General features: G+C 63.9%; 57 protein-coding genes (2 of these 57 cut by a window edge). 15 read left to right on the forward strand and 42 right to left on the reverse strand.

The genetic code is table 11. From position 1 onward, the window contains the following. On the forward strand, positions 1 to 449 hold the 3' portion of the coding sequence (locus DSM104635_RS18790) for a TMEM175 family protein (protein WP_158767713.1). 136 nt of this gene lie to the left of the window's left edge; 449 of the gene's 585 nt are visible here — the last part of the coding sequence; the start codon falls outside the window, past its left edge; its stop codon occupies positions 447 to 449. 13 nt (positions 450 to 462) lie between these two features. Here DSM104635_RS18790 and DSM104635_RS18795 read toward each other — a convergent pair whose 3' ends face one another. The 6 genes from DSM104635_RS18795 to DSM104635_RS18820 all read right to left on the reverse strand — a co-directional run bounded on the left by DSM104635_RS18795 (position 463) and on the right by DSM104635_RS18820 (position 6,172). Continuing rightward, the gene (locus DSM104635_RS18795) at positions 463 to 1,005 is read right to left on the reverse strand and encodes a hypothetical protein (RefSeq protein WP_158767715.1); all 543 of its coding nucleotides are present in this window, start codon (positions 1,003 to 1,005) and stop codon (positions 463 to 465) included. 79 nt (positions 1,006 to 1,084) lie between these two features. Further along, positions 1,085 to 1,705 carry a hypothetical protein gene (locus DSM104635_RS18800; protein WP_158767716.1) on the reverse strand — a complete coding sequence of 207 codons (621 nt, stop codon included), beginning with the start codon at positions 1,703 to 1,705 and terminating at the stop codon, positions 1,085 to 1,087. A 2-nt stretch (positions 1,706 to 1,707) separates the two neighbouring features. After that, positions 1,708 to 2,901 carry an ADP-forming succinate--CoA ligase subunit beta gene (gene sucC / locus DSM104635_RS18805; protein WP_158767718.1) on the reverse strand — a complete coding sequence of 398 codons (1,194 nt, stop codon included), beginning with the start codon at positions 2,899 to 2,901 and terminating at the stop codon, positions 1,708 to 1,710. Between the two features lie 43 nt (positions 2,902 to 2,944). Continuing rightward, positions 2,945 to 4,246: a chromate efflux transporter gene (gene chrA / locus DSM104635_RS18810; protein ID WP_158767720.1), complete on the reverse strand. Its 1,302-nt coding sequence runs from the start codon at positions 4,244 to 4,246 to the stop codon at positions 2,945 to 2,947. Between the two features lie 75 nt (positions 4,247 to 4,321). Further along, positions 4,322 to 5,587: an MFS transporter gene (locus DSM104635_RS18815; RefSeq protein WP_158767722.1), complete on the reverse strand. Its 1,266-nt coding sequence runs from the start codon at positions 5,585 to 5,587 to the stop codon at positions 4,322 to 4,324. Positions 5,588 to 5,644: 57 nt separating this feature from the next. Beyond that, complete coding sequence (locus DSM104635_RS18820; RefSeq protein ID WP_158767723.1) at positions 5,645 to 6,172, reverse strand: DUF2306 domain-containing protein; 528 nt, start codon at positions 6,170 to 6,172, stop codon at positions 5,645 to 5,647. A 24-nt stretch (positions 6,173 to 6,196) separates the two neighbouring features. On the opposite strand from DSM104635_RS18820, the gene DSM104635_RS18825 reads away from it, so the two are divergent. After that, on the forward strand, positions 6,197 to 7,033 hold the full coding sequence (locus tag DSM104635_RS18825) for a LytTR family DNA-binding domain-containing protein (protein ID WP_158767725.1): 837 nt from the start codon (positions 6,197 to 6,199) through the stop codon (positions 7,031 to 7,033). On the opposite strand, the gene DSM104635_RS18830 is transcribed toward DSM104635_RS18825, so the two are convergent. The 22 genes from DSM104635_RS18830 to DSM104635_RS18935 all read right to left on the reverse strand — a co-directional run bounded on the left by DSM104635_RS18830 (position 7,030) and on the right by DSM104635_RS18935 (position 27,574). Then, positions 7,030 to 7,419, reverse strand: coding sequence for a hypothetical protein (locus DSM104635_RS18830; protein ID WP_158767727.1), 390 nt, complete (start codon positions 7,417 to 7,419; stop codon positions 7,030 to 7,032). The genes DSM104635_RS18825 and DSM104635_RS18830 overlap by 4 nt on opposite strands. 51 nt (positions 7,420 to 7,470) lie before the next feature. After that, on the reverse strand, positions 7,471 to 7,965 hold the full coding sequence (locus tag DSM104635_RS18835; protein ID WP_158767729.1) for a DUF6265 family protein: 495 nt from the start codon (positions 7,963 to 7,965) through the stop codon (positions 7,471 to 7,473). Positions 7,966 to 8,012: 47 nt separating this feature from the next. Beyond that, a complete protein-coding gene (locus tag DSM104635_RS18840) occupies positions 8,013 to 9,431 on the reverse strand; it encodes a M28 family peptidase (protein ID WP_158767731.1) in 1,419 nt (472 codons plus the stop codon). 150 nt (positions 9,432 to 9,581) lie between these two features. Further along, positions 9,582 to 10,133, reverse strand: coding sequence for a GNAT family N-acetyltransferase (locus tag DSM104635_RS18845; protein ID WP_158767733.1), 552 nt, complete (start codon positions 10,131 to 10,133; stop codon positions 9,582 to 9,584). Positions 10,134 to 10,241: 108 nt separating this feature from the next. Further along, positions 10,242 to 11,204 carry a malate dehydrogenase gene (mdh, locus tag DSM104635_RS18850; protein ID WP_158767734.1) on the reverse strand — a complete coding sequence of 321 codons (963 nt, stop codon included), beginning with the start codon at positions 11,202 to 11,204 and terminating at the stop codon, positions 10,242 to 10,244. Between the two features lie 72 nt (positions 11,205 to 11,276). Further along, complete coding sequence (locus tag DSM104635_RS18855; RefSeq protein WP_158767736.1) at positions 11,277 to 11,510, reverse strand: YegP family protein; 234 nt, start codon at positions 11,508 to 11,510, stop codon at positions 11,277 to 11,279. 97 nt (positions 11,511 to 11,607) lie between these two features. Next, positions 11,608 to 12,015, reverse strand: coding sequence for a hypothetical protein (locus DSM104635_RS18860; RefSeq protein ID WP_158767738.1), 408 nt, complete (start codon positions 12,013 to 12,015; stop codon positions 11,608 to 11,610). Next, entirely contained in the window at positions 12,012 to 12,683 is a 672-nt protein-coding gene (locus tag DSM104635_RS18865) for an O-methyltransferase (protein WP_158767740.1), read from the reverse strand. Before DSM104635_RS18865 ends, DSM104635_RS18860 begins: the two co-directional genes overlap by 4 nt. A gap of 8 nt (positions 12,684 to 12,691) precedes the next feature. Beyond that, the gene (gene metK / locus DSM104635_RS18870) at positions 12,692 to 13,912 is read right to left on the reverse strand and encodes a methionine adenosyltransferase (protein ID WP_158767742.1); all 1,221 of its coding nucleotides are present in this window, start codon (positions 13,910 to 13,912) and stop codon (positions 12,692 to 12,694) included. Positions 13,913 to 13,991: 79 nt separating this feature from the next. After that, positions 13,992 to 14,408 carry a helix-turn-helix domain-containing protein gene (locus DSM104635_RS18875; protein WP_158767744.1) on the reverse strand — a complete coding sequence of 139 codons (417 nt, stop codon included), beginning with the start codon at positions 14,406 to 14,408 and terminating at the stop codon, positions 13,992 to 13,994. After that, on the reverse strand, positions 14,405 to 16,063 hold the full coding sequence (gene lnt / locus DSM104635_RS18880) for an apolipoprotein N-acyltransferase (protein WP_158767746.1): 1,659 nt from the start codon (positions 16,061 to 16,063) through the stop codon (positions 14,405 to 14,407). The genes DSM104635_RS18875 and lnt overlap by 4 nt, the downstream gene beginning before the upstream one ends. Before the next feature lie 65 nt (positions 16,064 to 16,128). Continuing rightward, on the reverse strand, positions 16,129 to 17,010 hold the full coding sequence (locus DSM104635_RS18885; RefSeq protein WP_158767748.1) for a CBS domain-containing protein: 882 nt from the start codon (positions 17,008 to 17,010) through the stop codon (positions 16,129 to 16,131). A gap of 99 nt (positions 17,011 to 17,109) precedes the next feature. Then, complete coding sequence (gene ybeY, locus DSM104635_RS18890) at positions 17,110 to 17,565, reverse strand: rRNA maturation RNase YbeY (protein ID WP_228445762.1); 456 nt, start codon at positions 17,563 to 17,565, stop codon at positions 17,110 to 17,112. Further along, on the reverse strand, positions 17,558 to 18,556 hold the full coding sequence (locus DSM104635_RS18895; protein ID WP_158767752.1) for a PhoH family protein: 999 nt from the start codon (positions 18,554 to 18,556) through the stop codon (positions 17,558 to 17,560). The genes ybeY and DSM104635_RS18895 overlap by 8 nt, the downstream gene beginning before the upstream one ends. Next, positions 18,553 to 19,899, reverse strand: coding sequence for a tRNA (N6-isopentenyl adenosine(37)-C2)-methylthiotransferase MiaB (gene miaB, locus DSM104635_RS18900; RefSeq protein ID WP_158767754.1), 1,347 nt, complete (start codon positions 19,897 to 19,899; stop codon positions 18,553 to 18,555). The genes DSM104635_RS18895 and miaB overlap by 4 nt, the downstream gene beginning before the upstream one ends. 2 nt (positions 19,900 to 19,901) lie before the next feature. Then, positions 19,902 to 20,330, reverse strand: a complete 429-nt coding sequence (locus DSM104635_RS18905) for a Fur family transcriptional regulator (protein ID WP_158767756.1) — start codon at positions 20,328 to 20,330, stop codon at positions 19,902 to 19,904. Positions 20,331 to 20,379: 49 nt separating this feature from the next. After that, positions 20,380 to 20,829 carry a GNAT family N-acetyltransferase gene (locus tag DSM104635_RS18910; protein WP_228445763.1) on the reverse strand — a complete coding sequence of 150 codons (450 nt, stop codon included), beginning with the start codon at positions 20,827 to 20,829 and terminating at the stop codon, positions 20,380 to 20,382. Then, positions 20,826 to 21,404: a NifU family protein gene (locus tag DSM104635_RS18915; protein ID WP_158767758.1), complete on the reverse strand. Its 579-nt coding sequence runs from the start codon at positions 21,402 to 21,404 to the stop codon at positions 20,826 to 20,828. The genes DSM104635_RS18910 and DSM104635_RS18915 overlap by 4 nt, the downstream gene beginning before the upstream one ends. 31 nt (positions 21,405 to 21,435) lie before the next feature. Next, a complete protein-coding gene (locus DSM104635_RS18920) occupies positions 21,436 to 21,954 on the reverse strand; it encodes a universal stress protein (protein ID WP_158767760.1) in 519 nt (172 codons plus the stop codon). 23 nt (positions 21,955 to 21,977) lie between these two features. After that, a complete protein-coding gene (gene trpS / locus DSM104635_RS18925; RefSeq protein ID WP_158767762.1) occupies positions 21,978 to 23,012 on the reverse strand; it encodes a tryptophan--tRNA ligase in 1,035 nt (344 codons plus the stop codon). A 110-nt stretch (positions 23,013 to 23,122) separates the two neighbouring features. Then, on the reverse strand, positions 23,123 to 24,727 hold the full coding sequence (gene murJ / locus DSM104635_RS18930) for a murein biosynthesis integral membrane protein MurJ (protein ID WP_158767764.1): 1,605 nt from the start codon (positions 24,725 to 24,727) through the stop codon (positions 23,123 to 23,125). A gap of 33 nt (positions 24,728 to 24,760) precedes the next feature. Further along, positions 24,761 to 27,574 carry a [protein-PII] uridylyltransferase gene (locus DSM104635_RS18935; protein ID WP_158767766.1) on the reverse strand — a complete coding sequence of 938 codons (2,814 nt, stop codon included), beginning with the start codon at positions 27,572 to 27,574 and terminating at the stop codon, positions 24,761 to 24,763. Between the two features lie 149 nt (positions 27,575 to 27,723). Here DSM104635_RS18935 and DSM104635_RS18940 point away from each other — a divergent pair, with 149 nt between their 5' ends. Next, positions 27,724 to 28,071, forward strand: a complete 348-nt coding sequence (locus tag DSM104635_RS18940; protein ID WP_158767768.1) for a hypothetical protein — start codon at positions 27,724 to 27,726, stop codon at positions 28,069 to 28,071. On the opposite strand, the gene mutS is transcribed toward DSM104635_RS18940, so the two are convergent. Next, the gene (mutS, locus tag DSM104635_RS18945; RefSeq protein WP_158767770.1) at positions 28,072 to 30,693 is read right to left on the reverse strand and encodes a DNA mismatch repair protein MutS; all 2,622 of its coding nucleotides are present in this window, start codon (positions 30,691 to 30,693) and stop codon (positions 28,072 to 28,074) included. A gap of 138 nt (positions 30,694 to 30,831) precedes the next feature. On the opposite strand from mutS, the gene DSM104635_RS18950 reads away from it, so the two are divergent. Continuing rightward, the gene (locus DSM104635_RS18950; protein ID WP_158767772.1) at positions 30,832 to 33,117 is read left to right on the forward strand and encodes an NADP-dependent malic enzyme; all 2,286 of its coding nucleotides are present in this window, start codon (positions 30,832 to 30,834) and stop codon (positions 33,115 to 33,117) included. On the opposite strand, the gene DSM104635_RS18955 is transcribed toward DSM104635_RS18950, so the two are convergent. From DSM104635_RS18955 to DSM104635_RS18965, 3 genes are read right to left on the reverse strand one after another with little or no spacing between them, the layout of a single operon-like run. After that, positions 33,114 to 34,880 (reverse strand): AmpG family muropeptide MFS transporter, encoded by a 1,767-nt coding sequence (locus DSM104635_RS18955; protein ID WP_158767774.1) that lies wholly within the window; start codon positions 34,878 to 34,880, stop codon positions 33,114 to 33,116. The genes DSM104635_RS18950 and DSM104635_RS18955 overlap by 4 nt on opposite strands. Positions 34,881 to 34,897: 17 nt before the next feature. Further along, positions 34,898 to 36,697 carry a response regulator gene (locus DSM104635_RS18960; RefSeq protein ID WP_158767775.1) on the reverse strand — a complete coding sequence of 600 codons (1,800 nt, stop codon included), beginning with the start codon at positions 36,695 to 36,697 and terminating at the stop codon, positions 34,898 to 34,900. 40 nt (positions 36,698 to 36,737) lie between these two features. Further along, positions 36,738 to 38,261 (reverse strand): YifB family Mg chelatase-like AAA ATPase, encoded by a 1,524-nt coding sequence (locus DSM104635_RS18965; protein WP_158767777.1) that lies wholly within the window; start codon positions 38,259 to 38,261, stop codon positions 36,738 to 36,740. Between the two features lie 128 nt (positions 38,262 to 38,389). On the opposite strand from DSM104635_RS18965, the gene DSM104635_RS18970 reads away from it, so the two are divergent. The 4 genes from DSM104635_RS18970 (at position 38,390) to DSM104635_RS18985 (ending at position 41,637) form a co-directional block, all read left to right on the forward strand. Beyond that, positions 38,390 to 38,683: a hypothetical protein gene (locus DSM104635_RS18970; RefSeq protein ID WP_158767779.1), complete on the forward strand. Its 294-nt coding sequence runs from the start codon at positions 38,390 to 38,392 to the stop codon at positions 38,681 to 38,683. A gap of 307 nt (positions 38,684 to 38,990) precedes the next feature. Continuing rightward, positions 38,991 to 39,626 (forward strand): hypothetical protein, encoded by a 636-nt coding sequence (locus tag DSM104635_RS18975; RefSeq protein ID WP_158767780.1) that lies wholly within the window; start codon positions 38,991 to 38,993, stop codon positions 39,624 to 39,626. A gap of 246 nt (positions 39,627 to 39,872) precedes the next feature. Next, complete coding sequence (locus DSM104635_RS18980; RefSeq protein WP_158767782.1) at positions 39,873 to 40,700, forward strand: ImmA/IrrE family metallo-endopeptidase; 828 nt, start codon at positions 39,873 to 39,875, stop codon at positions 40,698 to 40,700. A gap of 31 nt (positions 40,701 to 40,731) precedes the next feature. Continuing rightward, on the forward strand, positions 40,732 to 41,637 hold the full coding sequence (locus DSM104635_RS18985; RefSeq protein WP_158767784.1) for an IS1 family transposase: 906 nt from the start codon (positions 40,732 to 40,734) through the stop codon (positions 41,635 to 41,637). Between the two features lie 122 nt (positions 41,638 to 41,759). Here DSM104635_RS18985 and DSM104635_RS18990 read toward each other — a convergent pair whose 3' ends face one another. Beyond that, the gene (locus DSM104635_RS18990) at positions 41,760 to 42,053 is read right to left on the reverse strand and encodes a hypothetical protein (protein ID WP_158767785.1); all 294 of its coding nucleotides are present in this window, start codon (positions 42,051 to 42,053) and stop codon (positions 41,760 to 41,762) included. Positions 42,054 to 42,308: 255 nt separating this feature from the next. Between DSM104635_RS18990 and DSM104635_RS18995 the strand changes: the two genes are divergently transcribed. Continuing rightward, a complete protein-coding gene (locus DSM104635_RS18995) occupies positions 42,309 to 42,491 on the forward strand; it encodes a hypothetical protein (protein WP_158767786.1) in 183 nt (60 codons plus the stop codon). Between the two features lie 407 nt (positions 42,492 to 42,898). On the opposite strand, the gene DSM104635_RS19000 is transcribed toward DSM104635_RS18995, so the two are convergent. From DSM104635_RS19000 to rsmI, 3 genes are all read right to left on the reverse strand, one after another. Continuing rightward, positions 42,899 to 43,543: a BON domain-containing protein gene (locus tag DSM104635_RS19000; protein ID WP_158767789.1), complete on the reverse strand. Its 645-nt coding sequence runs from the start codon at positions 43,541 to 43,543 to the stop codon at positions 42,899 to 42,901. Positions 43,544 to 43,645: 102 nt separating this feature from the next. After that, a complete protein-coding gene (locus DSM104635_RS19005; protein ID WP_158767791.1) occupies positions 43,646 to 44,011 on the reverse strand; it encodes a YraN family protein in 366 nt (121 codons plus the stop codon). Continuing rightward, on the reverse strand, positions 44,008 to 44,907 hold the full coding sequence (gene rsmI / locus DSM104635_RS19010) for a 16S rRNA (cytidine(1402)-2'-O)-methyltransferase (RefSeq protein ID WP_158767792.1): 900 nt from the start codon (positions 44,905 to 44,907) through the stop codon (positions 44,008 to 44,010). The genes DSM104635_RS19005 and rsmI overlap by 4 nt, the downstream gene beginning before the upstream one ends. Here rsmI and DSM104635_RS19015 point away from each other — a divergent pair. Then, a complete protein-coding gene (locus tag DSM104635_RS19015; protein WP_158767794.1) occupies positions 44,906 to 46,147 on the forward strand; it encodes a penicillin-binding protein activator in 1,242 nt (413 codons plus the stop codon). The genes rsmI and DSM104635_RS19015 overlap by 2 nt on opposite strands. Here DSM104635_RS19015 and hemW read toward each other — a convergent pair. Further along, positions 46,144 to 47,277, reverse strand: coding sequence for a radical SAM family heme chaperone HemW (gene hemW / locus DSM104635_RS19020; protein ID WP_158767796.1), 1,134 nt, complete (start codon positions 47,275 to 47,277; stop codon positions 46,144 to 46,146). The two genes, DSM104635_RS19015 and hemW, sit on opposite strands and share 4 nt — an antisense overlap. Further along, positions 47,274 to 47,879, reverse strand: coding sequence for an RdgB/HAM1 family non-canonical purine NTP pyrophosphatase (rdgB, locus tag DSM104635_RS19025; protein WP_158767798.1), 606 nt, complete (start codon positions 47,877 to 47,879; stop codon positions 47,274 to 47,276). Before rdgB ends, hemW begins: the two co-directional genes overlap by 4 nt. Before the next feature lie 93 nt (positions 47,880 to 47,972). Here rdgB and DSM104635_RS19030 point away from each other — a divergent pair, with 93 nt between their 5' ends. Both DSM104635_RS19030 and DSM104635_RS19035 read left to right on the forward strand, forming a co-directional pair. Further along, on the forward strand, positions 47,973 to 48,581 hold the full coding sequence (locus DSM104635_RS19030; RefSeq protein WP_158767800.1) for a DUF2975 domain-containing protein: 609 nt from the start codon (positions 47,973 to 47,975) through the stop codon (positions 48,579 to 48,581). Beyond that, a complete protein-coding gene (locus tag DSM104635_RS19035; RefSeq protein ID WP_158767802.1) occupies positions 48,581 to 48,823 on the forward strand; it encodes a helix-turn-helix domain-containing protein in 243 nt (80 codons plus the stop codon). The genes DSM104635_RS19030 and DSM104635_RS19035 overlap by 1 nt, the downstream gene beginning before the upstream one ends. Here DSM104635_RS19035 and DSM104635_RS19040 read toward each other — a convergent pair. Genes DSM104635_RS19040 through rph form a run of 3 tightly spaced genes read right to left on the reverse strand, consistent with a single transcriptional unit; the run spans position 48,820 to position 50,405 of the window. Beyond that, entirely contained in the window at positions 48,820 to 49,185 is a 366-nt protein-coding gene (locus DSM104635_RS19040; RefSeq protein WP_158767804.1) for a diacylglycerol kinase family protein, read from the reverse strand. The genes DSM104635_RS19035 and DSM104635_RS19040 overlap by 4 nt on opposite strands. Next, a complete protein-coding gene (locus DSM104635_RS19045; protein ID WP_158767805.1) occupies positions 49,185 to 49,682 on the reverse strand; it encodes a hypothetical protein in 498 nt (165 codons plus the stop codon). Before DSM104635_RS19045 ends, DSM104635_RS19040 begins: the two co-directional genes overlap by 1 nt. 9 nt (positions 49,683 to 49,691) lie before the next feature. Beyond that, entirely contained in the window at positions 49,692 to 50,405 is a 714-nt protein-coding gene (rph, locus tag DSM104635_RS19050) for a ribonuclease PH (protein ID WP_158767807.1), read from the reverse strand. A gap of 94 nt (positions 50,406 to 50,499) precedes the next feature. On the opposite strand from rph, the gene hrcA reads away from it, so the two are divergent. The 3 genes from hrcA (at position 50,500) to DSM104635_RS19065 (ending at position 54,486) form a co-directional block, all read left to right on the forward strand. Next, a complete protein-coding gene (gene hrcA / locus DSM104635_RS19055; RefSeq protein WP_158767809.1) occupies positions 50,500 to 51,591 on the forward strand; it encodes a heat-inducible transcriptional repressor HrcA in 1,092 nt (363 codons plus the stop codon). Beyond that, complete coding sequence (gene grpE, locus DSM104635_RS19060) at positions 51,588 to 52,133, forward strand: nucleotide exchange factor GrpE (protein ID WP_158767811.1); 546 nt, start codon at positions 51,588 to 51,590, stop codon at positions 52,131 to 52,133. The genes hrcA and grpE overlap by 4 nt, the downstream gene beginning before the upstream one ends. A gap of 181 nt (positions 52,134 to 52,314) precedes the next feature. Then, positions 52,315 to 54,486 carry a PPC domain-containing protein gene (locus tag DSM104635_RS19065; RefSeq protein ID WP_158767813.1) on the forward strand — a complete coding sequence of 724 codons (2,172 nt, stop codon included), beginning with the start codon at positions 52,315 to 52,317 and terminating at the stop codon, positions 54,484 to 54,486. Positions 54,487 to 54,567: 81 nt separating this feature from the next. On the opposite strand, the gene DSM104635_RS19070 is transcribed toward DSM104635_RS19065, so the two are convergent. Then, positions 54,568 to 55,591, reverse strand: partial view of an aldo/keto reductase gene (locus tag DSM104635_RS19070; protein WP_158767815.1) — the 3' portion only. 44 nt of this gene lie beyond the right edge of the window; 1,024 of the gene's 1,068 nt are visible here — the last part of the coding sequence; the start codon falls outside the window, past its right edge; the stop codon is at positions 54,568 to 54,570.

Here is a 55,591-nt window from a genome sequence, read left to right on the forward strand (position 1 = left end):
ATGTGCTCTCGTTCATCTACATCGCGATCTACTGGAACAATCACCACCACATGCTCTACGCCGCGAAGGCCGTGAACGGCGCGATTTTGTGGGCAAACATGGGGTTGCTGTTCTGCTTGTCGCTGGTGCCGTTCACGACGGCGTGGCTCGGCGAAACCGAAGGCGCCGTGTGGCCGACGGCGATCTATGGCGTCTCGCTGATCTTGCCGGCGTTCGCGTACGTCATCCTGCAAACGCTGATCGTGCGCGCCGACGGGCCCGACAGCGTACTTGCGCGCGCGATCAAGGCGGGTGGCGACTGGAAGGGCAAGCTTTCGCCGCTGGTTTACGCGGCGGGGATTGTGGCGGCGTTCTTTGCACCGGTGGTGGCGTGGGCGCTGTACGTGCTGGTGGCGCTGATCTGGCTGGTGCCGGATCGAAGGATCGAGCGGGTTGTGGCGGGGGGTTAGCGGGGCGCCGCTGCTAGCGTATCCACCGCGTGTAGTTCATCGCGATCGCGTCCGATGGCACGTGAACTTTGGTGCGGATGTCGTTCAAATTGATCACGACGAGATCGCCCTCGCCTGCTTCGTGGCGCGCGTTCGCATCGTAATAGGTCGCGGATCGATCGGCCGAACCGGCGATCGACGCAAACGATATTCCGACGCCAGCGAGGTCGTGTCGATTTGGCTCGCCGAACCGGGCCACCATAAGCGCTCGCACTGCGTCGAAATCCACCGGTTTGGCCAAGAGACTCGCTGTATTCACGGCCGCTATCGGAGTCTTCCGTTCATGCGCGACCGAATGGTCGGCCGTCAGGAAGAAGCCGGGATTGCGAAACGCCGCCTGACGCTTGAGCTTGATAACATCGCGCCGTGACGGGACTTTGAAGTCGAAGCGCTCAAAGCCGCCGCGCAACGCCGCGACTTCCACCAAGTCGATGTCGGCCTCGGTTTCAAAACACAGCTCACAAAACGCGTCGAAGACGACGGTGGCCTGAAGCTCGTTGTCCGCGGCCTGAAGCACGCTACCCTTCACAGCCGCCACGATGTGCGCGCGGCGCGCGGGAGATCGTCGGCGCCGACGTATCCGATCATGGTGCTTCCTACTCCAGTTCGCCGGCGTTGGCGGCGGTCTGCGAGTAAGCGCTTTGCACCGTAATTCGAAAACCGCGCTTGCCGCAGATCTCCATAATCGCATCCATAGCGCCGGGGTGCTCGCTTAGAACCTCAGGCGCGATCTCAAGACCTTCGTCAGGGCAGGGAAAGCCGTCCGTTGGGCCTGCGTAAGCCAGAACTATCAAATTTGTCGTCTGGCGCAAGAAAGCATAGGTGCCCCCATCCCCGCGGGAGTACGTCAAGTCGAATCGTGAGGCCAAGGCCGCGATCTCTTCGTCCGCCACATCCCCGACTGCGCGCACTGCGAATCCACATTCCAAAGCGAACCCATCCTCATGCCGATAGACCCGAGCCATCATTATGGGTTGTTCATTCTCACCAGGTGGCGAGAAAGACATCGTCTCGGCTGTGTTCTGTCCGGGCACCAAGCCACTAGCGAGCGCGAACGGAGCGGCCCGCTCCGGACTCTCGGCGGCGATGAGGCAAAACTCCATCCCTATCGGGATCATGTCGCGCGACGTTTGAGCGAGCGCATTCCCCGGGACGCACGCGACCGCAAATAGCACCGCAGGAGCAAAGCTCGACAGCCTGCGCAGCGCGGTTCGCATCCCTACCCCTTCACAGCCGCCACGATCTTCCGTGCAGCATCTTCCAAATCATCCGCGGCGATCACGTTCAGCCCGCTGTTGCGGATGATGGCTTTGCCTTCGTTGACGTTGGTGCCTTCGAGGCGGACGACGAGCGGCACTTCGAGGCCGACGGCTTTCACCGCGGCGATGACGCCTTCGGCGATGACGTCGCAGCGCGCGATGCCGCCGAAGATGTTCACGAGGATGCCTTTTACCTTCGGGTCGGCGAGGATGATCTTGAAGGCGGCTTCGACTTTCGCTTTGTCGGCGCCGCCGCCGACGTCGAGGAAGTTGGCGGGCTCGGCGCCGAACAGCTTGATGATGTCCATCGTCGCCATGGCGAGGCCGGCGCCGTTGACGAGGCAGCCGATTTCACCGTCGAGCGCGATGTAGGAGAGATCATATTTCGAGGCTTCGATCTCGCGCTCGTCTTCTTCGCCAATGTCGCGGAGATCGGCCCATTCCTTGTGGCGGAACGCGGCGTTGGAATCGAAGCTGACCTTGGCGTCGCCGCAGAGGATTTTGTTGTCCTCGGTGACGATGAGCGGATTGATCTCCAAGAGGCTCATGTCGCTCTTGGTGAAGGCATCGTACAATTTCGGGATCAGTTCCAAAACTTGGCCCGCGATGGCGCCGCTGACGCCGAAGGCGCTCGCGATCTTTTCGCAGTCGGCGCGGGTCGGACCAGTGAGCGAATCGATGCCGACGGTAGTGATTTTCTCCGGCGTATCGTGCGCGACTTCTTCGATGTTCATGCCGCCGGCCTCAGAGGCGACGAACGCGACGCGGCCCTGCTCGCGATCGACGAGCGCGGAGAGGTAGAATTCCTTGGCGATCTTCACGCCTTCTTCGATGTAGATGCGCTTGACGACGCGGCCGGCGGCGCCGGTTTGCAGCGTGACCAGCGTGTTGCCGAGCATCTGGCTCGCGAAGAGCCCGACATCTTCCGGCTTGAAGGCGATGCGCACGCCGCCCTTCTCGCCTGCCGTCGTTTCCTTGAACTTGCCCTTGCCGCGGCCGCCGGCGTGGATCTGGCTCTTCACCGCCCACACCGAGCCGCCAAGCTTGGCGGCGGCGTCGATGGCTTCCTCGGTGGTGAAGGCGGGAAAGCCGCGCGGGACCGGCGCGCCGAAGCTCTTCAGAACTGCTTTGCCTTGGTATTCGTGGATGTTCATCGCGGCCCCAAAAAATTTGAAATCGTGTTGGATTCGGCTCGCTTTATAGAGCCAGAGCGTGCGCCGCCAAGCCCGCGATGGCGCAGGCAGCCAAAACCAACAGCAGATTGGCCTTGAACCGGATCAACGCGATGCCTGCCGCTAGGGCTAGGCCGACCATCCAGAGCCGCGCGGTGGCTGGGTCCGGCAGTTCGACCGGACCGATGTGGATTTGCGCGGTGAAGAGCGCGTGCGCGGCGAAGAAGAGCGCGAGCTTGGCGATGACGCCGAGAACGGCCGCCGTGATTGCGGCGAGTGCGCCGGCGGCGTGGCGGTTGTGCTCGAGACGCTCGGCGATGGGCGCGCCGGCGAAGATCCAGACGAACGATGGCGCAAACGTGCACCAGAGTGCGATGGCTGCGGCCGTGAGCGCGAGTGGGAGGCCGCCTGTGGTCCAGCCGGCGAGGAAGCCGACGAACTCGTTGACGAGAATAAGCGGGCCCGGCGTGGTTTCGGCGAGGCCGAGGCCGTCGATCATTTGCGCCGGCGTAAGCCAGCCGCGCGTGGCCGCTTCGGTAGCGAGATACGCGAGCAACGCGTAGGCGCCGCCGAAGGTGACGCAGGCGAGGATCGAGAAGAGCAGCGCGACTTGGAAGAGGACGTGGTCCGTGCCGAGGGTGACGGCGATGAGTGCTGGTGGTGCGAGCCAGAGGATGAGCCAGAGGATGGCGTGGGCGTATGCTCCCCCGCGCACGGGGGAGCTGTCAGGACGCGTAGCGGCCTGACTGAGGGGGGCGTCCCCCTCCCCTCGCTTCGCTCGGACCTCCCCCGCAAGCGGGTGAGGAATAAGCGCGCCGATTGCGCCGGCTGCGATGATCACCAACGGAAACGGTGCGCCGAGGATGAGAGCTACGAACGCGGCGATGGCGATCCAGATTGCCGTGTTCGTTTTCAGTGCGCGTTTGCCGACTTTCACCAGCGCTTCGGCGACGAGCGCGACGACGGCGCACTTTACGCCGTCGAACGCTGCGGCGACGAGCGGGAGTTCGCCGTAGCTCACATAGAGCCACGACAGCGCTAGCACGATCAACGCACCGGGGATGACGAAGAGCCAGCCGGCGATCAGTGCGCCTTGCCAGCCACGCAGGCGCCAGCCGATGTATGTTGCGAGCTGCTGCGCTTCAGGACCCGGCAACAGCATGCAAAACGCGAGCATGCGCTGGAAGCGCGCGTCGTCGATCCAGTTGCGCTCGTCGACGAAGACACGGTGCATCAGCGCGATTTGTCCGGCGGGACCGCCGAAGCCGAGGCAGCCGACTTTAAGGGATTCGCGGAAGAGCGTTGAAAGCAACGGCGCAGCGTTCATGGTTCACCTAGTTAGCATCGCCCGCGATGCTTCGGCGAACCTCAGCGGGAGATCGCGCATCCCGCACGTCGAGCGCTAGCGTGGATTGGCGACACCTGCAATCGCGCCGGACTCATCTGTGGGTTTATCTTCGCCGTATGCCATTTCACCGGCTGCAACCGAGGTGCCGAGTTGTGGCGCGAATTCTTCCTTGGTGAGCGGGCCCTCGCGGGTGCTGCGGCGCCAAAACATGGCGGCGGCGACGAGCACAGCGGCGAAGCCCGCGAACCAGAACATGCCGGCGACGTCGTAGACATCGACCAGCGGGCCGAGGATCAGCGGGCCGACGACAGAGCCCGCAGCCCAAACGAACAGCAAACCGGCTGCCGATTGCGCGAGTTTGCCGGGCTCGGCGCGGTCCGCCATGTGCGCGACGGCGATGCCGTAGAAGCTGAGCGCGCCCGCGCCCCACAAGAAGAACAGCAGCACGGCGGAAAAGCTGTCGAGCCGGCCGCTCCAGATTGCGAGCGCGAACGCGGCGACGGCAGCGAGCGCTGCCAGTGCGGCGATCACCAAGCGGCGATCGACGCGATCGGAAATGCGGCCCGCCGGCCATTGCAGAGTAAGCGAGCCGAGGAACGCGGCGGAGTAAAACTCGGCCGCGGCGTTGGCGCCGTAATGTTGCGCGGCATAAAGCGGCGCGAGCGCGAGCACGCCGCCGTTCACCAGCCCTGCCCCGAAGCTGCCGATAACGGCGGCGGGCGCGGTGGCGAATTGTTCGACCAATGCGAGTGGTTGCGCTTTGGGCGGGTCCGGCTGGGCGGCAGAGGTAAAGCAGATCGGCACCATGGAAACAGCCGCGAGTGCTGCGGCGATCATCCACGGCTCGGCCGAGTATGGCGCGTAGTTGAAGGCCAGGAACGGCCCAAACGCGAGCGCGCCTTTGGTGAACACCATGTAGACGCTCATGACTTCGCCACGCACGCGCGGGCCAATCGAGAACGCGAGCCAGCTTTCGATCGCCGCGAACATCAGCGCCACGGCAAAGCCCGCGCCCATACGCGCAACGCCCCACGACCAGACGTCGTTGCTGAAGTGCAGCGCAAGCGTCGCGACCGAAAAGATCGCCGCGCATGCGGCGTAGACGCGGATGTGGCCGACACGCGCCAGCATCATGGTGGCGATCATCGCGCCCATCATGAAGCCGGCGGAATACGAGGCGGCGACCAAGCCCAACGCCGTGCTGGAATGGCCCTCCTCCGCGAACGCCAGCGGAATGCGGACGCCGAGCAAACCACCCGCAAGCTGCAGAATGGTGACGGCGGCAATCAATGCAGCGACGTTGCGTAGCAAGCTCGTCATGGGACGGGCCGCTTCTAGAGGTGATTTGCATGCGATGGAACGTGCAAATCCGCCGCGCTATCCCAGCAAAAATTCAAACATGAAGCGGCCAGGCAGAAAGGTCAGCACGCCGGCGATGAGCAAACCGCCGACGAACATACCGGTCATGGCGCGTTTGTGTGCGTCAACCTTACGGTTGCGTATGGCGAAGATCGCCATTGGCAGGCCGATGATGGTCCAACCGCTGAGCAAGTGGATGAACGAATAGAAATTGCCGTTGAGGCCGGTGATGAAAAGGCTGGAGACAGCGGTGGTCGCCATCGCGATCACCCAGGTCCAACCTAGGGTTTTGTGAAAGCCGGTGCCTTTCGGTTTGAACAGGATCACGGTGCCGACGCCGAGCGCCGTCAGCGCCGCCAAGATGTGAAGCTTGATCGTAAGGGGCAGCGCTATCCACAGAGTCCAATCCGGCGCGTGCGGCGCCACATTGGCGAAGGCGGCGCCCAGTTCGGCCCGGAGCGGATAGAGCGCGGCGACCAGCACCGCCACAAGGACCGCCCAGCCGATCCAGGATGCGCGCTTCGCGGTGGGGTTCGTTTCAGCCATGGATCGCTCTCCGTTCGATGCTAGATGCGTGACCGCAGGAGCCGCCTGGTGCAGCCGGAACTACGTGAAAGCTCTCCGTCCGCGCGTGAAACGCCCGCGTCCGCAATTGGCGAAGCGCCAAATGCGGGCTTGTGGGCGCATGATTGGGTGCGCAGCTTCACGGTAGCGACCGCAGCGGGGCTGTTTTTGGCGTTTGTCGGCGCGATGGATTCGGGGCGACTGCCGGTGCTGATACGGCTCGCCTACTGGATGCCGTTGATGTGGGGCGGCACCGCCGTTGGCCACGGCATGTCGTGGCTGGTGAACCGCATACCGCGGGCGCGGAGCAATACTTGGCTGTTCGGCGCCCTGCTCTCAGTCGTGATTGCAGTGCCGATCACCTTCATCGTGTGGGGTTATTCGCGGCTGATGTTCAACGGCGCGCCGCCACTCGGGCCGCTGTTCGGATCAGTCCTGGTGATCTCCGTGGCGATGACGGCGCTAATGATCCTGGTGACGCAGCCAGGACGGGTTACGCATGCGCCGCCTGCCGGCGCCGCTGTTAGTTCGGTGCGGTTTGCGGAGCGGTTGCCGGCGAAGCTGAAGGGTGCGGTGATCTACGCGGTGTCGGCGGAGGATCATTATTTGCGGCTGCACACGTCGAAGGGATCGGATCTGATCTTGATGCGACTGAGCGATGCGATCGCCGAGCTTGACGGCTTGGAGGGGGCGCAGACCCATCGCTCGTGGTGGGTGGCGCGCGATGCGGTGGAGAGCGCGCGGCGCGACGGCGACAAGATGGTGCTGACGCTCAAAGGTGGCGCCGAAGCGCCTGTCAGCCGACCGAATGTGAAGCCGCTGCGCGACGCGCGTTGGTACTAGGCGTTCGCTGCGCCGGGCTTGCCGAAGATCAGATAGATCACGAACAGCACGATCATCACGCTATCGACGATGACGGCTGTCTGCAGGCCGGCGAGATAACGCTCGCCCTGCATCAAGATCAGCGCGATGAATGCAATCTTGCTCGTGCCCGCGACGACGAGCGCGACTTTGCGCGAGGGTGGGTGGAACGCGCCATAGATCAGCAGCGCGCCCATGAGGCCGATCAGGATTCCCCAATTCGGTACGACGACGCTCGCCATCGCGCCTTCGGGCGTCTCATTGAAATACGATTGAATTGCCGCTTCCGGCGACACGGCGGCGTAAAGCATGGTGAGCGTCAACATCCCGGCGACCACCATGACGCCCACGAAAATCTTCTCGAACATGATTTCCTCCGCAGCGGCACAATAGGGTGCAGTGCGAGGAGCGTCACGCGCTTAGAGAGGCGCGCGTTGGAAGCGCAGGATTTCTTCCGTGATGGTTTCGCCGTGGCGAAGGCGGATCGTCATGACGATGCGGTCGGCGCCTTCGCGGCGAATTTCCAGGCCGTTGAAAATGAGCGCATCGGGGCCAGCGGAGACGGGCTCGAACGTCACCCACTCGGCTTTTTCCTCCCAGCCAACCATGTCCGGGTTGAAGTGCTTCACGCGCATGCGGACGCCGCCTTCGACGACATCCATCATCAGGAATTCGTAGAATTGCGGTTGGCCGTCGCGCCAATAGCGGAAGTGGCCGACCATCTGGCCGCCGACGGGCGGCGTCCAGGCTTCTTCCATTTGCCCGCCGAAGCCTTCGCCAACCCAACGCCCGGCGAGCCACGCGGCGTCATCGATGGTGGCGACCGCTAGCGGCGCCGCGGTTTGCGCTTGCGCGGCGCAGGCGCCGCTGAGCAAAGCGGCGGCGATCATGGCGGACTTCAGAAGCTTGATCATAATGACCCTCCTCAGCCCATGACGCGCACCACGCACTCATTTCGACATTACTCCGCGGGCGGGGCCGGCGGTGTCAGCACCCAATCGCTATCCGCCACCAGATAAGCGAACACGGCCCAAGCGGCGACGTTCTGGCGAAGCGCTTCGGGATCGATGGCGTCCAGCGTGTCGTTCGGGGTGTGGTGGACGTCGAAATAGAGGCTGCCATCCTGATTGAGATCGACGATGGCCGCGCCAGTGCGGCGGATGGCGTCGACATCGGCGCCGCCGCCCGTTGTGTTGTTGCCGAGATTGACGCCGAGCGGGGCGAGTTGGCGTTGAATGGCGCGGGCGTATTGCAGCGCGTCTTCGTTAAACAGCGTGCTCACCGAGTAGATGCGGCCGGCGCCGAAATCGCTTTCAGCGGCGACGACATGGGTTTCGCTGCCGTGGACGCGGCCATACTCGCGGCCGCCGAACACGCCGTTCTCTTCGGCGCCCGCGAGCAGAATGCGGATGGTGCGGCGCGGGCGGCGCGGCAGATCGCGGATCAGTTTCGCCGCCGCCGTGATGATGGCGACACCGGCGCCGTCATCGACCGCGCCCTGCCCCAGGTCCCAAGAATCCAAGTGCGCGGCGAGCAGCACGATTTCTTCCGGACGCTCACGGCCGCGAATTTCGGCGATGACATTGCCCGACGGCGCTTCGTCGCGGACTTCGACTTGGATGTTGAGGTTGACGCGCACCGCGCCGCCTTGCGCCAGGCGACCAAGTACGTCGGCGTCGGCCGGCGAGAGTGCAGCTACTGGAAGCGAGGTGCCGAGCGGCATCTGGCGCACGCTGCCGCCTTGGTGCGCGACGCGCTGCGTGTCAGTGCCGACGGAGCGAATGATGCACGCCGCGGCGCCGCGTGCTTGCGCGCGTGACGCGCACCCGCCGCGCTTGGCGACAGCCGGGCCATAGCCTGAGCCGTCTTGCGTGCGCGTCATACGCTCATCGATGAAAACGATGCGGCCTTGCACTTGCGCGCTGGTCGCGGCTTCGAGTGCTGCGAGTGACTCAAAGCGGATCACTTCGGCTTCGAGACCGCCCTCGGGCGTTGGCGCGGAGCCGCCGAGTGCAGCGATCACCATGGGTTGGCGCGAGGGCGAGACGATTGACGCTTCTTCGCGCACCGCATCCCAAAACGGCATCGTGAACGGCTCGATGCGCACATTGCTGAAACCCTGGCGGCGCAGCATGGCGGCGGACCACTCGCGCGCGCGTGCTTCAGCTTCGCTCGCGGCGAGACGCGGGCCGACGTCGGTGACGAGGCCTTCGACGATGTCCCACGCCAGATCGCTTTCGAGCGCTGCGTTGCGCAGGCGTTCGACGTTGCGTTGTTGTTCAGCGCTGATCGGCGCGACGACGGGCGCTGGTTGTGCTTGTTGCGCATTCGCCGATGAGGCGAGCGCCAGCACCGCTAGTCCGAAAGCAAAGTTCCGCATGTCGTCCCCCAAATAGCTAGCGCTCAAGGTGGCGGTGCAGAGCGGAGATTCAAGCGCGAAGCGACGATTGAGCGAGAAAAGGAGCGCCGGTCTTCAGACCCGCATGATCCTGTCAGGTATTGCGATGCGGGTCTGAAAGCCCGCGCTCCTTTAACGCCGCGCTTTCCAGGCCGTTTTGGATTGGCCGTAGATGTCGACTTTGTGCGCCTCATACGGTGGCGGGATCGGCACGTCTTCGCGCTCGACCTGCGCGCCGAGGCGAAGTGCGAGCGCAATCGACGGCGCGTTGGCTTTGTCGATGCAGTGGATGATGTGATCCCAGCCGAGATGATCGAAGGCCCAGTCCATCGCGGCCGTGGCGCCTTCGAGCGCGAAACCCTGCCCTGCCGCGCTTTTCTTCAAGCCCCAGCCGACTTCGTTGCCGGGCCACGCGCCTTCGAGGCCGCCCGGGCGCCACGGACCGAGGCGGCCGATCCATTCGCCGGTGTCGCGGCGCAGCACGGAAAACATCGAGTAGCCGAGCAGCGGCCACGAACCCGCAAGCATCGACATGCCGCGCCACGCCGCATCGCGCGGCGCCACGCCGCCGATGAAGCGCATGGTGTCTTCCTCGAGGGACATTTCGGCGAAGCCGTCGAAATCTTCATGCCGCGGCGGGCGCAAGATGAGACGCGCTGTGGTGAGGGTTGGGCCGATCGTCATTGCTCTAACGTTCGCAGGTTGGAGCGCGGGCCTCCGGCCCGCACAGCGCTAACGTTGCAGACTTCCGCGATGCGCGCCAGGAGGCGCGCGCTCCAACTTTCACGCACCTTAGCCGACAGATGGATCGATACCCTTGCACGCATCAACCAAGCCTTTCACAGCGCCGACGCTGTGATCGAACATCGCGCGTTCTTCCGGGGAGAGCGCGATCTCGATCACTTTCTCAACGCCGCCCGCGCCGATGATGCACGGCACGCCGACATACATGTCGTTCAAGCCGTACTGGCCGGTGAGGTTCGCGGCGCATGGGAGCACGCGCTTTTTATCGCGCAGATAGCTCTTCGCCATCACAATCGCGCTTTCGGCCGGCGCGTAGAACGCCGAGCCCGTCTTCAGCAGGCCGACGATTTCGGCGCCGCCGTCGCGGGTGCGTTGGATGATCTGGTCGAGCTTTTCTTGGCTGGTCCAACCCATCTTCACCAGGTCCGGCAGCGGAATGCCGGCGATGGTGGAGTAGCGCGCGAGCGGCACCATGGTGTCGCCGTGGCCGCCGAGCACGAAGGCGGAAACGTCTTCGACGCTGACTTTGAACTCTTCGGCGAGGAAGTAGCGGAAGCGCGCGCTATCCAACACGCCGGCCATGCCGACGACCTTGTTGTGCGGCAGCTTGGAGAACTGGCGCAACGCCCACACCATGGCGTCGAGCGGATTGGTGACGACGATGACGAACGCGTTTGGCGCGTGCTGCGCAATGCCCTCGCCCACCGCCTTCATGACTTTGAGATTGATCCCGAGCAGATCGTCGCGGCTCATGCCGGGCTTGCGCGGCACGCCAGCGGTGACGATGCAAACATCGGCGCCGGCGATTCCGGCGTAATCGTTGGCGCCTTTGAGCGCGCTATCCCTGCCGAACACCGGCGAGGCTTCGGCGATGTCCAGCGCCTTGCCCTGCGGCACGCCTTCAACGACGTCGAACAGGATGACATCGCCCAGCTCCTCGCGCGCGGCGATGTGGGCGAGCGTGCCGCCAATCATGCCAGAACCGATGAGAGCAATTTTCGCGCGGGCCATGGGGCGCTCCGGGAATCAGGGAAAAGAAGGCGCCCCTCTAGACCTGCTCGCCCGCCCGCGCAACGCGGCGAACTACACCAAAGGCCCCAGGTCGGCGAAGATCTGCCGAGCACGCTCTGCGGCCAACCACGCACCCCTCTCGGTGTCATAGCCTTGAGCGTCCGCCACAATTCGCTGATTTGCCGCGCGGAGGTGCCAGTACCATTGGCCATCCGCCGCTTCATCAACTTCTACGCGGGCCTGACTTTGTTTGAGGAGTGCGGCACCGATCGCGCCACGAAGGGCAGGCCTTATGAACGGGTTCATTTGTAGCTCCTAAGCACGTTACGCGAACAAACCAGAATCGGATGCGCAACATCCAAGCGTAGGAATCCAAGGGGTAAACAGCCTCTTAACGAGTGTGTCAGGACGCTGAACGTGGCCAGCAGGCGGCGATGGTCCAGGCGCCGAGCAGCGCGGTGGCGACGTTGATGGCGATCTCGGCCCTCATGGCGTCGTTGGTGGCGGCGAGCACGTACATGCCGTTCTGCAGGTTGAATGTGACGTCCATGGCGGTGAGAAAGATGAGCGCAGAGCCCGCGAGCAAGCCAAACGGCGGGCCCCATGGTCGGTTGAGCAGCAAACCGGCGCCCGCGGCTATCATGCAGAGCGCCATCCAGCCATCGGCGAAGGGGAATGCGTCTTCGAATGCAATGTACCAGCGCTCGTGGCTGGCCATGACGTCGCCGGCGTTGAAATAGCTCCACCAGTAGAGCGCAGTGACGAGAGCGCCGATGATCAAGGTGGCGCCGAGTGCGCGCCTGGCGATCACTTCTTCACGCAGGTCAGCACGCCATCGCCGATATTGTTCATGCTGGCGTGGACGCGGGCATCCGCCTTGGCTTTGTGCGCCAGGGCGCGGAGCGCGGTGGTGTCGGCGCCGGTGTCGGCCGGATCAGCGACGCGGCCGGACCAGAGCACGTTGTCGAACAACATGACGCCGCCAGGGCGGAGCAGTTGCAAGCCGCGTTCGTAGTAGGCGTCGTAGCCAGTCTTGTCGGCGTCGATGAAGCCCATGTCGTAGCTACCGCCCTGCCCGGCGGCGATGCGCTGATCCAGTGTTTCCGAAGCGGGCGCGATCTTCAGTTCGATCACGTCATCGACCTCAGCTTCGCGCCAATAATCGCGCGCTTTGGTCGTGTATTGTTCGGAGATGTCGCAGGCGAGCAGATGCGCGCCGATTGGATGCATCTCCTTGAGCGCTAGCGCCGTGGCCAGCGAAGAATAGCCGGTGAAGACACCGACTTCGAACGCGCGCTTGGCGCGGATCATGCGCGCGATCGATTGCATGAACGCGCCCTGCTCGGCGCTGATCTGCATCTGCGCGTTGGGCATGGCGTGCGTCTCGGCGCGGCAGCGCGCGAGTGCGGGATGTTCAGGCGGATTGACGTCCGCGAGGTAGCGAACGATTTCGGGTGAAAGGCCGAGTGATGAGGACATGCGCCGTCTTACGACAGGCGCCGCAATTCCTCCACCAGATCGTCGCGTTCCCAGGTGAAGCCGCCTTCATTGTCCGGCTGGCGGCCAAAGTGGCCGTACGCGGCGGTGCGGGCGTAGATCGGACGATTGAGCTTCAGGTGCGTGCGGATCCCGCGGGGCGTGCAGCCGCCCATCAATTCCGGCAGCTTCGCTTCCAGGATCGCCGGATCGATGGTGTCGGCGCCGTGGAGATCGACATAGAAGCTCGTCGGCGTCGCGACACCAATCGCGTAGCTGATCTGAATGGTGCAGCGATCGGCGAGGCCGGCGGCGACGACGTTCTTCGCGAGGTAGCGGCATGCGTACGCGGCGGAGCGATCGACTTTAGTCGGATCCTTGCCGGAGAACGCGCCGCCGCCGTGCGGGCTGGCGCCGCCGTAGGTGTCGACGATGATCTTGCGGCCGGTGAGGCCGCTATCGCCGTCGGGGCCGCCGATCTCGAACTTGCCGGTCGGGTTGATGTGCCACTTGGTTCGCTTGGTGATCAGGCCCGCTGGGAAAACCGACTCAGCATAGGGCCGCACCAGATCGGCGAAGCGCTTCTGCGAGTACGAGGATCCACCGAGCTTTTTCTTGTGCTGATGGCTGACGACAATGGCGACAACTTCAACTGGCTTGCCGTTCTCGTAGCGCAGCGTGACCTGGCTCTTGGCGTCCGGCTCGAGTTCTACGCGTTCACCTGAATGGCGCACTTCGGCCAGGCGCTTCAGGATGTTGTGCGAATATTGCAGCGTGGCCGGCATCAGCTCCGGCGTTTCGCTGCAGGCGTAGCCGAACATGATGCCTTGGTCGCCGGCGCCTTCTTCCTTCTTCGCCGTCGAGTCGACGCCTTGCGCGATGTGCGCGGACTGGCCGTGGAGATAGTTGGCGTAACGCGCCTTCTCCCAATGAAAACCCTTCTGCTCGTAACCGATGTCCTTCACCGCCGCGCGCACCTTCGGCTGCAGCGATGCGATGATCTCTTTGGTGAACGCCTTGCTCTCGGCTTTCGATTGACCCGGCTTGGAAGCGCGGACTTCGCCGGCGAGGATGATGCGATTGGTCGTCACCATCGTCTCGCAGGCGACGCGCGCTTCCGGGTCGGCTTCGATGAAGGCGTCGACGACGGTATCGGAGATCCGGTCCGCGACTTTGTCCGGGTGGCCTTCGGACACACTTTCGCTGGTGAACACGTACGAGCTTCTGACCACGCGGATTCTCCGGAATTCAGGGATTCGAGCCGCGCTTCATAGGGATTGACGAGGATTCAGGCAAATCGCTTCGCGCGTTTCAGCTGCCGCGCTTGCCCTCGGCGCCCTCTTCCGTCAGCGCTTTAACCAGTTCCACCACCCGGCGGCGGACCTTTTGGCTCTTGATCGCAGCAAACAGCGCCATGAGCTGGGCCCCCTCCGGGGTAGCAAGCGCATCGTCGATATAGTCTTTGGTCGATTCCGCGACGCCTGGACCGCGCCCTGCGGCGATGCCCTCGTAGAAGCGCGCCACCGGGAGCTCGAGCGCCGAAGCGATGTCGTGCAGGCGGCTCGCGGCGATGCGGTTAACGCCCTTCTCGTACTTTTGGACCTGCTGGAAGGTGACGCCGAGAAGTTCAGCGAGCCGCTCCTGACTCATGCCGATCTCAAGCCGACGTGTACGCACGCGCTGACCCAGCTTTCGATCGATGGGTTTCGCCGCGCGCTCGTCGTTCATTCTCGTCGCCCTGTCCCCCGCATTTGCACGGGAGCAAATCGCAGCGCTGCAATGAGTGAAACTAGCAACAGCAGCAACCAATTACCCCACAATGCGAAAGCCGTCTCATCAAGTGCAAGCGGCAATTGCGCTTCCGTCGCGGCGCCTACGCGACGGGTGGACCGAATGTCGCGACCGTACGCGTCGATTATACCGGAGATGCCGCCAGCAGCGGCGCGCGCCATCGGCAAACCTTCTTCAATCGCGCGATAACGCGCCATCGCGAAATGCTGATACGGGCCGCTGCCGTTGCCGAACCAAGCGTCATTTGTAACGCTGATTATCCAACCCGGACGTTCATCGCCGCGCGGCGTGAGGCCAGGAAAGATTGCTTCATAGCAGATCAAAACGATAGCTGGCGGCGCTTCTGGAATGATGAGGCGCGTCGGGCGATCACCAGGGGTGAAACCCGCGCCAATGCGCTGCAACGGCGCGATATTGAACTGGCTAATCGTCGACCAGAACGGAATGTATTCGCCGAACGGTACGAGATGGTACTTATCGTAGGTCTGGCTCAAGCGCGGAACGCCGCTGACTCCATCGATCACCGCAGCGGAATTGTAGAGACGCAAACCGGCAACGCCGCCCTCCCCGCGCATGAATGCGTCGCATCCTGGTTGCGGTTCGCAGCGCGTGATGCCGGTGACAAGCGCGCGGTCACCGAGGGCGGCGCCAATCGCGTTCAGGAATTCCGGATTGTCGAGCGTGAAGAAGTTGAGCGTCGGGATTGCGCCTTCGGGCCAGATCACAATCGCTGCACGGCTTTCATCTTGCGTGCCGGTGACTTCGAGATAGCGCTGCAACACGCGCCATTCCTGGTCAGGGCGATAGCGCCACTTTTCAGCTTGGCTCAAACCGGAATCGGCGACGCGCACGAACGGCAATTCGGATCCCGGCAGATTGATCGGCGCGCGCCCCGTACGCTGCGCGCCCCAACCGAAAATGAGACCAAGCACGAGCGCCACGCCAATCATCGGTGCGAAGCGGCGGCCAGCACTTGCTTGTCCGTCGGCCACAGTCGCGACAGCGCCGGCGACGAGCAGCGTAAGCAGCGATAGGCCGTAGATGCCAACGAGAGATGCGAGCTGCGACACTGGTTCGCCTGGCGTCCAAACGTAGCCCGGCAAAAGCCAAGGAAAGCCGGTGAGAATATTGCCGCGCAGCCATTCCACAACGAAAAGGCTAACCGCGAAGACGGCAGCGCGGCGCAGATCACTGGTCCAAAACGCGATCGCCAGCAAGCAACCCGCACCCCAAAACAACGCGAGGGAGCCGGCTAGCGCGATGACCGCGGCAACGCCCGCACCAATGCCCCATGTGTCGGCGTCGACGAGAAACGCGGAGGCGATCCAGTAGAGTCCCGTCGCGAAGTGGCCGAGCGCGAACCACCACCCTTGCGTGAATGCGGAGCCAAAGCGCGACTTGCTTGTGGACGCCGCGTCCAAGAGCCAAACCAACACCACCAACGCCGCGATATAGATCGGCGTCAGCTGGAATGGCGCGTGGCCAAGCGTGGCGGCGGCGCCCGCAACCAGCGCGATGCCGCGGCGCTGCCATGGCGTGCGCACGGCAAACCAATTCTGGATGCGCGAGTGCTGCGCGGATGTGGTGGTCAAAACTCAGACCTCGCTCGGTTGGGAGCGGCGTTTGGAGCGCGACCGGGCGCTGGCGTCAACCGCGATCAGGCGCTGCGTTCACGCGCCGCAGGCGTCGCCGTGTCGGCGGCGGGCCGACCAGGCGCAGATTCGGTTGTCTTCTTGATACGGATGCGCTTCACGCGCCGCGGATCGGCGTCGACGATCTCGACATCGAAGCCTGCTGGGTGGTGCAAAATTTCGCCTCGCTGCGGCAGGCGTCCGGCCAATGCGACCGCGAGGCCTGCGGCGGTGTCGAACTCGTCTTCGTGATCGGGAAGCGCAAGGCTGACGCTCAGCTTGGCTTCAAGCTCATCAATCGGCGCGCGGCCATCGGCTTCGAAGGCGCCGCCGGGGCGATCGAGCACCAGCGCCGACTCAACGTCATGTTCGTCATCGATGGCGCCGACGATTTGCTCGACCAGATCTTCCATCGAGACGAGGCCATCGGTGCCGCCGTATTCATCGACAACAAGCGCCAAGTGAATGCGGCTCGACTGCATTTTCAAGAACAATGTCGCAAGCGTCATCGATTGCGGTACGAACAGGATGTCGCGGCGGATGCGCGCGAGCGAGCGATCGCTAAAGCGGCCGCGCGACTCGCCCTCTTCCGTCGGCGCCATCATCGTCAGCACGTCACGGACGTGGATGAAGCCTTGCGGATCGTCGAGTGTTTCGCCGTAGATCGGCAGACGCGAATGCTGGCTCTCGGAAAACACACGCGCGGCTTCGCCCAATGTGGATCCAGCTTCGACGGCGACAATCTCCGCGCGCGCGCGCATCACGTCGGCAACCTTCAGGCGATCGAAGCGCGCGGCGCGCAGGATCATGTCCTTGTGCGCGCCCTGGATGATCTCGCCGTTCTCTTCGCGCTCGCGCAGCGCTTCTTCGACGGCAGCGGCGGACCCCAATTTCCCGCGCTGGAACATGCGCGTTAGTTTCTGAACAAGGCCCGCGCGTCTTCGCGAGGGTTCGCCGTCTTCTGTCGTCTCAACCATAATGTGGTCGTCGCACTCCCAATGGCGGCGTCACGCGTAGGGATCTTCTATCCCAATCGAGACGAGGATAGCGCGTTCGCGCGCCTCCATGGCCTCGGCGTCAGCCGGCTTCATGTGATCATAGCCTATCAGGTGCAAAAAACCGTGCACGACCAGATGCGCGGCGTGGTTTTCGAACCGTTTGCCCTGAAAATTGGCTTCCTCGACAATGGTTTCGGCCGCGAGCGCGATGTCGCCCAGGAACCCTGGCTCGTTCTCCCCACCGGCCGCCGGCGGGAACGAGAGCACGTTGGTGGGACCGTTCTTGCCGCGGAATTGTTGGTTAAGGGCGGCGATTGAGGCGTCGTCGCCCAGCATCAACGACACCGAACCGGCCTTGCCTTCGGCGGCGGCGGCTGCCGCGAGCGCGCTGGCAAGCAGGGTCTCGTGGCCCTTCCACAGCGCCGAGCTGCCGAGAATATCGACGGTCAAAGCTTGCTCAGGCACGTCCGTTCTCATCACGGTGATAAGCTTCGACGACGCGTGCGACGAGCCTGTGACGAACGACGTCTTGCGCCGCGAAGCGGATGACTTCGACGCCGGGCAAATCTTCCAGGATCGAGATCGCGTGCGCGAGGCCGGATTGATCGGGGCGCACCAGGTCGATCTGCGATGGATCGCCGGTGACCACCATGCGCGAGCCTTCGCCCAGGCGCGTCAGCACCATCTTCATTTGCAGGATCGTCGCGTTCTGCGCTTCGTCGGCGATCACAAAAGCGTTCGAAAGCGTACGCCCGCGCATGAAGGCGACGGGCGCCACTTCGATTTGGCGGCGCTCGCGGCGCGTCTTCAAATCGTTCTCGCTCATCTGGCTGCGGAACGCGTCCCAGATCGGCTGCAGATAGGGGTCCACTTTCTCGGCAAGATCACCCGGCAGAAAACCGAGCCGCTCCCCTGCCTCGACGGCGGGGCGTGTCACGACGATGCGATCAACTCGTTCTTGCTTCAGCGCTTCCACAGCCGCCGCGACCGCGAGAAACGTTTTGCCCGTACCGGCCGGGCCGACGCCGAAGATCAAATCAACCTTCTCGTCGCGCAATGCGTCGACGTAATGCACTTGGCGCGGCGTCCGTAGTGTGAGCCCGCCGAGTTGCGGCAGCTTCAGGGGGCCAGGCGCTTCGGCGCCACCCTCGGAGAACGAGATGGCGGCCAGCACGTCGCCCTCGCGTACGCTGCCTTTGCGGCGCGCGATATCGGCCAGTGCATCGACGATGCGTTGCACGCGTTCCAATTCGGCGGTCGAGCTGGCGCGGACGGTGAGACGATCGCCTTGTGCGTCGAGCGTAACACTATAGGCGGGTGCGCCACGGGGCGCGTCCGGATCGCGGAACGCTTCCTGGATGTGCGCGAGGTGGCGATGCAGCGGGCCGAACACGGCTTGCGCGACGCCAGCTTCGCTGAGCGTGATCACGCGCTCCTGAGCTTTGCCGTTGCTCACGCAACCTCCGGCGTCCGCGCCAGGCGCGCGCCTGAGAGCGAGTTCTGCGTGGCAGCCTCGATGCGAACGGAGACGATGTCGCCGTTCTGTGCTGCGGTGTCGTTGAAATGCACGGATTGGAGATATGGGGAGCGCCCGTGCTTCTGGCCAGCGCGGCGCCCGTCGCCGGTGACGAGGATGGGCAGAACCCGGCCGACTTGCGCCACGTTGAACGCAGTCTGTTGTTCCCAAAGCAGCGCTTGGAGGCGGAGCAGCCGTTCCGTTTTCACTTCGTCCGGGATCTGCGCCAGCATCGCGGCGGCGGGCGTCCCGGGGCGCGGCGAGTATTTGAACGAAAACGCCGAGGCAAAGCCGATGTTGCGGACCAGCTGCATCGTGTCTTCGAAATCCTGTTCGCGCTCGCCGGGAAAGCCGACGATGAAATCGCTCGATAGCGCGACGTCCGGGCGGACTTTGCGCACGCGCTCGATGATGTCGCGATAGAACGCGCCATCGTGCTTTCGGTTCATGGCTTTTAGGACGCGGTCTGAACCGGACTGCACCGGGAGATGGAGGAACGGCATCAGCTTCGGCTCTTGGCCGTGCAACGCGATGAGATCGTCGGTCATCTCGACCGGATGCGACGTCATGTAACGGAGGCGTTCGATGCCTTCGATTTGCGCCAAGGCGAGCAGCAAATCCGCGAACGATGCGCCACCGTGATAGGCATTGACGTTCTGTCCGAGCAGCGTGATCTCGCGAACGCCTTTATCCGCCAGCGCGCGGGCTTCGGCAATCACATCGGCAAGCGGGCGCGAATATTCGGCGCCGCGTGTGTAAGGCACGACGCAGAAGGTGCAAAACTTGTCGCAACCTTCCTGGATCGAGAGAAACGCGGTGACGCCATCGGGCGCGCGCGCAGGCAACGCGTCGAACTTTTCTTGCGCGGTGAAATCGGCGGCCAAACGCTCGCCGGTCTTGCGCGCGGCGCGGGCGATCAGCTCCGGCAGTTTGTGATAGGCTTGCGGGCCAACGACCAGATCAACCTCGGGGGCGCGGCGGATGATCTCTTCGCCCTCGGCCTGCGCAACGCAGCCGGCGATGGCGATGGTCATGCCCTTTCCTTCGGCGATGCGACGCTCTTTGTGCGCGCGCAAACGGCCGATTTCGGAATAGACTTTCTCCGTCGCCTTCTCGCGGATGTGGCAAGTGTTGAGCACAACGAGGTCGGCGTCATCAGGCTTATCGACTGGCGCGTAGCCCAGCGGCGCCAACACATCGCGCATGCGCTCGCTGTCATAGACGTTCATCTGGCAGCCATAGGTCTCGATGAAGAGACCCTTCGGCGTGCGGGCGTCTGCCATAATTACTTTTTGCCCGCCTTGGCTTTGTCGTCGAGCGGCACGCCGTAGAGTTCGAGCCGGTGATCGACGAGCTTGTAGCCGAGCCGTCGCGCGATCTCCTGCTGCAGCCGCTCGATCTCGGGCTCAACAAACTCCACCACCCGGCCCGTTTTCATGTCGATGAGGTGATCGTGGTGCGTCTCGGGCACTTCCTCGTAGCGCGAGCGGCCGTCGCGGAAATCGTGGCGCTCCAGGATGCCGGCCTCTTCGAACAAACGAACCGTCCGGTAGACCGTGGCGATCGAGATGCCGGAATCGACCGCTGCCGCGCGGCGGTGCAGTTCTTCGACGTCGGGGTGATCATGGCTGCCCGAGACGATGCGCGCGATGACGCGGCGCTGCTCGGTCATGCGCATACCCTTCTCGACGCAGAGTTTTTCGATGCGATCCATGGGCGAGCAATACAACTTGGCGGCCCGTGATGTCCACCGCAGACGCGCGTCAGACGACGGGGCGCGGCAGGGTCCGGTGCATGACAATTGCGTCAACCGAACCGCCTTCGCCCGCATAATAGGCGTGACGCCGGCCCGCCTCTTCGTAGCCTAGCTTGGCGTAGAGCGCGCGCGCGGCGGCGTTATCTTCGGCGACTTCGAGGTGCATGGAGGCAGCGCCGCGCACCAGGGCGGCGACGCCGGCCGACGTGACGAGCGACGCGCCGACGCCCTTGCGCCGGGCTTCCGGAACGACGGCCACGGTGAGCAACTCGGCGTCTCCGGCAGCGGCCCAGGCCATGACGAAACCCTGCGCGTCCGCGCCGCGCGAGATCAGCGCGAACACGGCGGTGTTTTCCATCAGTTTGGCAATCTCGCTGGCGGACCAGCCCTTGTCGAACGCGCGCGCATGCAGGTCGCCAAGCAGTTCGGCCTGCTCGGCCCGAGCCGCTTCGATCACACCACCTGCTCCACCCGATTCACTTCGGGCACGTAGTGGCGGAGCATGTTCTCGATGCCTTGCTTCAGCGTGATCGTGGACGACGGGCAGCCAGCACACGAGCCGCGCATGTTGAGGCGAACGACGCCCTGCTCATGATCCCAGGAGTGAAAGGTGATGTCGCCACCATCGCGCGCCACGGCGGGGCGGACGCGGGCGTCGATAATTTCCTTCAGCTCTTTGACGATATCGGCGGCCTCGCCTTCGTAGACGATGTCGGCTTCGTCAGTTTCATCCACCGGCGCCGATGCGTCGCCAAGCACGGGTCGCCCGGACGTGAAGTGGTCCATGATCGCGGCGAGCACGTGCGGCTTCAGGTGCGGCCACTCGATGCTTTCGCTCTTGGTGATGGTGAGGAAGTCGCTGCCAAGATAGACGCGCTCGACGCCATCGATGGCAAACAGTTCCATCGCCAAAGGCGATGACTCCGCCGCCTCCGCGCCGGCATATTCGCGGCTGCCCTGGCCCAGCACGTCGCGGCCAGGCAGGAACTTCAGCGTGCGCGGATTCGGCGTCGATTCCGTTTGAATGAACATGATGGTCAGGTGGCCCTTCGTGCGGAACCGGTCAAGCGGCAGGCGGCTCTTCCGGCGGCGCCGTGACCGCGACCGGCAGCGCCAGCCTGCGTACCTCTTCGCGGGTCAGCGCGCCGGGCACCACGATCACGGGCACCGGACGCGGTCCCAGCCCCGCGCTCTTGCCGAGCTGAGTCACCAGCGGCCCAGGCCCACCGGGACCGTGCGCGGCGGCGAGCACCACCAGCTTGATGGAGAGTTCCTGCTCAATCAGCTTGCGCAGCTCGGGTTTCAGATCGCCTTCGCGCAGCACCGGCTCGGCGGTGACGCCGCATTCGGCCCAGACCTCGGCGGCGAAGCGCTGCGTGAGTGACTCGGCTGCGTCCTGGGCCTGCCGGCGCATCTCGTCGGTGATGGAGGCCCAGGGCGCGGGATCGGACGGCTCGATCACGCGCAGGATCACCAGCCGCCACCCGGTGTTGCGGCAGATGAGACCGGCGTAGATCAGCGCGTCCGGGAACTCCTCGCTCTCGTCGGCGATGACCAAAACGGCGAAGCGCTCGTCACTCATGGCTTGTGTCTAGCGGCTCGCGCTCACGCGCGCCAGAAGCCGACCACGTCGCGGACCTCCGCCATGATCGGCTGAGCGATGGCGCGCGCCTTCTCGGCGCCGTCCTTCAGGATCGCATCCAGCGCGGCGGGATCGGCGTTGAGGCGGCGCATCTCGGCGGCGATGGGCGAAAGCTTGGCGGCGAGCACCTCGGCCAGCGCTGGCTTAAACTCGCCGAAGCCTTTGCCGCCGAACTCGTTCAGCACGTCTTCCTTGGTCCGCTCGGTTGTGGCGGCGAAAATGCCGACCAGGTTCTCGACCTCGGCGCGGCCCTTCAGCTCTTCGACGCTCGCGGGCACCGGCAGGGAATCCGTGGTCGCCTTCTTGATCTTCGACATGATCGCGTCGGCGGCGTCGGTCATGTTGATGCGCGTCATGTCGGAGGGATCGGACTTCGACATTTTCTTCGTGCCGTCACGAAGACTCATGATCCGGGCGCCTGGGCCTTGGATCAAAGGCTCAGGCAACGGGAAGAATCCCGGCGCGTTGAAGTCGTTGTTGAACTTTTGAGCGATGTCGCGCGACAGTTCGAGGTGCTGTTTCTGGTCTTCACCGACTGGCACGTGCGTGGCTTTGTAAACCAGAATGTCGGCCGCCATCAGCACGGGATAGTCGAACAGGCCAACGCTCATGCGCTCTTCGTGCTTGCCGGCCTTGTCCTTGAACTGCGTCATGCGCTGCATCCAGCCCATGCGTGCGACGCAATTGAAAATCCAGGTGAGCTCGGTGTGCTCACGCACCGCGGACTGGACGAAAATTATCGAGCGCTTCGGATCGACGCCCGCGGCAATGTAAGCGGCCGCGACTTCGCGGCAGCGGCTCACAAGTGTGGCCGGGTCGGGATCGACGGTGATGGCGTGCAGATCGACGACGCAATAAATGCAGTCGTATTGATCCTGCAGCCTCACCCACTTCTGCAGAGCGCCGAGATAATTGCCGAGGTGCAGCCCGTTGGTCGGCTGCATGCCTGAGAATACGCGTTGCGGGCCCTTGTATTGGGGCAGCTGGGCGTCGGTCATGGAAAACTCCGGAACATGAGAACGGGCGCGCGGCTGGCGCGCGGAAGCGGCGTCAGGTCAGGCCCGCCATCGCCAGAGGTGCGTTCTCGTGTTCATGGGGCGGGCTTCTATCAGCCGTCCAAGCCCGGCGGCAAGCCGCCTCCCTCGCCGGCGGGTCCACGTTCCCGCCGGAACGCGGCGCGCACCTCGGTAATGCTGACCGCGCCGACCAAAAAGAGCACGATGAAGTAGGCCGTGCCGCCGCCGAGGATCATCACCGCGACCGCGATTTCCTTGTTGCCGAACAGCGCAACGACCGCGTCTCGATTGAGCTGGCAAAGGTACATGGCGGCCCCAAGCACGGCGGACACCAAGGCGATGCGGATCAGCCGGCTGGTCGCCCGCGCGGAAGGCGCGTAATTGCCCGCTCGGCTAAGCGCGCCGATCATTAGAATGACATTCGCCCACGCCGCGACGCTGGTGGCGATCGCAAGGCCAGGAAAGCCGGCGACGCCGGACGCGCGCAACGCAAAAAAGAAGATGGCGCCGAGCACGATGTTGAGCGCCATGGAGATGAGCGCAAAGCGCATCGGCGCTTTCGTATCCTCGCGAGCGAAAAAGCCCGGCGCATAGATTTTCGCCAGCACGAACGCAGGCACGCCCCAGCCGTAGTGAAATAGTGCGAGAGCGCAGTTGCGGGCGTCCTCCTCGGTGAACGCGCCGCGAGAAAACAAGCCGTCCAGCAGAAATGTCGGCGCCGCCAACATTGCCGCTGCCGCAGGCAATGTGAAAGCCATGGAGAGATTGACGGCCTCGTCCATGGCGCCGCGTGCGCCATCCTGATCGCCGGCCGCGACCAATCTCGACAAGCGCGGCAACATGGCGACGCCGACGGCGACGCCGATCAATCCGAGCGGCAGTTGGTAGAGACGATCGGCAAAATTCAGCAGCGAGATCGCGCCCTCCTCCAGGGAGGCCAGAATCTGGCTGATCATCACATTGATCTGCAGCGCGCCGCCCGCGATCGCCGCCGGCGCGGCGAGCGTCAGCAGGCGAACGACGTTTGGCGTCAGCGCCGGCGCGGCAGGGCGGGTTTTGACGCCGCTACGGCGCGCGCCCAACGCAACCCACAAAGCCTGCAACACGCCGGACACCGAAACGGCCACCGCGGCGGCGTAGGCGGCGATCTGCGGATCGTCGCGGTAAAACCAGAGCGCCGCGACCAAGCAGATGTTCAGCAACGATGGCGCGGCGGCGGCGGCGAAGAAACGGCCGCGCGCGTTCAGCGCGCCCGCAAACAAGGTCGCGGCGCTGATCGCGATCAGATACGGCATGGTGATCTGCGTCAGCACCGTCGCGAGATTGAAAATCTCCGGATTGTCGCGATAGCCGGCGAACAACACCAGATTGATCCACGGCATGCAAAGGATTGCGATCGCCGTGATCAGCGTTGTCGCCAACACCAGCACCGCAAGCGCTTCGCTGGCTAGCGTGTCGGCGGCTTTCTCGCCCTGCTCGGCCAACGTCTTCGAATAAACCGGCACGAACGCCTGGCTGAAAGCCCCTTCAGCAAAGAGCCGGCGAAACAGATTCGGGAAGCGCAGCGCAGCGTAGAACGCATCCGCAATTGGTCCCGCGCCAAGCGCTGCCGCCAGCAACAAGTCGCGCACAAAACCGAGTAAGCGCGAGATCAAGGTGAGCCCGCCTATGACGGCGGTATTGCGGGCAAGGCTCATGTGTGGAAACGACTCAGTGGCGGAGGCATCTGCCTAGCGCGCCGTCGATGCCCGCGCCACCGCCAAGGCCTTTTTCGCGGGATCCGCAGGCGCCGCGGGTTCAGCGGCACGCAAAACGGCCTCAAGTTTGTTACGCAGCGTTGCGATGCGCTGTGGATTGCTCACTTGCCCGCCGCCCTCTTCCTGCACGTAGAACACGTCAGACGCGCGCTCGCCCAGCGTATCGATGTGCGCGCTGACGATGGAGACTTTGGCTTCTGCAAACACGTGCGCGAGCTCCGCCAGCAGGCCAACGCGGTCGCGGCCGGAGGCTTCAAGCACCGTCGAGCACGGCGTCAGCTCGTTATCGAGACGCACCCATGGTTCGATCGAGAACGCGGCGAAGCGGCGCGGGGCGGGTTTGGCGTCTGGCAGCGGGTGATCGCTGAGCGCTGCGCGATGGAGTCTTTCGGTCAACGACACCAGCAAAGCCGGGTCGCGCAGGCCGAACGGCTTGTGATCGGTGGTTTGGATCGAAAACACATCGAACGCCGCGCCATCCTTCGTGGTGTGAACGCGTGCGTCCGCGATATCGGCGCCGCTGGCGGAGACGGCCGCGCTCAGGCTGGCGAACAGACCGGGGCGATCGGCAGCGTAGACAAGAACCTCCGTGACGCCCTGCGTCTCGCGGAACCGTGTCGCAACGTGGGGAATGGCTTTGGCGTTGCGCGCGGCCAGCACTTCGCACGTGTGCCAGACGCGCGCTTCAGCGTCGTGATTGATCCAATAGCCGTCTTCGAGCGCGCCGAGCCAGGGCGCTAGCACGCTTTCATCCTCGCCGATGTCGCCGAGCAATTGCTCTTTCGCGTTGCCGGCAATTTCAGCGAGGTGCGCGCGTACGCCTTCTTCGTCAGAGCGCCCCCCGTGCAGCGCCGCTTCAGTGAGGCGGTAGAGATCGCGCAGCAGCTGGCCCTTCCAGTCGTTCCAGATCGTCGGGCCGACAGCGCGGATGTCGGAAACGGTGAGGACAAGCAAGAGACGCAGTCTCTCGACTGTCCCGACCGTCTCAGCGAATGTCGCGATTGTCCGAGGATCTGAAATATCGCGTTTCTGCGCGACATCGCTCATCACCAAATGGTTGCCGACGAGCCAGGCGACAAGCTCGACTTCTTCCTTCGGCAGACCAAGGCGCGTGCACGCGGCGCGCGCGGATTTGGCGCCTTCGATCTGCTGATCGCCGTCGCCCTTGCCGGTGTCGTGCAGTAGCATGGCGAGGTAGAGCGCGCGGCGGTTGATGATCTTGGAGAAGATCTCCGTTGCGAGCGGGTGCTGATCCTTGTGCCGGCCGTGCTCGATCTCCGACATCGCGTCGATGGCTTGCAGCGTGTGCTCGTCCACGGTGTAGTGGTGATACATGTTGAACTGCATCTGCGCGACGATGCGGCCGAACTCCGGCACGAATTTCCCGAGCACGCCCGCTTCGTTCATGAGCCGCAGCGCTGCGCCTGGATGACGCTCTGATGTCGCGACCTTCAGGAACGACGCGCGCGCGCCTTCGTCCTTGCGCCATTGCGGCGTCATGCGGCGCGTCCGGCGCGCAGCTTCACCGAGGGCGTTGGGATGCACGTCGAGATCGCGGCGTTCTGCGATTTCGAACAAGCGAACAACATTGCTCGGCGTGTCGAGCACCTTCGCTGACTCGATATTGAGACGTCCGCCTTCGATGACAAAGCCGGGCGTATCGGGTCCGACTTGCTTGCGGCTTGGCGGCAAAAACCGTTGCAAACCGCGTGGCGCGTTCTTGGCGTGATCGGCTTCGAGTCGCGCGCAGAGCACGCGCGTCAGCATGCCGACTTCCTTCGCAACCAAGAAATAGCGCTTCATGAAGCGCTCAACGTCGGTCTGGTTGGCGCGGCTGTGGTAGCCCATGCGCTTGGCCATTTCTGGCTGCACGTCAAAGGTCAGCCGCTCTTCGCCGCGCGCGGTGAGGAAATGGAGGTGGCAACGCGCGGTCCACAGGAAGCGCAGCGCGCGGCGGAAAATGAAGCGCTCTTCTTCCGTGAACACGCCGTTCGTGACGTAGTCTTCGGGCTTTTCGAAGCCGTAGCGGTGCCGCGCCATCCAGAACAGTGTGTGTAGATCGCGCAGGCCACCCTTCCCTTCTTTGATGTTGGGTTCGACCATGTAGCGCGACGCGCCAACGCGCTGGTGGCGCTCGTCGCGCTCCTTCAGCTTGGCGGCAATGAAGCCGGCGTGATCCTTCTGCGCGACTTCCTTGCGGAAGCGCACCAGCAACTCTTCAGCGAGCGATTGATCGCCCGCGATGCGCCGCGCTTCGAGAAGCGCCGTCTGAATGGTGTGATCTTCGCGCGCGAGCTTCAGACTCTCATCGACATTGCGCGACGCGTGGCCGACCTTCAGCCCCATGTCCCAGAGCATGTAGAGCATGTACTCGGTCACACTCTCGCTGAAGGCGGTGGGCTTGTAGGCGCGGAGGAACAGCAGATCGAGATCGGAAGATGGCGCGAGTTCGCCGCGGCCATAGCCGCCGACGGCCATTACGGTGAAGCGCTCGCCCTCGGTCGGGTTGCGGGCGCGAAAGAGGTGGACGGTGGTGTAATCGTAGAGTGCGCTGACGACTTCATCGGCCACTTGCGCCAGGAGCCGCGCTACCGCGAGCCCGTCCTCTCCGGCCTCGAGCCGTTCCTTGGCGATCATGCGCCCCCGAAAGAGCGCGTGGTGGAGCAGGTTCTTGACCGACGCCCGCGCGTTCTCGCCCTCGCTCAAGGCGACTGCGCTCAGTTGAGCACGCAGCCTGTGGCCATCGACCACATGCTCGATCCGAGCGGGTTTGAAGCGGGGGATCATCTGGCTGTTATTTCACCGCTTTGGTGCATTGGCGCCACCCTTCCGACTGTAAGGCATGACTTCTTGGTAAATCTTCGCACCCAAACTTGCCTCATTTCCCGGTCACAGCCACAAAGGAACAACGGGCGACCGCCCTGGGAGAGCTATCGATGCGCAGCAAGGGCGGCCGGACCATCAAACTGAACCCGGTCGATGACGACCATCAGATCCACGATCACCCAGCCCGCGCGGGCATGGAAGCGATCATGGATCAGAAGTTGTTCCATCAGCGCATCAAGAGCGAGCGCTCATCCGCCTATTGGTTCGCCGCCTCGCTCTGGGGCGTGACCGGCCTGATCCTGGGCGTCATCCTCGGCGTCTACATGACCATGGTGGTTCAGACTGGCTCGGCCGACATCTGGCGCAACAACTTCATTGCCGGCGCCGCCTCAGACGCCGCGCGTGAATCGGTCGACAGCCGCGAACCGCTGCTGCCATCAGACCCGGCCCAGCCGTAATCAGTTTTCGTCTTTAAGTGACTTCAGCTTGTAGAGCGCATCGAGCGCCTGCTTGGGGCTAAGTGCATCCGGATTGATGGCGTCGAGCGCGGCTTCAAGCGGCGACGTTTTGTTCTCTTCCATCACTTGCGCGAACAGCGGCAGCTCGTCGGCGATATCAACGCGCGTCGCGCCGCCATTGGCTTCGAGCCGCTGCAACACCGCACGGGCGCGTTCAACGGCGCTCTTTGGGACGCCGGCGAGCTTGGCGACTTGGATACCATAGGAGCGATCGGCGGCGCCGGGCGCGACTTCATGCAGGAAGACGAGATCGCCTTTCCATTCCTTGGCGCGGAGGTGCGCGTTGGCGCCGGCTTCGAGCTTGTCGGCGAGGCGCGTCAACTCGTGGTAGTGCGTGGCGAAGACAGCGCGGCACTTGTTGGCTTCGTGCAAATGCTCGGCGACGGCCCAGGCGATGGCGAGGCCGTCGAACGTCGCGGTGCCACGGCCGATTTCATCGAGCACGACAAGCGCGCGCGGACCGGCCTGGTGCAGGATCGCGGCGGTTTCGACCATCTCAGTCATAAACGTAGAGCGGCCGCGCGCGAGATCGTCTGAAGCGCCAACGCGGGCGAAGACGCGATCGACGATGCCGAGACGCAGTTTCTTCGCCGGGACGTATGAGCCAGCTTGCGCCAGCACGGCGAGCAGCGCGATCTGGCGCAGATACGTGCTCTTGCCCGCCATGTTCGGGCCAGTGACGACCATCAGGCGCGGCCCGGATTTACCCTCGGCGTCGAGCCGCGCGTCGTTCGGCGTGAAGCCCTGACCGTCGCGGCGGACGCCTTCCTCCGCCACGGGATGGCGCGCAGCTTCGGCGAGCAGCGCGGTGGTGTCATCGATCTCCGGGCGCGTGGCTTGCGCTTCTTCGGCCCACACCGCGAGGCCGGCGGCAACATCGAGCGACGCGAGTGCTTCGGCGGCGGCGCGGATGTCCTTTTCCTGCGCGGCGGCGCGGGCGGCGAAGTCCTTGAACAACGCCAGCTCGCGCGAGAGAGACGCTTCACCGGCGCGGGAAATCTTGGCGTCGAGTTCGGCCAACTCCGTTGTGGTGAAGCGGATCGAGCCGGCGTTGGTTTGTCGATGGATGAAACGCGCGTTCAGCGGCGGCGCCATCAACGCTTCGGCCTGCTTGGTGGTGGCGTCGATGTGATAGCCGAGGACGCCGTTGTGCTTCAGTTTCAGCCCAGCGATGCCGGTTTCCTCGGCGTAGCTGGCTTGCAGCGCCGCGATGACTTTGCGGCTGTCGTCGCGGAGCGCGCGGGATTCGTCGAGCACTGCGTCGTAGCCCGGCGCGATAAAACCGCCGTCTCGCGTTAGCAGGGGCAATTCCGGCGCGAGCGCGCGGGCCAAAGTTTGCGCGAGGCTAGCGCAGTCGGGATGTGCCGCGACCGAAAGCGCTTCGCAGGCGCGCGCGATTTCGCCGGGCGTATCGCCGTTAGTTCCCGCGCAGCGCGCAGCAGCGCGATCGCCAGCACTCAAACCATCGCGCACTTGCGCCAAATCGCGTGGACCGCCGCGGCCGAGCGCAAGCCGCGTCACCGCGCGGGCAAGATCGCCGGCAACACGCAACTCTTCGCGGACACCTTCGCGTTTGCCGCGCTCGTCGAGGAAGAACTGCACCGCATCGAGACGCGCAGTGATGGCCGTGCGATCGGTCAGCGGCCGGCCGATGCGTTCGGCCAGCATGCGCCCGCCTGCTGACGTCACAGTGCGGTCGATGCAGGCGAGCAGCGAGCCCTCTCGCGCGCCGCGCGTGGAGCGCTCGATTTCCAAACCTGCCCGCGTGGCGGCGTCGATGGCCATGAAGGCGCGCTCGGCGTTGCGGCGCGGCGGCATCAGACGCGGCGCGGCGCCGGCTTGGGTGAGTTCGATATAGTCCAGCAGCAGGCCCATGGCCGACAGCTCGGCGTCACTGAATTCGCCGAAAGCATCGAGCGCGGCGACTTCAAACGCGCTCTTGATCCGGCGCGCTGCTGCCTTGGCGTCGGCCTTCACGGCGGGCCGTTGCGTGACCACGGCACCCGAAATACGCGCAGCTTCGTTGACACGTGGCGTATCAGCCTCAACGACAAGCAGCTCCGCAGGCGACAGCGCGGCTAGCTCTTCCTCCACATCGCGCGCCGCGATCGCCCGCGTCTCGAACGCGCCGGTTGAAACATCCGCCCACGCAATTGCTGCGCTCTCACCATCAAATGCACACGCCGCAAGACGATTGGCGCTGCGCGCATCGAGCAACCCCTCCTCCGTCAGCGTTCCGGGCGTGACGACGCGGACGACGCCGCGATTGACGATGGATTTCGCGCCCCGCTTCTTCGCTTCGGCCGGATCTTCAAGCTGTTCGCAAACTGCAACCTTGAAGCCAGCGCGGATCAGTTTGGAGAGATAGTTCTCGGCCTGGTGCCACGGTACGCCAGCCATCGGGATCGGCTCGCCGCCGTGTTGGCCGCGCTTGGTGAGCGTGATGCCGATGGCGGCGGACGCCTTCACCGCATCGTCGAAGAATATCTCGTAGAAATCGCCCATGCGGAAGAACACGAGTGAATCCGGATGTTCCGCCTTGGCGGCGAGATACTGCGCCATGAAGGGCGACGCCTTCGGCGGCGGTACGTGCGAGGAATCGGCCACCGGCCAGCTTTAGCGTCTCGCGCGCCGGACTTCCATTGACCAGGGAAGTCGCACCGTTAGGGTGCGCCCAAACTACCAACGAGCTCCCAATACATGCCCGATTCCAGGAAGACGTTCACCGACGCTGAGGCGCTGGACTTTCACCGCCTGCCTACGCCGGGCAAGATTTCCATTCTCCCCACCAAACCGATGGCGACGCAGCGCGATTTGTCGCTGGCGTATTCGCCAGGCGTCGCCGTGCCGGTGAAGGCGATCGCCGAGAACCCGGACCTCGCCTACGACTATACATCCAAGGGCAATTTGGTGGCTGTGATCTCGAACGGCACCGCGATCCTGGGGCTCGGCAATCTCGGCGCGATGGCGTCGAAGCCGGTGATGGAAGGCAAGAGCGTCCTCTTCAAACGCTTCGCCGACGTGGACTCGATCGACATCGAAGTGACGACGCAAGATGTCGAAGAGTTCATCACCACGGTGCGCAACATCGGGCCGACGTTCGGCGGCATCAATCTGGAGGATATCAAGAGCCCGGAGTGCTTCATCATCGAGAGCCGGCTGCGCGATGAGTTGGACATCCCGGTTTTCCACGATGACCAGCACGGCACGGCGATCATCGCGGCGGCTGGCTTGCTCAATGCGTGCGAACTGACGGGCCGTCGGCTCTCGGACATCAAGGTTGTCGTCAACGGCGCCGGCGCCGCCGGGCTTTCGTGCATTGCTCTGATCAAGCAGCTCGGCGTACCGCATGAGAATGTCATCGCGTTGGACCGCGAAGGCGTGATCTATCGTGGCCGCGAAAAAGGCATGGACCAATTCAAATCCGTGCACGCGATCGACACCAAGGCGCGCACGCTCGACGACGCGATCAAGGGCGCCGACGTGTTCATGGGCTTATCGGTCGCCGGCGCGATGACGCAGGACATGGTCCGGGCGATGGCGAAAAAGCCGATCATCTTCGCCATGGCCAATCCCGATCCGGAGATCACGCCAGAGGAAGTCCACGCCGCGCGCAAGGATGCGATCGTGGCGACGGGCCGGTCGGACTATCCGAACCAGGTCAACAACGTACTGGGCTTTCCCTACATCTTCCGCGGCGCGCTCGACGTGCGCGCGCGGACGATCAACGAAGAGATGAAAGTCGCCGCAGCGCGTGCATTGGCGGAGCTGGCGAAGCAAGACGTGCCGGATGAAGTCGCCGCGGCGTATCACGGCAAGCGGCTGAAGTTCGGGCCGGATTATATCATCCCCTCTCCGTTTGATCCGCGCTTGATCTCGGAGATTCCGCCCTATGTGGCGCAGGCCGCGATGGATTCCGGCGTCGCACGCAAGCCCATCGCCGACATACAGGCTTACAAGCACAGCCTGGCGCAACGGCTCGATCCGACCGCGGCGATGATCCAGCGCGTGCAAACCGTAGTGCGCCGTACGCCGCGCTGCATCGTGTTCGCCGAAGGCGAAGAGCCGGCGGTGATCCGCGCGGCCTTCGCGTTTCAGGAGCTGGGCCTTGGGCGCTCCGTCCTCGTCGGCCGCGAGGACACCGTGCGCGATAACATGGCGCAAGTCGGCGTGCCGGAGAGTGCGAACCTCAACATCGTCAACGCGCGGCTCTCGCACAACAACGAGATCTACGCCGACCACCTCTACAAGCGGCTGCAGCGCTTCGGCTTCCTGCAGCGCGACGTGCAGCGGCTGGTCAACCAGGATCGCAACGTCTTTGGCGCGTGCATGGTCGCGGCTGGCCACGCCGACGGCATGGTGACCGGCGTGACGCGCAACTACGCCACCGTACTCGACGACGTGCTGAAGGTGATCGATCCCGCGCGCGGCGAGCGCGTGATGGGCATGTCGATCGTCCTGATGAAAGGCCGCACGCTCTTTATCAGCGACACGGCCGTCGCCGAGTTTCCCGAACCGCAGGAGCTAGCGCAGATCGTGCTCCAATCCGCGGCGATGGCGCGCCAGTTCGGCGCGATCCCGCGCGTGGCGCTGCTCTCGCACTCCACGTTCGGCAATCCGAAGATGGAACGTTCGGAGAAAATTCGCGACGCGGTATCGATCCTGGATCGCCGCGAGGACATCGATTTCGAGTACGAAGGCGAGATGAACGTCGATGTGGCGCTCAACGCTAACATCAAGGACCTTTACCCGTTCTCGCGCCTGAGCGAGGCGGCCAACGTGCTGGTGATGCCGGCGCTGCACTCGTCCTCGATCGCTACCAGCCTGCTCGCCACCGCTGGCGGCGCGACGGTGATCGGCCCGGTGCTGACTGGGCTAGCTAAGCCAATTCAGATCGCGCCGCTCGGCGGCACGGTGTCGGACATCGTGACGTACGCAACCGTCGCCGCGTTCCAGGCTGCGGAGGCCGTGGAAGCGAAGGCCTAGGCGGGCGCCGGCGCCTCCTTCGCGGCATCCGTCGCCGGAGGCGTACGACGCATCACGGCGAGCGCAAAGACCAGCGCCGCAATGCCAATGATCGCCGAGTAGATAAAGAACGTCATATAGCCCGCTGCAAACGCTTCGGCGGGAATGCCGCGCTCCGTTGAGAGACGCGCGAAGGCCGTCGGCGACATGCCCGTGAACCAGCCGCGCAGCCAATCGCTCTCCCCTGCAGCGGATGCGGCAACCGCGCCTTCCACGATGCGGCCGGAGATCGCCGCGAGAATCTTACCGGGCAACGCGTAGAGCGAGGAGAACAAAGCGTACTGCGTCGCGGTGAAGCCGAGGCTGGTGAGGCTCGACATGTAGGCGATCAGTGCTGTGCCAGCGACGCCGGCGGAAATGTTGTCGATCGCGATGCACGCGTAGAGCCCGGGTAGTGACGGCCCCGTAAACACAAGGGCGCCGAACGCGATGTTCGAGAGCGGCTGCAGGATTGCGCCGACGACGAGCGACCGCATCAGTCCGAAGCGCGCGACCATCCAGCCGCCAAAGCCAATGCCGATCATCGACATGACGACGCCGAACAACTTCCGCGCGCCGGCGATCTCATCGAGCGTGAAGCCGACATCGACGTAGAACGCCGTCATCAGATTGAGCACGAAATCGGCGATGCGGTAGACGCAGATCATCGCCAAAATCAGCGCGCCGGTGCTGCGATAGCGCTTGAAGAAATCTTCCAGTGGCTCTTTCAGCGTGCCCGCGAAGTACGCGCTCGGGCGTGATTTGATCATCGGATACGTCGCGAACGCGACGATGGCCAAGCCCACGGCGACAGCGAAGACTTGCCACACGGCCCCCCAAGGCTTGCTGGCCCACAGTTCGGCAAACCCGGGCACGGCATCGGTCAGGCCCATCCACGGAAACATGAACGCCAGCGGCTCAGGCTTGCCGGACAAGCCGGCCCCGATGAAGCAGGCGCCGAACGCCATCAGCGCGATGCGCGCGATCCACTCGAGTGCTTCCATCCAGACCGGCGTCGTCCGGGGCGGAAATGGCTTCGGTTCAACGCTGTTCTCGCGCGGCGCCAGCAGTACGCCCAGCACGCCGACAACCATGACGAGCGCCATAGCGGAGTAAGCGCCGGTCCAGCCGATGCGCGACGCGAGCAACAAGGGCGCGGCGCCCGAGACGACGATGGCGATCCGATAGCCCCACTGATACGCCGCAGCCATCGCGCCTTGCCGTTCCACGGCGGCGACTTCGATGCGCCATGCGTCGATCGCGATGTCTTGCGTCGCGCCGAAGATCGCGGTGATCGCGGCGAGAATGGCAACCGTTCCGATCAGGCTTAGGTTCGGATCAGGCTGCACCGCGCCTTCAACGCTGCCTGCGACGGCAGCAGACACTGGTGGCATCGTGACGGCGATCGCCCAAATGCCAAACACGATGCCGGCCTGCGCCAGCAGCATCCATGAGCGCCGCTTGCCGAGCAGCTGGTGAAGCCCGGGAATCTTCACGCGGTCGACGATCGGCGCCCAAAGGAATTTGATGGCGTAGGTGATCGTCACCAGACTGAAGAGCGTAATGACGTCGAGCGGGACCCCGGCCTGACGCATCCACGCGGAAATGGTGTCGTAAAGCAGTAGGTTTGGCAGACCGGCCGCGAAGCCGAGCATCAGCATCACGATGGTGCGATGCTCGAAGAATACGGCGAGGGCGTCCCATGTGGAGCGCTTCGGCGCGGCGGCTTCGGTGGCGTTCGTCATGCGGTATCTCCGCCGCTTTATTCGGCGTCGAACGTGGCGGGGTTCGGGCGGGTGGTAAAGCGTTCAGCGACAGCGAGCAGGCGGTTGGCGTCGATCGGTTTGGTGAGGAAATCGTCCATGCCGACCTTGAAGGCGCGGGCGCGCTCTTCCTCGCCGGCGTCGGCGGTCAGCGCAACGATCGGCGCGCGCGAAGATGGCCCTGCCCCGGCGCGGATGCGCTCAGCGGCCTCTAGCCCATCGACCCGCGGCATACGGATGTCGAGCAGAATGAGATCGTAGGCGCCAGACGCCGCGATTGCGACCGCCTCCTCGCCATCCTGCGCTAAACTGACCATGCAGCCCTCGCGCGTCAGCAAGGTGCGCGCGAGCAGCGCGTTGATCGGGTTGTCTTCGGCTAGTAGCACGCGGAGCCCGAGCAAGGGCTGCTGGGGCGGTGCCGCGTCGGGTTCTTCCACGGCAGCGTCGGAGGTTCCGTCTTCTCCGAGCGCTGCTTTGATGCGCTCCGCGAGTGAGCGCCGGCGGACGGGTTTCAGCGTGTAGTGCACCACGCCGGCCGCGCGGCACTCGGCGATCGCGTCGCGCTGCTCTTGCGGCGCGAGCGCGATGACGGCGCGCGCAATTCGCTTCAGCGCAACGATCTGTTCGGCGCTAACGCCGGCGCGCCAATCGTAGAGCACGACGTCCGGGCGATCATCGATCTCGACCGGCAGGCCGCCCATCGCTGACACTGTCGCGCGTAGCGCTTGGGTCAATACATTGGATTGGCTGAGCACGCAGACGCGGATGCCGGAAATCACCTGGGGCTGCGTGTCCGATTCCACTGGGGCCAACGGCAGCTCAACCCAAAAGCTTGCGCCAAAACCAAGTTTACTGACGAGACCGACCTCGCCGCCCATGGCGGTGGCGAGCTTCTTCACGATAGCAAGGCCAAGCCCGGTGCCGCCGTGCCGGCGCGCAACGCCTGCATCAGCTTGTGCGAACTCCTCGAAGATCAGCGTCTGCTTGTCGGGCGGCACGCCTGGGCCGGTGTCGCGCACGTTGAAGCGTAAGCGCCCGCCTGGACGCGCCGCCATCTCAATGACGACGCCGCCGGTCTCGGTGAACTTCACCGCGTTGCCGGCGAGGTTGAAGAGGATTTGCCGCAAGCGGCCATCATCGCCCATCACCAGCGCTGGCGCGCTGCTGCGCGCAACGACCGCCAATTCGAGGTTCTTATCGTGCGCTTTCGGCGAGAGCAGTTCGGCCACACTTTGCATCGTCGCTTCAGGATCGAACGGCGCCGATTCGAGCGCGAGGTGGCCAGCTTCTAGGCGCGAATAATCCAGAATCTCCGTGATGAGGTCGAGCAGCAATTCACCGGATTGCTTGATGGCGCCGACATAAGTGCGTGCGTTGGGTTCGAGTTTGCCGAGATCGAGCAAACCGGCCATGCCGAGAATGCCGTTCAGCGGCGTGCGTAGTTCGTGCGTGAGCGTCGCGAACAATGTGGTCTTGGCGCGCAGCGCGTCTTCAGCGGCGCGGACGTGGCGGGTGATGTCGTGAGCGACGACGAGCGTCGCGCCATCGGGCAGCTGGCGCTCGACCCATTCGAAGCGGCGGCCATCCGGCGTCGGCGCTTCGATATGGCGTTCGCCGTTTTCGAACGCCGGCGCCGGCGCCCTGCCCCAGGGCGGACGCTGCGGCCCGACCCAGTGTTTGATCGCCGCGCGAAACGCAGGGTTGGCGCGCAGCAAAGCGCCATCCGCCGCGAGGATTGCGGCGGGCGCTGGCAGTGCGTCGAACGCATCGAACGCTTGCACGGCGGCAGGCTGGCCCATGCCCCGATCAAGCCCGCGCCCGGTTAAGAAAGCTTAGCGTTTACGAGGCGCGGACCATGCCGCCCTGATCGGCCCCGGCCCATTGGCGTTTCAGGCTCAAGGCTTCCGCGACATGAATGCGACGGACGGCCTCTGAGCCGTCGAGATCGGCGATGGTGCGCGCGACTTTGAGGGTGCGGTGATACGCGCGGGCCGACAGCGAAAGCGTCTCCGCCGCCTTCGCCAGCAGCGCGGCGCCGGGTCCATCGGGTGCGGCGAAGCGTTCGAGTGAATCGAGATCGAGCACCGCGTTGAGACCGCCGCCGCGTTCGGCTTGCGCGCCGCGCGCGTGCAGCACGCGGTTGGCCGCTTCGGCGGTGCCTTCGATCGGCGGCGGCAGAGCGAGATCGGCGGCTGTGACGGCTGGGATGTCGAGCTGAATGTCGATGCGATCGAGCAAAGGCCCCGAGAGACGCGCTTGGTAGTCGATCGCGCAGCGCGGCCCACGCCGGCATTGGCCCGCGCCTGGGCCACCACCGCAGCGGCACGGGTTCATCGCGGCGGCCAATAGAATGCGTGCGGGATATGTGACGTGATGATTCGCGCGCGCGATCAGCACTTGGCCGGACTCGAGTGGCTGGCGCAGCGCATCCAGTGCTTGCTGTGAGAACTCGGGCAATTCATCGAGGAAGAGCACGCCTTGGTGCGCCAAGCTGATTTCGCCCGGCTTCGCGCGCAAACCACCACCAACAAGCGCCGCCATCGATGCGGAATGGTGCGGCGCGCGGAAGGGGCGCGTGCGTGTCAAACGTCCGCGTTCCAGCAAACCCGCAACAGAATGCAGCATCGATACTTCAAGCAATTCTTCGCTGGAAAGCGCCGGCATTAGGCCCGGCAGCCGTTGCGCCAGCATGGATTTCCCTGCGCCGGGCGGGCCGACGAAGAGAATGTTGTGCGCGCCGGCAGCGGCGATTTCGAGCGCGCGCTTGCCTTGCTCCTGGCCGCGCACGTCGCGCAAATCGGGGACGGCAGCTCCAGAGATCAGATCGCCACGCTCAGGCGGCTTGATCGCAGCGCCGCCGCGGAAATGATTGACCAGTGAGAGCAATGACGGCGCAGCGATCACTTCGCCGCCGGCCCACGCCGCCTCCGAGCCGCACGCTTCGGGACAAATGAACGCCGCGCCCATGCCGTGCGCGGCCATCGCCGCCGGCAGCGCACCCGGCGCGGGCGCCAACGCGCCGTCCAATCCGACTTCGCCGAAGCAGACGACATTGTCGAGCGCGTCGTGCGGCAGTGCGCCGATCGCGGCCATCATGGCGAGCGCGATCGGCAAATCGTAGTGCGTCCCCTCTTTCGGGAGATCCGCAGGCGCGAGGTTGACCACCAAGCGGCCTGCTGGAATTGCAAGTCCGATAGACGCAAACGCAGCCCGCACGCGCTCCCGGCTTTCGGAAACGGCCTTGTCGCCGAGCCCAACAATGACGATGCCGTGCGTGCCGCCGGCCAGTTGTGCTTGAACTTCGACGCGGCGCGTTTCGAGACCCGCGAAAGCCACCGTCACCGCATTGGCGCACGTCTGCATGAGAGCCCCGCCTTTATCCACAGACCGGGTCTCGGTACTGTCTCAGTTTGAAATCGGAACAAGCTTGACCGGGCGTTGAAAAATAGGCCGGAGCGGGCCATGCTTAGCGGCAGGCATGGGAGGCTCGCATGAGCAATATCGATGCGATTGAGACCTACATCGAGCGGATGAAAGAAGCCGCAGACAAGAACATTCCGATTTCGGTGGCGTTCTATGGACACCAAGCAAACGTCGTCGCCACTATGGCCGTCCACCACGAACTTTGGCTGCTGGTCGAAGAAATAAGGGCGCTCCGTTCTGAGTTGGCGCTGGCGCGCAATCCGACATCAACCGCACCGCCGCCACCGCCAGTTCCGCCCCCACGTCCGGCGCCACAGGCAGACCTGAACTATCGCGGCCCATCTCCATTCAAGCGGTTTTGATCCATGCCTAAAGGCCCACGCGGCGAACGCCGCCCCACAGACGTTATAGGCGCCGCCATAAAGGTTGGTCGCCTTGCTGTAGGCGATGACACCGAAGACCTGAAAGACGATGGGAAAGACCCAGCCGCTAAAGCGCTAGGGGCTAAGGGCGGCGCTGCGCGGGCTAAGAGTCTAAGCGCCTCAAAACGCTCGGAAATCGCCAAGAAGGCGGCGGCGAAGCGTTGGGGCTCCCCGAAAAAGCGAAAGTAGAGCTTGACCATTGTCCCAAATTCCTGCATCAAATGATGCAGAGTTTTGGGACATCAATATGACCGACACCGTTCTCCGGGAATCCCACGAAGTCGTTCCCTTCCTGACGACGCTCAGCTTGGACGTGGAAGGGTTGGTCGAGGCGGTGAGGTACGCTGAGAGCCAGCGCGCACTCTGCACCAGCAATGACGTCCACGGCTTCTCTCAGATGACGGTCTACGACAAAGCCGCGCGCGGCTTGCGCGAGGTCTATTGCGGTAGAGACGGCTGGGAAAAGGACGAGACGAACAATCAAGCGGGCATCTGCAATCCCGCTCTGAAAATTCGCGTAGTCCCCTGCAACTTTACGATTGAATGCGGAACGTCGGTTGAGCCGACGAACCGTTCGCCTAAGGGCGAAGTCAGCAAAGCGAAAGCGCGATGCAATGCGACTGGCTGGCTTCCCGGTTTGCCGGACATCGAAGCGCAAGAAGGTAGCGAATACAAAACTTGGATACTTGGAATCTACGCGGTCGGCGGTGAACCGTTGAAAGCGGAGCTTTCTTTCCCGGTCGCCTTCGACGGAAAGTATTTCACGCGGTTTGAGACGCGCGTCATCCTTCTGCGTGGCAGCGAAGACGACGACACGCCAACCGGTCGCCGTGACGCGCCGGAGCCAACGGAAGTGGTAGACATTCCAATCGCACGGCGCTGAGCCATGCCAAATCCTGATCGAATTGAGTTGGTCCGGCGGCGGCTTGGACTGACTAAGAGCGGACTCGCTGATCGGCTAAAGATCGATCGCAAAGTTCTGCAACGTTTCGAAAGTGGCGAGTTCGGATTTCCTGATCCGAGCCTAGATGCGCTGTGTCGAGAAACCGGGTACCCGCGCGCCTTCTTTGAAAAAGGCACGTTCGAATTTCCTAGCGCACACGGCGTGAGCTTCCGTTCGCTACGCTCTTTGACTGCGGGCACCCGCGACGCTGCATTGGCAGCGGGAGCGCTGGCGTTTGAGTTCGATGACTGGATTGCAGCGCGCTACGCATTGCCAGCGCATCAAATCCCCCAGATCGAACAACAGTCACCCGAGCAAGCGGCGGCGTTTGTCCGCGCCAAGTGGGGCATAGGCGAGCGCCCCATCGGCAACATGCTGAACCTTTTGGAGTCTAAAGGCGTTCGCGTGTTCTCTCTCGCGGAGGAGACGCGCCATTTGGATGCGTACTCATTCTGGCGCGATGACAAACAGCCTTATGTGTTTCTCAACACCCTAAAGACGGCTGAGCGCACTCGCTTTGATGCCGCGCATGAGCTTGGGCATTTGGTGATGCACCGGCATTCGGGCTCGACGAATCCTAGCGCTGAGAATGAGGCCAATGCGTTCGCATCGGCGTTTCTAATGCCGCCAGCCGATCTGCTCGCTGAGATTCCTCGTGTTCGTTCGCTAGAACAAATCATCGAGAAGAAAACTCGCTGGGGCGTGTCTGCTTCTGCGCTCTGCTACGCGCTGAACAAGCATGAGCGAATGACCGAATGGAATTACCGAGGCTACAATGTCTCGCTCGCGCAAATGAAGAGCGAGCCGAATGCGTTGCCGCGCGAGACCTCACAAATTTGGACGAAAATTCTTACTGACCTTTGGCGGCAAGGCATCCCGCTGTCGCGCGTATCTGACGAGCTTTTGATTCCTGAGTGGGAATTGAACGCGCTCCTCTTCGGTATCGCCTCCACGCAGGCCCCCGGCGCACCGCCGCCTGCCGCCGCGCCACTCCGATTGGTCGGAGATGCTTGACGCTAAGCATAAAGTTCAGTATAACCGGGGAATGGCAAACGTGCTGCCCCTCGCGAAACGCGTTCAAATCCTGAACCTGCTCAACGAGGGCATGTCGATGCGGGCGATCTCCCGCGTCGCTGACGTGAGCATCAACACGGTCTCCAAGCTCTTGGTGGACGCGGGCGAAACCTGCCTCGATCTGCACGACCAGCTCGTCACGCACGTTCAAGCGAAGAACCTGCAAGCCGACGAGATTTGGTCATTCTGCTACGCCAAGCAAAAGAACGTCCCCGACGCCAAGGCCGCTCCTGAGGGCGCCGGCGACGTGTGGACGTGGACTTGCTTGGACAGCGACTCCAAGCTGATCGTCTCCTACCTGGCCTCAGGACGCACGCAGAGCGCCGCCATTCACTTCATGAAGGACGTGGCGAGCCGCATCACGGGGCGCGTGCAACTCACCACGGACGGCCACAACAGCTACCCTTACGCGGTGCATGTCGCGTTCGGTAAGAACGTGGACTTCGCTCAGCTTGTGAAAACCTACGGCGCGGAAGGCGGCTCTGGCCCCGAGCGCAAGTACTCTCCCCCGGTTTGCACCGGCGCGCACAAGGTTGTGCGCCAAGGCAACCCGGATCAATCGAAGATCTCAACGTCGCACGTTGAGCGCGCCAATCTCACCATGCGCATGGGAATGCGCCGCTTTACGCGCCTGACCAACGCGCATTCCAAGAAGTACGCGAACCACCTCTACGCGCTGGCGCTTTTCTTCATGCACTACAATTTCGTGCGCCAGCACAAGGCGCACAAACTCTCGCCCGCGATGGCGGCCGGGATTACCGATCGGCTTTGGTCTATGGAAGATATTGCAGAGCGGATTGAAACGCGCGTGAACCAGCCGAAGGCACGCGGCCCCTATAAGGTCCGCAAGCCCCGTTCCGAGGATGATGCGCGATAATCGCCTTTTGCATTCTGCGGAGGCGATAATGCGACTAGTGCGACACGGCGACTTCATCGCCGTTGAACCCGACACCGACAGCGACGCTCGTATTCTAGACGCCGCTATTCTCGGCGGGGCCATTACCCTTCAGCCGGCCCCAGCTTCTCAACTAGCCACTCATTCACCGGCGGGAAGCCCCAACCACTCATCGGACGCGCAAGCGTAATCACGTAGAGCGTGTCGTTGTCGTCGAGATACTGGCGAAGCGCTTGCTTGATGGCGGACGCTGAACTCTGCGTCTGAATCGCATACGCGGACTCAGAGAGCTTCGCCCATGCCCACGTCTTTTTAATGTGGGCGAGAAGCTTGTTGCGGTCATTCAACCAACCGCGACGCTCCTTGTTCATATCGTAGGCAACTAATCGTACTGACATTGTTAGCTCCAATCGGAGCCCACTTGACGGCTTTGCCAAACCCTTTGTTAACTCTCAGGACATAGCTTCGCCGTGTCTCGCCGTGGGCATTTTGCGCGAGACTGGTTCACTCGATTTGCCCTCTGCGAGTTCGCACCTCGCAGGGGGATCGAGCTTCCCGTCTTCATCATCATGGATGACCGGTTAATCCGGGGTTGAAGCTGTCCCGCTTCGGCACAACTTTCTCCGCGCATGGGGTCGTCTGGGGAGACGACCATGGAAGAAGAACCGGAGCAGCCTTCGCTCTTTCCGCCGAACGACCGGTTGAAAGACTTGTTTCAACCGAACCCGCACCCGCCAGGGACAGTGATCAAACGCGAGCCGATCAAGAAGCGCCGGCGCCGCAAGGGTCCGCAGAATGACAGCGGCTGGCCGGATGATACAAAGGCCGATGCCTGAGTATTGGCCCCCTCCAGAAGAGCACGAGCGCGAGCGCCGGCGCCTAGATGCGATCCGGCCTTGGCATCAAGCTGTGGCGGCTGGGCTGGCGCTCATGTTGATCGCGGCGGTTGTGATCGCAGTTCGGGGATAACGCGGAACAAAGCGAGCAATATCAACGCACTATAAACTGTGGATAACTCTGTGGGCGGCGCAAACGCCGAAAAGCGCTGCAATAACAGCGCCGTAAGCCCATAAGCATAAGTTTCAGTATTCAAACTGAGACAGTACCCGGGTCTCAGATCGTACACATGAAGAACAAACGCGCAACAAAAATCGAACGCTTTGCGCGCGGTCGGTGCGATAGGCGGTGAGGTTACCCCCAGGTTGGGAGTAACGCTACGGGTCGCCGGGTCCTGGAGAGAATTTTAGTAAGCGCCGTCCTGCGCGCCGTCGGCCTGCTCTTGCACCGGTGCGCCGCGATAATCCGGCGTGGCAGGGCCGCGATACTCAGGCGCCGCTGGGCCGGTGTTGGCCTGCGCGTAGTACGGCGTCGGCGGCGTGCGCACTTGCATGAAGGAGACGACGCGACGAACGCCGCCAACAACGCTCGCGATCTCGGCGGCGCGTTGCAGTTCGTGTTCGCTGCGTGCGGTGCCCATCAAGTACACGTTGCCCTGAAACGTCTCAATGTTGACGTTGATCGCGCGCACGGAGGGGCTCGCGGTCAAACGCGTGCGGATTTGCGCGGTGATCAGTTCATCCTGCGCGTTGCGCACGAGGCTCGAGTGCGGGCCGACGAAAATTTCGTTGTAGAAATTGTCGATGGTGCCAGCGCTGCGAGCGATGGTCTCGGCGGCTTGCTTGTGTTCTTCGGTCGGCACCGCGCCAGAGAGCAGCAGATTGCCGCCGGCGACTTCGACATCGACTTCCTGGAACGCCCCACTATCGGCAGCCATCAGGCGCATTTTCACTTGGTTGGACGCGGCGGCGTCATCAATGCCTTCGCCAATGGTGCGGTCCTGCACCGCATAGACGCCGACGCCGGCTACGGCGCCAAGCGCGGCTGTCATGCATCCGCTGACGGACCCACATGCGGCCATGGCCGCGAGAGTGATAAAAGCTGTACGCATTTGGCACACTGTGCACACGGGTTGTTTCGGGACGTTTAATTTTCAGCCGACGCGGCGCTCATCGAACCACGCGCCGCGTTCATGTCTCGGCAACAGACCTGAACCAATCACTACCAAATCAAAGCGTATCGGCGCTGCGGTGAGCCGCCAGCGGCCTGCTAGTGTTTGCGCGGCGCGGACAATGCGCTGCTGGCTCATTGGCGTGACGGCATACGCGCCAGCGTCGTAGGTATTGCGCGCTTTCACCTCGATGATGACGAGAACGCCGTTTTTCCAAGCTGCGAGGTCGATTTCGCCGTAGGGCGTGCGCAGGCGATGGCCGAGAATGCGATAGCCCTTGCAGGTCAGGAACAGCATCGCCGCCCATTCGGCCACGCGACCGCGCTGCTCGGCCTTGGCGCGGCTCACGCGCGGCCCTTCAGTTCAAGCGCGCGCGCATAGGCGCGCTTGCGCGGCACGCCGAGATCGCGCGCCGCTTCGCTGGCGGCGTCCTTCACGCCACGCGGCAGCGCCTTGAGCAAGAAAGCGTCGAGCGCCTCGTCACTCACCTCGCCTTTCGGCGGTGGCGGGCCGACGAGCACGACAATCTCCCCTTTCGGCGCGCCGGCGTCGGCGTAGTGCGCGGCCAGCGCGTCGAGCGTACCGCGCCGCGTTTCCTCGAACATCTTGGTGAGTTCGCGTGCGACGGCGGCGCTGCGGGCGCCCAGCATTTCGGCCATGTCCGCGAGCGAGTCCGCCAAGCGCGGTCCTGACTCGTAGAAGATCAATGTGGCTTCGACATCGGTGAGTTCAGCCAATTCAGAGCGGCGCGCCCCCTGCTTGGACGAGAGAAAGCCAGCAAACAGGAAGCGGTCGCTTGGCAGACCCGATGTCACTAGGCCAGCCAGCAAAGCCGAGGCGCCCGGAATTGGAAACACGCGATGGCCCGCCTCGATCACCGCGCGCGCCAGTTTGAAGCCTGGGTCGGAAACGAGCGGCGTACCCGCGTCGGAAGTCAGCGCAACGCTCTCGCCGGCGCTGAGAGCGTTGAGAATGTCTTCACGAGCGGCTTCGGCGTTGTGCTCGTGATAGGCCGCCAAGCGCGGTTTGAGGCCATACGTGTCCAGCAGCTTCCGTGCGACGCGGGTGTCCTCGGCATAGACGCGTGTCGCGGCGGCCAAAATGTCCAGCGCGCGCAAGGTGATGTCGCGCAAGTTCCCAATCGGCGTCGCCACCACATAAAGGCCCGGTTCGAGCGGTTGAACGCTTTGGCGGGCGCCGGTACCGTCGCGCGCGAAATCTCGGGGTTGTTGAGGGTCATCCATGGCGATTGCCAAATCATCGGCGCGGACGCGCGTCGCGCCAAGCCTGAAGACGACTGTTGCGGTCAGCTTTGCCGCGCTTATGGCCGCGTGCGCAACCGCGCCAAGCCCTGGACCTGGTCCAAGCACCGGGCCAGGGCCGGTCACGACGCCGCCGCCGGACTCGATCGTCCAGTCGCGCGACGGGGTGACACCGCCCTTCATGCGCGGCCGCCAGATCGTGCGCGTCGGCCTACTTCTGCCGTTCTCGATCCGCCCGCAGGACGCCGCGGCGCTCTATAATGCTGCCGAGCTCGCGCTATTCGACCACGGCAACCAGAACACGCTGCTGATCCCGCGCGACGCCGGATCGGACGAAGCCTCCGCCAACGCTGCCGCACGCGCGCTGCTGAACGACGGCGCCGACATCATCATTGGCCCGGTGCTGCGCGAAGGCGTGGCCGGCGCCGCGAACGCCGCGCGCTCACAGAATGTGCCGGTCATTGGCTTCTCCTCGGACCGCACGGTGGGCGGCAACGGCGCCTACCTCTTGAGCTTCCAGCTCGAAGACGAGATCACGCGTATCGTTGCCTACGCAGCGGCGCAGAACATCCGCTCCATCGCTCTGCTGGCGCCGTCGAACGAATATGGGCGTCGCGTCGAGAGCGCGTTGCGCGCGGAAGCACAGGCGCGCGGCGTCACCATCGTGCAAGCGCAGCTTTATAATCGCACCGATGCAGACGCGTCCGCGGCAGCGACCGCTTTGGCCGGTGCGATCCAAGGCTCGCCCGTGCAAGGCATTCTGATCGCCGAAAGCGGCACGCCGCTGCGTGCGATCGGCGCCGCGCTTGTGCGTGGCGGCGTCGATCAACGGCGCATTCGCTTCATGGGCACCAGCGTTTGGGCCGCGGACGCGCAACGCGAGCCGACCTTGGCGGGCGGCTGGTACGTCGCACCGGATCCGACTGCGCGCACCGATTTCGAGAGCCGCTACCAAGCGGCCTTCGGCGTCGCGCCGACGCGACTTTCGAGCTTGGGCTATGACGCCGTGGCGTTGGCCGCCCTGCTCTCGCGCGATCGCGGCGCGCAAGGCTTCGGCCGCGCGGCTATCGAGAACAGCGAAGGCTTCGCCGGGTCGGATGGGCTTTTCCGGTTTGGATCGAACGGCGCGATTCAGCGCGGACTTGCGATCATCGAAGTGCGGCCGACGGAAGTCACCGTACTCGACGCTGCGCCGCGTCGCTTCCCCGCCAGCGGCACCTAAACCGAAAGCTCAAGCGCGATCTTGTTCGCCAAGGCGCGACCGCGCTTGGTGAGGCGGATGCGTGCGTCGTCAGGTTCGATCAGCTCTTGCTCTGTGAGCCATGCAACGGCGTCGGCTTTCAGCGGCATGCCGCGTAGTTCTTCGAGGCGCGCGATTTCGACGCCTTCATCCGTGCGAATGCCCATAAGCAGCGTTTCGTCGGCGATTTCTTGCTGGGTGAGCGCCGCATCACTGATCCAGCCGACGCCGTGTTCGCTCACCGCGTCGATGTAATCGGCCGGCCTGCGTTGCGCTTCGATAGCGACGCGGGCGCCATTGTGGGTGACGCGACCATGCGCGCCGGGGCCGACACCAATCCAATCGTCGCTGCGCCAATAGAGTAGATTGTGCCGCGCGCGTGCGCCTTCGTCTCGGGCGTGGTTGGAGATTTCATAGGCCGGGAAACCGGCGGCCTCGCAGACCTCTTGGGTGACTTCGTAGAGTTCGGCGCCCGTATCGGCATCTGGCGGTGTGAGTTGGCCTCGATCGACGCGGCGCGCAAACGCGGTCTCCGGTTCGATGGTGAGCTGGTAGAGCGAGACATGCTCCACCGGTAGCGCCAGTGCGCGTGTGAGTTCGGCGCGCCAATCATCCACGCTCTGCCCTTCTCGTGCATAGATGAGATCCAGCGAGACGCGTTGATGCGTCGCTGCGGCGGCTTCGACGGCGCGCAAGCTTGCATGCGCGTCGTGATGGCGGCCGAGAGCGCGCAAGGCGTCGTCGTCGAGAGCTTGCGCACCAATCGAAAAGCGGTTGATCCCCGCCGCGGCTTGCTCGGCGAACAAAGCGGAATCTTCGGGGTTCGCCTCCAGCGTAATCTCGCAGTCGGCCGCGAGCGTGAAGGCGCTCGACGCTGCGTCGATCAAACGCGCGATCTCGTCGCCACGCAGCAAAGACGGTGTGCCACCGCCGAAGAAGAGGCTTGTCGCCTGGCGCTTGCCGAAGCGCGCGGCGTGCCCAGCCATGTCCGCTTCGATCGCGGCGATCAGCGGCGCATTGGTGGCGCCCCGCGCGCGGTAGACGTTGAAATCGCAGTACGGACAGATCGCGGCGCAGTACGGCCAGTGCACATAGATGCCGAAGTCACTCATCTGAGCGCCGCGAGCAGTTTCTCGAACGCGCGCGCGCGATGGGTGAGCGGAAGTTTTTCGTCGTGCGTCATCTCGCCGAACGTTCGCGTCTGGCCGTCGGCGACGAAGATCGGGTCGTAGCCGAAGCCTTTGTCGCCGCGCGGCGGCCACACGATCACGCCGCGCGCTTCGCCCTCGAACACTTGCGTCTCGCCATCAGGCCGACTCAGCGCCAGCGCGCACACGAAGCGCGCGGAGAAATCCTGCGTCCCCTTCTCTTGCAGCGCACGCCACACGCGCTCCATCGCAGCGTTGAAATCCTTCGATGGTCCGGCCCAGCGCGCGGAGTAGACGCCGGGATCTCCGCCGAGAGCGAACACCTCCAGCCCCGAGTCATCGGCCAATGCGGGCAGCCCAGACGCGGCAGAAGCGGCGCGCGACTTGAGCGCGGCGTTGCCGGTGAAGGTCGTTTCCGTCTCTTCCGGCTCGGGCAGGCCCAGCGCGCCGGCGGACACGGCCTCCACGCCCAGCGGGGCCAGGAGCGCGCCGATTTCGTGGACTTTTCCGGAATTGTGGCTGGCGACGACCAGGCGGCCGGCCAAAAGCGCCTGAGGGCGGGGCATGATTGCAACACTTGTTTGACTAGAGGAGCCGGGGTCTATATCGTTTATCAATAAACTCCGGCTAGGCTGGTCCGGAACGAGGTTTCAAGCAGCATGAAAGCCCTGGGCAAAGGCTCAATCGCATCGTGGGTCCGGATCGGGCTCTTGGTGGCGTGGTGGGTGATGTGGTTCTCGGCGGTGTGCCTCGTCGCGTTCGCCGTTGGCTATGCGGCGCTGCTGCTGTTGGTCCAGAACGGCATCATCGATCCTCAGGTGCTGACCGGTGGCGAGGGTCAGGTCCGGCTTGGTGACGCCGACGGCAGCTCGTTCAACATCACCTACGACGAACCCGGCGGTCTCACCTGGCCCGTGGTTCTGCCGGGCATCCTGATTGCCGGCGTCGCTGTTGCCGGTTCGCTCATCATCATTTGGCGCCTGCGCAAACTGTTTGAGAGCTTCACCTCGGGCGAGCCGTTCCGGCGCGAGAACGCGCAGCATCTGCGCGTGATCTGGATCACCATGGTGGTGATCGAAGTGTCGCGATGGATCCTGGCTGCGCTGACCGCTGTGCTGGTGGTCCAGTTCAGCAACGTCGAACACATCAGCATCGAGCCCGAAGGCGATCCGCTGACAACGTGGATGGCGATCTTCGTTCTGATTTGTCTGGCTGAAGTTTTCCGTGAAGGCGCGCGCCTTAAGGAAGAACAGGAGCTGACGATCTGATGGCGATCCGCGTCACCCTCGACCGCATCCTGCTCGACCGCCGCATGTCGCTCACCGACTTGAGCGAAAAGGTGGGCGTGACGCTGGCGAACCTCTCGATCCTGAAAACCGGCAAAGCCAAAGCGATCCGGTTTTCCACGCTGAACGCGCTCTGCCGCGTGCTCGATTGTCAGCCGGGCGAGTTGCTGAGCTACGAGCCGAGCGACAACGACGCGGAGTTGGAAAAAGCCGAAGCGGACTAAAGCGCCAGGACGTACGGCGCGAATACCTGGGCGCCGATTACAACCGCGCCGATAACGCAAATCAACACCGCGCCAGCGGCAATGTCCTTCGACCGTTGCACCGAGGCGTGAAATTCGGGCTGAACCACGTCGCAGAGATGCTCGAACGCCGTGTTGATGGTCTCGGCCACCCAGACAAGAACAATGGCCACCACCAGCCATCGCCAGTCGCTCGCGCTAATCCGCAGCGCGAAACCCGTTGCGACGACCACGAACGTGGCAATCAAGTGCAGCCACGCATTGTGTTGCGTGCGCAGCATGTAGGCGATGCCCGCGAAAGCGTACTGGAAGCTCTTAAGGCGCGCGCGAATAGAAAAGCGCATCAGTGCGCCGGCGGCATCACCGCCGCTTCGCCATCCATGAAGCGCACTTCCATCACCGCTTCGTGCGCCGGTTGGTCAACGGTGAAGAGCTCATAGACAATGCTGCCATCCACGGGTTGGCGGCTTTCGATGACGCGCACCGGTTCGAATCCATTCGGCGCGGCCGCCACCGCGTCGCGCACCACTTGCGGCGCCTCTTGCCACGGAATGTCGCGCTGAATCTCCAGCACCGAAAAACCGGCGCTCGACTGCATGATATCGAACTCGTACGGCGTCCCTTGCGCGTCCGTGCCGCCGATCTCCCACTCGGTTTGCCCGCCAACGTCTTCGCGCTCGACTGTCATGATGGTGAAGCCAGGCATTGCGGCTTCCACCAAAGCGGCTGCTTCGCCCGGCGCTTCAGCAACAACACTTGGTCCAGCGGGCGTCTCGGGTTCAGAGGCGGGCGGTGTGCACCCGGCCAACGCCACTAGGCTTGCGATGACAAAACGCTTCATGGTTCTCCCCTAGCCTGCTGCCTTGAGCTGCGCTTCGAACAAATGCGCGCAGCCGAGTTTGGCCAGACGCATCAGCGCAGCGAACTCATCGTCGCTAAACGGGCGATGCTCGCCGGTCGCCTGAATCTCGATCATGCGGCCATCGCCGGCGAGGATGAAGTTGGCGTCGACGTCGGCGTTGGAATCTTCCGCGTAATCGAGATCGAGTACAGGCGCATTTTCGAACACGCCGCACGATACCGCCGCGACTTGGCCGGTGATCGGCGACGCTTTCAGCACTTTCTCTTCCACCAGATATGCGCACGCCTTGGAGAGCGCGACCCAGGCGCCGGTGATCGCCGCGGTGCGGGTGCCGCCATCGGCTTGGATCACGTCGCAATCGATGGTGATGGTGCGGTCGCCCAGAAGCTTGAGATCGACGACCGAACGCAAGCTGCGGCCGATCAAGCGTTGGATCTCCTGCGTCCGTCCGCTTTGTTTGCCTTGGGCGGCTTCGCGCCGGCCGCGGGTGTGCGTCGCGCGCGGCAGCATGCCGTACTCGCCGGTGACCCAGCCTTTGCCCTGACCTTTGAGCCAACCGGGCACGCCAGTTTCGACGCTCGCCGTGCAGAGCACATGGGTCTGACCGAACTTCGCCAAGCACGAGCCTTCGGCGTAACGCGAAACGGCAACTTCGAGCGCAATCTCGCGCAATTGATCTGGGGCGCGGCCTGATGGGCGCATGTGGTCTCCTTAATTCCGGGCTGCATGACCGAAGCAGCGCGCCGCGTCCAGCCACGCTTGCGTAGCGAGCAAGCGGCGCTACCTAGGGGACGCCATGGCGCTGCCACCCTCCTCCTCCGATCTCTCGACGCTCGACGCACGGGCGCGCGAGATTTTCCGCGAGATCGTGGAGTCGTACCTGACGACGGGCGAGCCGGTTGGGTCGCGGACATTATCGCGCCTGGGCGGCGTCGGGCTTTCGCCAGCGTCGATCCGCAACACGATGGCTGATCTGGTTGGCCTGGGGCTGCTGGAAGCGCCGCACGCGATGGCCGGACGTCGGCCGACGCAGCAGGGTTTGCGCTTCTTCGTCGATAGCTTGCTGCAGCTCGGCGATCTGCCCGAGGACGAAAAGCGCGAGATCGATGCGCGCATCGGCAATGCCGGCGCCAACCCGCAAGACGTGATGGGCGCTGCGTCCGAACTGCTTTCTGGTCTCGCCGGTGGCGCGGGACTGGTCGTCACGCCGGAGCGCGATGCGCCGGTGCGTCACGCCGAGATCGTCTCGATCGGGCCTGGGCAAGCTCTGTTGGTCCTCGTGTTTGAAGACAACCAGGTCGAAAACCGCGTCATCAACACACCGGCGGACATGCCATCGGGCGCGTTGGCCGAAGCCGCCAATTATCTCAACGCCCGCTTCAAAGGCCGCACACTGGCCGAAGCGCGCGCCGAAGCCTCGGACGCGCTGACGCGCGATCGCGCAGCGCTCGATCAAGCCGCCGCGAAGCTGGTGGAAAGCGGCTTGGTCGAATGGTCTGGCGAGGATCCGACGCTCGGGCGCTCGCTCATCGTGCGCGGGCGCGGCAACCTGCTCCAAGATCAGCAGGCCGTCGCCGACCTTGAGCGGGCGCGCCGCCTGTTCGACGACCTGGAAAAGACCCGGGAACTCATACAGGTGCTCGATCTGGCCAAGGCCAGCGACGCCGTGCGTGTCTTCATCGGCTCGGAAAACTCGCTATTTTCCCTGTCGGGGTCGAGTTTGATCGTCGCGCCCTATATGAACGCCGAACGGCGAGTCGTGGGCGCCCTGGGCGTGATCGGCCCGACCAGACTGAACTATGCCCGGGTCATACCCGTGGTGGATTATACAGCACGCGTTGTCGGCCGGGTGCTCGACGGACGCGGCAAGGAACGAGGACGGGAATGACGGACGAAAGCAACGCCACGGTCGATGACGCGCCGGAGACGGACGCTGCCTCCCCCACAGCCGCGCTCGAAGCGGAACTGGCAAAGGCGCGTGACGAAATGTTGCGCGCGCTGGCGGAGGTCGAGAACACCCGCCGCCGCGCCGACCGCACGGTGCAGGATGCGCGTACCTACGCGATCGACCGCTTCGCCGCGGACCTGTTGCCGGTGGCCGATTCATTGTCTCGCGCGCTTGCCGCGGCGCCGCGCGACGATGTCGACGAAGGCTTCCGCAATCTGCTGACCGGCGTCGAGCTCACGGAGAAAGCGCTGCTGGAGGCGTTCGCGCGACACGGGCTGAGGCGCGTTGGCGCCAAGGGCGACGCCTTCAATCCGAACATCCACCAAGCCGTGGCGCAGGCGCCGGGCGACACACCTGCCGGGACGGTGCTTGAAGTGATGCAACCCGGCTATGTGCTGGGCGATCGCACAGTGCGCGCAGCGATGGTGCTGGTTTCGGCCGGCCCCGCTGGTGGCGCGCCGAACGTCGACATCACGGTCTGACCGTTCTCCACAAGCAGCTATGCGCCGGCCTCGCGAGGGTCTGCATTTGCGCGTCGGAAAGCCGTGTTTCGGCCCGAATCCGGCTTTGCGCGGAACATGAATGATCGTTAACCATGGCGACGAGCGGCATTCGCCGTGGTTCAAGTGCGCTCGCTAGAAGGCGGGAATCGAGGAGACGACGATGCGGGGGAAGCTGTTTTTCGGCGCGGCCACGGCTGCGCTTTTGATGTTCACGGCTTCGGCCTCGGCGCAGCAGTCCGATCCCGCCGGTGACGCGAGCACAACAGCGCGGCTGGACGGCGCCGCCAGTGGCGAACTCTCCCCTGCCGGCGACAAGGATTGGTACCGGCTCCGCGTCGAACAAGGCCAACGCTACAGCTTCGCTTTGGATGGCGTGCCGGACGCTGAAGGCGCCGCCGTCGATCCGATGATCGGCATCTACGACGCGGAGGGCAACCAGCTCGCCTTCAACGACGACGCCAACGGCACGCTGAACGCCGCGCTGCAATGGTCGCCGTCGGAAAGCGGCGACGTGTTCGTCGAAGTCGGCGCATTCATGGACACCGGCATGGGTCCGTATCGCCTGGCGGTTTCATCCGGCCCGGCGCCCACTGATGACGTCGGCAACGACGTGAGCACCCGCGCGCGCATTCAGGCAGGACGCCCGGTCACTGGCAACATCGAATACGAAGGCGACGGCGATTTCTACCGGCTCAGCGCCCGCACAAGCCAGCGCTACAGCATCACCCTCTCCAACGCAGGCGGTGACGGCGGGCTGGCGGACCCCTTCCTGCGCGTTGTTGACGGAGAAGGAAACGAACTCGCCAGCAATGACGATGCCGACGACCTGAACTCGGCGCTTGAGTTCGTTCCGACCCAAAACGGCGACGTGTTCGTCGAGGCGCGCGGTTTTGCCGACGCCAATACCGGGGCCTACACGCTCAGCGTTAGCACCGAGCGCGCGCCGAGCGACAACACCTCGGGAGATCGCAACACGCGTGGCCGGATCAATGCCGGTGGCAACGTTGAAGGCGATCTGAGCTTTCCGGCGGATCAGGATTGGTACCGCATTCGCTTGCAGGAAGGGCAATCTTACCGCTTCACGCTGAACAGCGCAGGCGCCAACCCGCTCTCCGATCCGCTCTTGCACGTTTATAACAGCGCTGGCGAAGAAGTCGGCGTGGACGACGATGGCGGCGAAGGCTTCAACTCGTATCTTGAGTTCACCGCGCCCAGCACCGGCAATTACTTCCTCGGCGCCAGCGCCTTCGGCGAAGCATCGACCGGCGGCTACGCGCTCGGCGTGCGCGAGGGCGACATTCCGGCCGACAACACCACCGACGCATCGCTCACGCCCGATGGCGACTATCGCGAAGGCGTGCTTTCGCCTGCTGGCGATCGCGACTGGTATCGCCTCAACCTCGCTGAAGGCCAAGGCTTGCGCGTTGGCCTCGCCGGCACGGGCACGCCGGATACACTCGGCGACCCTCTGCTCGTCCTCTACGGGCCGGACGGCGCGGAAATCTTGCGCGACGATGATGGCGGTGACGCACTGAACGCGTGGTTCGAGTACTCGGCGACGCAAGCCGGGACGCATTACCTCGAAGTGCGCGGCTTCACCGAAGACGCCGCGGGCCGTTATGCGGTTTCCATCACGGGCGGTGAAATCGGCGGCTCAGCGGAAATGGCCGAGTACATCGCGCCGAACGGCGAAGGCCGCGTCAGCACGATCGGCACGCCGGACGACACCGACTGGTATTCAGTCGAGTTGATCGAGGGGCGGCCCTATCGCTTCTATGCCGATGGCATGGATCCCGATCCGCTCGCCGATCCGCTACTCACGATCTACGACTCGCAAGGCGCACAAGTCGCGGTCGATGATGACGGCGGCTCTGGCGTGAATTCGTATCTTGGCTTCACCTCGCCAACCGGCGGTTCGTACTTCGCGGGCGTCTCGTCCTTCAACTCATCGGGCGCCGGGCGATATCAGCTGCGCGTCATCGACACAGACGTGCCGGGCCATGCTTACACCGACGAAATGCTCGATGCCGCCGGCGACGATCGCATCGGCAACATCGAAATCTCTGGGGACATCGATGCCTATCGCGTCGAACTGGAGGCTGGCGTGCGCTACGTGATCGAGGTCAACGGCCACGGCGACGATCCGCTCGGCGACGCATTCCTCACCATTGCCGACGGTGAAGGCACACGCGTCACCTCGGACGATGACAGCGGCTCGGGCATGGACGCGCGCTTGCAGTTCACGCCGGAGAATGCGGGCACTTTCCTCATCCAGGCGAGCGGCCTTGGCGGCTCGACGGGGTGGTATCAAGTATCGATCATGCGTCAGTAGGCAGAACGCCGGGGGATGCATGCGGAGCGGCGGCGCTGGACAAGAGCGCCGCCGCTTTTTTATGCGCGGTGTTTTGAGCGACTAGCTCAGATTAGCCGTGCGCTCGCCGCCTTGGCGCTCGAGCATCCAGCCCGGATATTCCGGCTTCAGCTTCGACACATCGTGCAAACGCTTCAGATCATCGCTCGATAATTCGACGCTGGTAGCGGCGAGATTGTCCGCGAGCTGCTGCTCGTTCTTGGCGCCGATGATGACGCTGGTGACGTGCTTCTGGTGCAAGAGCCACGAGAGAGCGATCTGCGCAACCGAGACACCGCGCGCATCGCCGATCTCCTTCATCACGTCGATGATGTCGTAGGCCTTTTCTTTATCGACCGGCGGGAAGTCGAACGCTACACGACGCGCGCCTTCCGTCGGTGCGCCGGAGCGCGTGTATTTGCCGGAGAGGAATCCGCCAGCGAGCGGGCTCCACGGCAAAATGGCGAGCTGGGAATCCTTGGCCAGCGGCACAATCTCGCGCTCAAGATCGCGGCCGGCGATGGAGTAATACATCTGCAGCGAGTCAAACCGCGCCAGCGCGTTCCTGTCCGACACCGCCAGCGATTTGGCGATCTGCCAAGCGGCAAAGTTGCAAAGACCGATGTAGCGGACCTTGCCGGAGCGCACGAGATCGTCGAGCGCACCAAGCGTTTCCTCCAACGGCGTCACCGGGTCGAAGGCGTGAACTTGATAGAGATCGATGTAGTCGATCTGCAAGCGCTTCAGGCTGTCCTCGACCGAGTCGAAGATGTGCTTGCGCGAGAGGCCCCAAACGTTGGTGTTGTCGAAACGGCGTTGCGCTTCCGGCGAGCGCTCGCCGGCGCCGTAGGCGCCCATGCGGCCGAACACCTTGGTGGCGATCACCAATTCGTCCCGCGGCAAGTCCTTGATCGCCTCGCCTGTCACCTGCTCCGACATGCCGTTGGAATAGATGTCCGCCGTGTCAATGAAGGTGACGCCTTTGTCGAACGCCGACTTCACCAGCTTGGTGACGGTGTCCTGCTCCAGCGCACCGATGACTTTCCAGAAACCGTCGCCGCCGAACGTCATGGTGCCGAGGCAAATT

Origin of the sequence: Terricaulis silvestris (genome assembly GCF_009792355.1) — a bacterium.
Lineage (GTDB): Bacteria > Pseudomonadota > Alphaproteobacteria > Caulobacterales > Aquidulcibacteraceae > Vitreimonas > Vitreimonas silvestris.

Coding starts and splice junctions, on each gene's coding strand:
- DSM104635_RS19035 (WP_158767802.1), top strand. CDS start 48,581: ATGGCGATCCGCGTCACCCTCGACCGCATCCTGCTCGACCGCCGCATG.
- DSM104635_RS18885 (WP_158767748.1), bottom strand. CDS start 17,010: ATGTTCCAGCGCGGGAAATTGGGGTCCGCCGCTGCCGTCGAAGAAGCG.
- DSM104635_RS18840 (WP_158767731.1), bottom strand. CDS start 9,431: ATGCGGAACTTTGCTTTCGGACTAGCGGTGCTGGCGCTCGCCTCATCG.
- DSM104635_RS19000 (WP_158767789.1), bottom strand. CDS start 43,543: ATGACAGCCGCGCTTGGCGCCGTAGCCGGCGTCGGCGTCTATGCGGTG.
- DSM104635_RS19040 (WP_158767804.1), bottom strand. CDS start 49,185: ATGCGCTTTTCTATTCGCGCGCGCCTTAAGAGCTTCCAGTACGCTTTC.
- mutS (WP_158767770.1), bottom strand. CDS start 30,693: ATGGCGCAGTATCTCGCCGCCAAGGCGGAACATCCGGATTCACTCGTG.
- DSM104635_RS19065 (WP_158767813.1), top strand. CDS start 52,315: ATGCGGGGGAAGCTGTTTTTCGGCGCGGCCACGGCTGCGCTTTTGATG.
- hrcA (WP_158767809.1), top strand. CDS start 50,500: ATGGCGCTGCCACCCTCCTCCTCCGATCTCTCGACGCTCGACGCACGG.
- DSM104635_RS18835 (WP_158767729.1), bottom strand. CDS start 7,965: ATGATCAAGCTTCTGAAGTCCGCCATGATCGCCGCCGCTTTGCTCAGC.
- DSM104635_RS18985 (WP_158767784.1), top strand. CDS start 40,732: ATGGCAAACGTGCTGCCCCTCGCGAAACGCGTTCAAATCCTGAACCTG.
- DSM104635_RS18825 (WP_158767725.1), top strand. CDS start 6,197: ATGCGTGACCGCAGGAGCCGCCTGGTGCAGCCGGAACTACGTGAAAGC.
- grpE (WP_158767811.1), top strand. CDS start 51,588: ATGACGGACGAAAGCAACGCCACGGTCGATGACGCGCCGGAGACGGAC.
- DSM104635_RS19015 (WP_158767794.1), top strand. CDS start 44,906: ATGGCGATTGCCAAATCATCGGCGCGGACGCGCGTCGCGCCAAGCCTG.
- DSM104635_RS18905 (WP_158767756.1), bottom strand. CDS start 20,330: ATGGATCGCATCGAAAAACTCTGCGTCGAGAAGGGTATGCGCATGACC.
- murJ (WP_158767764.1), bottom strand. CDS start 24,727: ATGAGCCTTGCCCGCAATACCGCCGTCATAGGCGGGCTCACCTTGATC.
- DSM104635_RS18830 (WP_158767727.1), bottom strand. CDS start 7,419: ATGTTCGAGAAGATTTTCGTGGGCGTCATGGTGGTCGCCGGGATGTTG.
- chrA (WP_158767720.1), bottom strand. CDS start 4,246: ATGAACGCTGCGCCGTTGCTTTCAACGCTCTTCCGCGAATCCCTTAAA.
- trpS (WP_158767762.1), bottom strand. CDS start 23,012: ATGACCGACGCCCAGCTGCCCCAATACAAGGGCCCGCAACGCGTATTC.
- DSM104635_RS18960 (WP_158767775.1), bottom strand. CDS start 36,697: ATGGGCCAGCCTGCCGCCGTGCAAGCGTTCGATGCGTTCGACGCACTG.
- DSM104635_RS18915 (WP_158767758.1), bottom strand. CDS start 21,404: ATGTTCATTCAAACGGAATCGACGCCGAATCCGCGCACGCTGAAGTTC.
- DSM104635_RS18955 (WP_158767774.1), bottom strand. CDS start 34,880: ATGACGAACGCCACCGAAGCCGCCGCGCCGAAGCGCTCCACATGGGAC.
- miaB (WP_158767754.1), bottom strand. CDS start 19,899: ATGGCAGACGCCCGCACGCCGAAGGGTCTCTTCATCGAGACCTATGGC.
- DSM104635_RS18950 (WP_158767772.1), top strand. CDS start 30,832: ATGCCCGATTCCAGGAAGACGTTCACCGACGCTGAGGCGCTGGACTTT.
- DSM104635_RS18970 (WP_158767779.1), top strand. CDS start 38,390: ATGAGCAATATCGATGCGATTGAGACCTACATCGAGCGGATGAAAGAA.
- rdgB (WP_158767798.1), bottom strand. CDS start 47,879: ATGCCCCGCCCTCAGGCGCTTTTGGCCGGCCGCCTGGTCGTCGCCAGC.
- DSM104635_RS18800 (WP_158767716.1), bottom strand. CDS start 1,705: ATGCGAACCGCGCTGCGCAGGCTGTCGAGCTTTGCTCCTGCGGTGCTA.
- DSM104635_RS18940 (WP_158767768.1), top strand. CDS start 27,724: ATGCGCAGCAAGGGCGGCCGGACCATCAAACTGAACCCGGTCGATGAC.
- DSM104635_RS18820 (WP_158767723.1), bottom strand. CDS start 6,172: ATGGCTGAAACGAACCCCACCGCGAAGCGCGCATCCTGGATCGGCTGG.
- DSM104635_RS18865 (WP_158767740.1), bottom strand. CDS start 12,683: ATGTCCTCATCACTCGGCCTTTCACCCGAAATCGTTCGCTACCTCGCG.
- DSM104635_RS18965 (WP_158767777.1), bottom strand. CDS start 38,261: ATGCAGACGTGCGCCAATGCGGTGACGGTGGCTTTCGCGGGTCTCGAA.
- DSM104635_RS19045 (WP_158767805.1), bottom strand. CDS start 49,682: ATGAAGCGTTTTGTCATCGCAAGCCTAGTGGCGTTGGCCGGGTGCACA.
- DSM104635_RS18920 (WP_158767760.1), bottom strand. CDS start 21,954: ATGAGTGACGAGCGCTTCGCCGTTTTGGTCATCGCCGACGAGAGCGAG.
- DSM104635_RS18990 (WP_158767785.1), bottom strand. CDS start 42,053: ATGTCAGTACGATTAGTTGCCTACGATATGAACAAGGAGCGTCGCGGT.
- rsmI (WP_158767792.1), bottom strand. CDS start 44,907: ATGGATGACCCTCAACAACCCCGAGATTTCGCGCGCGACGGTACCGGC.
- DSM104635_RS18935 (WP_158767766.1), bottom strand. CDS start 27,574: ATGATCCCCCGCTTCAAACCCGCTCGGATCGAGCATGTGGTCGATGGC.
- DSM104635_RS19030 (WP_158767800.1), top strand. CDS start 47,973: ATGAAAGCCCTGGGCAAAGGCTCAATCGCATCGTGGGTCCGGATCGGG.
- sucC (WP_158767718.1), bottom strand. CDS start 2,901: ATGAACATCCACGAATACCAAGGCAAAGCAGTTCTGAAGAGCTTCGGC.
- DSM104635_RS18875 (WP_158767744.1), bottom strand. CDS start 14,408: ATGAACGACGAGCGCGCGGCGAAACCCATCGATCGAAAGCTGGGTCAG.
- DSM104635_RS18995 (WP_158767786.1), top strand. CDS start 42,309: ATGGAAGAAGAACCGGAGCAGCCTTCGCTCTTTCCGCCGAACGACCGG.
- hemW (WP_158767796.1), bottom strand. CDS start 47,277: ATGAGTGACTTCGGCATCTATGTGCACTGGCCGTACTGCGCCGCGATC.
- DSM104635_RS18845 (WP_158767733.1), bottom strand. CDS start 10,133: ATGACGATCGGCCCAACCCTCACCACAGCGCGTCTCATCTTGCGCCCG.
- DSM104635_RS18975 (WP_158767780.1), top strand. CDS start 38,991: ATGACCGACACCGTTCTCCGGGAATCCCACGAAGTCGTTCCCTTCCTG.
- DSM104635_RS18815 (WP_158767722.1), bottom strand. CDS start 5,587: ATGACGAGCTTGCTACGCAACGTCGCTGCATTGATTGCCGCCGTCACC.
- DSM104635_RS18855 (WP_158767736.1), bottom strand. CDS start 11,510: ATGAACCCGTTCATAAGGCCTGCCCTTCGTGGCGCGATCGGTGCCGCA.
- rph (WP_158767807.1), bottom strand. CDS start 50,405: ATGCGCCCATCAGGCCGCGCCCCAGATCAATTGCGCGAGATTGCGCTC.
- mdh (WP_158767734.1), bottom strand. CDS start 11,204: ATGGCCCGCGCGAAAATTGCTCTCATCGGTTCTGGCATGATTGGCGGC.